We start from the raw sequence: 56,462 nt of genomic DNA, 5'->3' as shown, positions 1-56,462 counted from the left end.
CCTGCCAGTGGAGGCGATCACCATTCAGCTCGACCGCCGCCGAACCGGGCAGGGCGACGGCGCGCACCTCTCCGCGACAGGCCAGGCGTAGCGAGACAAGTGATGGCCCACCCAGGCGCCAGCCCTGGCGGGAAGCCCAGGGTGACGTCGAATCGGCATGGGCCGGCAGCGTTGCCAGCCAGGCCTGGGCCGCCAATGTCCAGAAGGCGTCGGTCAGCTCTCCGGGTGCGGGCAGCAAGGCATCCCGGTGACGCTCGATGAAGCCGGTGTCCAGCTCGGCCGCGGCAAAGGCCGGATGGGCGAGCAGGCGCTGCAGGAAGGCGAGGTTGGTGGCGAAGCCGCCCACTGCGGTGTCGTCGAGCATGGCCAGCAAGCGCTTGCGCGCCTGTTCGCGGTTGTCGCCCCAGGCGATCAGCTTGGCCAGCATGGGGTCGTAGAAGGGCGACACCTCGTCGCCTTCCTCCACGCCGCTGTCCACCCGCCGCCCCGGACCGGCCGCCGGCTCGCGATAGAGCTGCAGGGTGCCCGAGGCCGGCAGGAAGCCCTGGTCGGTGTCCTCGGCATAGAGCCGTACCTCGATGGCATGGCCGTGCAGCGGCACCTGGGCCTGGGTGAGGGGCAGGGGCTCGCCAGCGGCCACGCGCAGCTGCCAGGCCACCAGGTCCAGACCGGTGATGGCCTCGGTGACCGGGTGCTCCACCTGCAACCGGGTATTCATCTCCATGAAGAAGAAGTCGCCGCGGGCGTCGAGCAAGAATTCCACGGTGCCGGCGCCGACGTAGCCGATGGCCTGGGCCGCCTGCACCGCCGCCTCGCCCATGGCCCGGCGCAACGCGGGCGTGAGACCCGGCGCGGGGGCTTCCTCGATCACCTTCTGGTGACGGCGCTGGATGGAACAGTCGCGTTCGTTGAGATAGAGGCAGTGGCCGTGCCCGTCGGCGAAGACCTGGATCTCCACGTGGCGCGGTTGCAGCACGTATTTTTCCACCAGCATCCGCGCATCGCCAAAGGCCGCGCGCGCTTCGCGCTGGGCCGAGGCGAGGCCTTCGGCCAGGTCGGCTTCGCGCTCGACGATCTTCATGCCCTTGCCGCCGCCGCCGGCGGTGGCCTTGAGCAGGACCGGATAGCCAATGCGCGCCGCGGCGTCGCGAAAGCTGGCCAGGGACTGGTCCTCGCCGTGATACCCCGGCACCAGGGGCACTCCGGCGTCGGTCATCAGCGCCTTGGCCGCGGACTTGCTGCCCATGGCGCGGATCGCTGCCGCGGGTGGCCCGACGAAGACCAGCCCGGCCGCGGCCACCGCCTCGGCGAAGGCGGCGTTCTCGGACAGAAAGCCGTAGCCGGGATGGATCGCCTGGGCGCCGGTGGTCAGGGCGGCGGCGATGATGCGCTCGCCCAGCAGATAGCTGTCGGCCGGCTTGGTCCCGCCCAGGTCCACCGCCTGGTCGGCCTGGCGCACGTGACGGGCGCCGGCATCGATGGCGCTGTGTACGGCGACGGTGCCCAGGCCGAGGGCCTTGGCGGTGCGCATCACCCGGCAGGCGATCTCGCCGCGGTTGGCGACCAGCAGACGGTCGAAGGTCATGGCGAGTTCTCCTGCCAGGCGGGGCGACGTTTTTCCAGGAAGGCCTGCAGGCCTTCCTGGGCTTCGGGGGTGACGCGCACGGCGGCGATCAGGCTCTCGGTGAACGAGCGCACCTGGGCGCTGGGTGTGCCTTCGCCAGCGCCGTCCAGCAGCCGCTTGCAGGCGCGCAATGCCTGGGGGCCGTTGTCCAGCAGTCGGGCGATCCAGGCCTCGACCAGGGCCTCCAGGTCGGCGGCCGCGGCGGTCTCGGCCACCAGGCCCAGCTCGGCGGCGCGTTCGCCGGAAAAGCGCTCGGCGCCGAGCATGTAGCGCCGCGCTGCCCGCTCGCCCAGGGCGCGGATCACGAAGGGGCCGATGACCGCCGGCACCAGGCCGATGCGCACCTCCGACAGGCAGAAGGTGGCGTCACTGGCGGCCAGGGCCAGGTCGCAGCAGCTGACCAGGCCCACGGCGCCGCCAAAGGCCGCGCCTTGGACCACCGCCAGGGTGGGCAGCGGCAGGGCCTGCAGGCGATACATCACCTCGGCCAGCCGCTCGCTGTCGGCGCGGTTGGCGGCGGCGTCCAGATTGGCCGAGGCCTGCATCCAGGCCAGGTCGGCGCCGGCGCAGAAGTGCCGCCCGCGGCCGCGCAGGAGCAGGAAGCGCAGTTCCTGATCGCTGGCGATCTCGGCCAGCACGGTGCCCAGCTCGGCTATCAGCTGCGCATCCAGGGCATTGTGGCGATCCGGACGGTTGAGCCAGAGGGTGGCGAAGCCGCGCGGATCGCGGATCAGTTCCAGGGTGTGGAAGTCAGTCATGGCCTACATCCGGAAGATGCCGAAGGTCGTCGGCTCGAGCGGGGCGTTGAGACTGGCCGACAGGGCCAGGGCGAGGACCTCGCGGGTCTGGGCCGGGTCGATCACCCCGTCATCCCACAACCGCGCGCTGGAGTAATGGGCATGGGCCTGGCGCTCGTACTGCTCGACGATGGGGCCCTTGATGCGCGCCGCCTCTTCGTCGTCGAAGGCCTCGCCGATGCGTTCGGCCTGCTCGCGCTTGACCTGCACCAGCACCCCGGCTGCCTGCTCGGCGCCCATCACGCCGATGCGCGCGTTGGGCCACATCCACAGGAAGCGTGGATCGTAGGCGCGACCGCACATGCCGTAGTTGCCGGCGCCAAAGCTGCCGCCGATGATCACGGTGAACTTGGGCACCCGGGCGCAGGCCACTGCGGTAACCAGCTTGGCGCCGTGCTTGGCGATGCCGCCTTCTTCATATTTCTTGCCGACCATGAAGCCGGTGATGTTCTGCAGGAACAGCAGCGGGATGCGTCTCTGGCAGGCCAGTTCGATGAAGTGCGCGCCTTTCTGCGCCGATTCGGCGAAGAGGATGCCGTTGTTGCCGAGGATGGCCACCGGATGGCCGTACAGATGAGCGAAGCCGCAGACCAGGGTGGTACCGAATTGCGCCTTGAATTCATCGAAGACGCTGCCGTCCACCAGCCGCGCGATCACCTCGCGCACCTCCAGCGGCTGCTTGGGATCGACCGGGACCAGGCCGTGCAGCTCCTCGGCCGGATACAGCGGTGCGCTGGGCGTCTTCAGTTGCAGCTCGCCCAGCTTGCGCCAGTTGAGGTTGGCGATGCAGCGCCGCGCCAGGGCCAGGGCATGGGCGTCGTTCTCGGCGTAGTGATCGGCCACGCCGGAGCTACGGCAGTGGACATCGGCGCCGCCCAGTTCCTCGGCGCTGACCACCTCGCCGGTGGCGGCCTTCACCAGTGGCGGGCCGGCGAGAAAGATGGTGGCCTGCTGGCGCACCATGATGGTCTCGTCGCTCATGGCCGGCACATAGGCGCCGCCGGCGGTGCAGGAGCCCATGACCACGGCGATCTGCGGGATGCCCTGGGCGCTCATGGTCGCCTGGTTGAAGAAGATCCGCCCGAAGTGCTCGCGGTCGGGGAAGACGTCTTCCTGGCGGGGCAGGTTGGCGCCGCCGGAATCCACCAGATAAATGCAGGGCAGGCGATTCTGCAGGGCGATGGCCTGGGCGCGCAGGTGCTTCTTCACCGTCAGCGGATAGTAGGAGCCGCCTTTCACGGTGGCATCGTTGGCGATGATCATGCACTCGACGCCCTCGATGCGGCCGATGCCGGCCACCACCCCGGCGGCGGGTACCTCTTCCTCGTAGACGTCGAGGGCGGCCAGGGCGCCGATCTCCAGGAAGGGCGAGCCCGGGTCCAGCAGGAGATCGATGCGCTGGCGGGGTAGCAGCTTGCCGCGCGCGGTATGGCGCGCCTGGGCCTTGGCACCGCCGCCTTCGCGGATGTGCGCCAGCAGCTGGTCGAGCCGGGCCAGTTGCGCGGCCATGGCGGCGGCGTTGCGCTGGTAGTCCGGGGTGCGCCGGTTCAGCGTGGAGGTCAGCACGGTCATTAAGGCGTCCTCACCGGGTTTCGTTGAACAGCTCGCGGCCGATCAGCATGCGGCGAATCTCGCTGGTGCCGGCGCCGATCTCGTAGAGCTTGGCGTCGCGCAGCAGGCGGCCGGTGGGGTATTCGTTGATATAGCCGTTGCCACCCAGGATCTGGATGGCTTCCAGGGCCATCTGGGTAGCCTTCTCGGCGGTATAGAGGATCACCCCGGCAGCGTCCTTGCGGGTGGTCTCGCCGCGGTCACAGGCCTGGGCCACCGCATAGAGATAGGCGCGGCTGGCGGCGAGGCCGGTGTAGAGGTCGGCCACCTTGCCCTGGATCAGCTGGAATTCGCCGATGCTCTGACCGAATTGCTTGCGGTCATGGACATAGGGCAGGACCACGTCCAGGCAGGCCTGCATGATGCCCACCGGGCCGCCGGCGAGGACCACGCGCTCGTAGTCCAGGCCGCTCATCAGCACCTTGACCCCGCCATTGACCTGGCCCAGCACGTTTTCCTCCGGCACCTCCACGTCGTCGAAGAACAGCTCGCAGGTGTTGGAGCCGCGCATGCCCAGCTTGTCGAACTTGCTGCCGCGGCTGAAACCGGTCCAGTCACGCTCGACGATGAAGGCGGTGATGCCATGGGCAGCCTTTTCCGGCTCGGTCTTGGCATAGATGACATAGGTGTGGGCATCAGGCCCGTTGGTGATCCAGGTCTTGCTGCCGTTGAGCACGAAGCGATCGCCGCGGCGGTCGGCGCGCAGCTTCATGGAGACCACGTCCGAGCCGGCATTGGGTTCGCTCATGGCCAGGGCGCCAATGTGCTCGCCGCTGACCAGCCGGGGCAGGTAGCGCGCCTTCTGCTCGGCGCTGCCATTGCGGTGGATCTGGTTGACACAGAGATTGGAGTGGGCGCCATAGGACAGGGCGACCGAGGCGGAGCCGCGGCTGATCTCCTCCATGGCCACCGCATGGGCCAGATAGCCGAGCCCTGCGCCGCCGTATTCCTCGCCCACGGTGATGCCGAGCAAGCCCAGGTCACCAAAGGTGCGCCACAGGTCCATGGGAAAGCTGTTGCTGGCATCGATCTCGCCTGCGCGAGGCGCTACCTCGCGGGCGACCAGGGTGCGCACCTGATCGCGCAGCAGATCGAGGGTCTCGCCCAGGGCGAAGTTGAGACTCGGGTAGCTCATGGGGTCACCTGTTGTTGGGATTGTCGGGTGAGAGCGGTCAGCCGATCGGGCGCGCATGGGGCGGCCACCCGGTACGGCGCGGAGCTGAAAGAAACAGGACGGGGCAGCGCTGATGGCCAGGCGCGGGCGTGGCGCGCAGGTGGACGCTGGAAAACCGTCGGGCAGGGTGGCCGACGGCAGGACAAGGGTGCGCACGAAGCGCGGCTGCGGAACGCGGGCGCCAGGGCGCGCATGGTCCGTCCTCCTGTTCATTATTCTTGTCATGGCGACCGCGAGAGGAAGGCGGCGCGCCTGTGTCTCTGAGTCTAGGAGAGGAAATGCGCTATCGTGAAACGATAAAAATAGAATCCAGGTATTGGAAAATCAGATGGCATTGCTCAAGGACATTTCCATGCGGCAGCTGCGCTACTTCGTCGCCGCCGCCGAGAACAGCCAGTTTTCCCTGGCCGCCAGCGCGGTCAACGTCAGCCAGTCGGCGGTCACCACGGCGGTCAGCCAGCTGGAGGCGCTGCTCGCCGTGCGGCTGTTCGAACGCCTGCCCCACGGCGTCAAGCTCACGGCCGAGGGGCATCAGTTCTATCACCATGCCCGGCACATCCTCGATACCCTGCAGGACGCCGTCAGCCAGCCGCTGTTCCAGAGCCATGCCCTGACCGGCCAGGCGCGCGTCGGCGCCTCCTATGCGGTGCTCGGCTACTACCTGCCGACCCTGCTGGCGCGCTTCAAGCGCAGCTATCCGCAGATCGACATCGACCTGCGCGACATGGACCGGCCCAGCATCGAAGCCGGCATCACCGATGGCACCCTGGAGCTGGGCCTCACCGTCATCTCCAACGTCGACGCCGCCCAGCCCTTCGAACGTCATCTGCTGATGCGCTCGCCGCGCCAGCTCTGGCTGCCCAGCGCCCATCCGCTGCTGGCAGCGGAGCGCGTCACCCTGGCCGACATCGCTCCCTATCCCTACATCCTCGCCACGGTGGACGAAGGGGAGACCTCGACCCTGCGCTACTGGCACGCGGCGGGTCTTGCGCCCAACGTGGTGTTCAAGACTTCGTCCATGGAGTCCCTGCGCGGCCTGGTCGCCCACGGCTTCGGCGTGACCATCCTCTCCGACATGCTCTATCGCGGCTGGTCGCTGGAAGGCCGCAAGCTGGAAGCCCGGCCGGTGGCCGATGCCATCCCGCCCATGGAGCTGGGGCTGATCTGGAGTCCCGAAGACCGCCTGGGGGCCGGTGCCCAGGCGTTTCGCCAGTTCCTGGTGTCGGCGAGTGGCGAGGCCCGTGAACGTTAGGCGCACCCCGCAACAGGGCTTCCGCCGGACCGGATGAACGTGGCGCTGGCGGGGACGAAGGACAACGTCTTGAATGTCGGTTGGTATACCATAATCCATCTATTGGGCGGTTCAGCCGTGGCTTGCCAAGAGCCTCGCTTCGATAAGGAGATGCGTATGCGCACCTGGTTCAAGGATCTGAAGACGACCCTCAAGCTGGCCCTGGGTTTTGGCAGCGTCCTGCTGCTGACCCTGGCCATCGCCGCGACCGGGTGGAGCACCATCGGCCTGCTGGCGCGCAGCGGCGACCGCCTGGCGGCCATCGGTAAACTCACCGAGGCGGCGAAGGATCTGGGCATCGCCCGGCAGGCCTATGCCCAAGCGGTCGGCGAAGCCGTGGCCCAGCCGGTGACGGCGCGTCTGGACGCCTTGCGCGAGCAGCAGGCGGCATTGCAGCGGCTGGGCCTGGACGCCGCCAGCCAGCGCCTGCTCGACGCGCAGAGCGAATTGGCCGCTGCCTATGCGCAGACCTTCGCCGCTCAGGTCAGCGCCTACCAGCGGCGCGGTGAAGCGGCGACCTTGCTCGGCACCCGTGCCGACGAAGCGTTGCAGGGCGTGGGTGAGATCGAGCAGAACCTGGCCACCAGTGAGGCACCCGAACTCTATCCCGGCCAGCGACTCGGCCAATTCCGGGCCATCGGCGTACTGGAGCGCCGTCTGCGCGAGGTGAGGTACAGCCTGCAGCGCTACCTGCTCGGTGGCGATCCCGCCCAGGAGGCCAAGGCGAATGCCGACATGACGGCCACGGTCGCCGAGCTGCAACGCCGCCTGGCCAGTGCCTCCAGCCGCGACGCGCCCATCCTGCGGCGCGCCGAAGAGGCACTGCTGCATTACCAGGATTCCATCGGCACCTTTCAGCAGGCCAACCAGCAGGCCGCCCAGGCCGCCGAGGCACTGCGCGGCCTGGAAGACCGACTGCTCGACACCGGGCGCCAGCTGGTGCGCCAGACCATCGTCCAGCGCGAGGCGGCCAGCGAGCAGGCCTATCGCTGGCTGGCGCTGATCAGCGTGCTGGCGTTGCTGGCCGGTCTGCTGGCCGGCTGGCTCATCACCCGCCAACTGATGCAGCCGCTGCGCGCCTCGCTGCAGCAGGCCCGGCGCATCGCCGGTGGTGATCTGTCGTCCATGCCGCCGGTGACGCGGCGGGACGAACTCGGTCAGTTGCAGGCCAGCATGGGCGAGATGACCGCCGGCTTGCGCGAGCTGGTCGGCCAGGTCCGGGAGAGCACCACGCAGCTGCAAGGCGCGGCTCAGGGGCTCACCGGCAGCGCCGAACGGACGCGTGACGGAGTGGAACGCCAGGGCCAGGAAACGCGCCTGGTGGCTACCGCCATCGTGCAGTTGACCGCCAGTGCCCAGGAGGTGGCCACCCATGCCGAAATGGCGTCGCAGACCTCTCGGCAGGTCGAGCGCGCGGCGGACGATGGCGATGCACGGGTACGCCAGGCGATCACCGCGGTTGACGCGCTGGTGCAGGAGATGGTGCAGGCCGCCACGGCGATGGATGCGCTGTTGCGCGAGAGCGAGCGTATCGGCGCGGTCACCGGGGTCATCAAGGCGGTCGCCGAGCAGACCAACCTGCTGGCGCTCAACGCGGCCATCGAGGCGGCCCGCGCCGGGGAGGCTGGACGTGGCTTCGCGGTGGTGGCCGACGAGGTGCGCAATCTGGCTCGTAGCACCCAGCAGTCGGTCACCGAGATCGAGCGCAGCGTCGCCGATCTGCGTGGCCGCGCCGCCCAGGCCGCGGCGCGCATGGACGCCAGTCGTTCGCAGACCGGCCAGGCGGTGACCCTGATCCAGCACGCTGGCGAGGCGCTGCAACTCATTGGCAGCCAGGTCACGAGCATGCAGGCGATGAACCTGCAGATCGCGGCCGCCGCCGAAGAGCAGAGCCGGGTCGCCGGTGAGGTGGGGCAGAGCGTCGCCGTCGTCGAGGCCCTGGCGGAAGCCAGTGTCAGTTCCAGCCAGGAGATGTCCGCGGCCAGCGCGGAACTCGGACAGCTGGGTGCGGAATTGACCGCCCGGATCAGTCGCTTCCGCCTGTAGGCACGCCAAAGGCCTCGACCCTCCACAGGGGCGGATGAGGCTCGCAGGGCGAAGGCCGCTGCGGCGAGCGCTCTACTCGCGAACGTCAGTGCGGGTCCTGGCCTTAGCCAACCCGCTGCCGGCGATCCGGCGTGCTGCGCGCGCCCGGATCCGGACGCGCGAGGTGGGTCATGGAGGGAGGAACGTCGCGCGCTGGGAGGTGAGGCCGCTGACCTGGCCGGTCGGATCGCGCTCGGCGGGTAACGAAGGCAGGGCGGCGATTCGCGCTGCCCTGCAGGGACTTCAGTGCGCGGCGGCCTTGCTCAGGTCGGCTTCGTTCCACTCGGTATAGACGCAGGCATCGCTGGCCGCCCAGCGCAGCCGTACCACCTGGCCAGGCTGCAGGCCCTGGGCATGGGCCAGCGACTTGACCATCAACTGGGCGCCCCCCGCGGTCTGCAGCATGCAGCTCTGGCTCTCGCCCAGGAACAGCGCCTCGCCGACCCGTGCCGGGATCTCGTTCCAGCCCGCCGGCATGGGCAGGGTCGCGGCCTGTTCGGTGGTCAGCAGCTGCAGCTTTTCCGGCCGCAGCATCAGCAGCAACGCCTGCTCCGGTCTGACGCCGGCGGTCGGGCGCATCGCCAGCTCCTGACCCTCGAAGGTGCAATGGGCCTGGGCCCGGGCGGTGACCTTGAGGAAGTTGGAGTTGCCGAGGAAGGCCGCGACGAAGGCATTCGGCGGATTCTGGTAGAGGTCGTAGCCACTGCCCAGGCCGACGATGCGCCCGTGACTGAAGATGGCGATGCGTTGCGACAGCCGCAGGGCTTCTTCCTGGTCGTGGGTCACGTAGACGATGGTGATTCCCAGTCGCCGGTGCAGCTGGCGCAGTTCGTCCTGCAGGTCTTCGCGGAGCTTCTTGTCCAGGGCGCCAAGGGGTTCGTCCATCAGCAGGATGCGCGGTTCATAGACCAGCGCCCGTGCGATGGCCACCCGCTGCTGCTGGCCGCCGGAGAGCTGCGCCGGCCGCCGATGGGCGAAGGCATCGAGCTGCACCAGGCGCAGCATGGCGTCGACCCGCTGGTTGCGCTCGGCCGCACCGACCTTGCGGATGTCCAGGGGGAAACCGATGTTGTCGCGCACCGAGAGGTGCGGAAACAGCGAATAGCGCTGGAACACCATGCCGATGTCGCGCTGGTGTGGTGGCACCCGCAGCAGCGAGCGACCGGCGACGCTGATGGCGCCGGAGCTGGGGGTCTCGAAGCCGGCCAGCATCGACAGGGTGGTGGACTTGCCGGAACCGCTGGAGCCGAGGAAGGTGAGGAATTCACCCTCCTGGATGTCCAGCGTGAGATCGTCCACGGCGGTGAAGTCGCCGTAGTGCTTGTTGAGGTTCTGCAGGCGGACCAGCGGGGCCGCGGGGGTGTGGTTCTGGAGTACGGCGCTCATGGCAGGCTCCGGGAGCTCAGCGGGAAAGGGGTTGGCGGCGGCGCAGCAGGGCAGCCGCGAGCATCACCAGCAGGGAAAGGCCGATCAGCACGGTGGAGGCCACGGCGATCACCGGCGTCAGGTCCTGGCGCAGGGTCGCCCACATCTTCACCGGCAGGGTCTGCAGGTTGGGGCTGGCCATCATCACGCTCAGCACCACCTCGTCCCAGGACACCAGGAAGGCAAATAGAGCCCCGGCGAACACCCCCGGCCAGATGCCGGGCAGGGTCACCCGGTAGATCGCCTGCAGGCGCGAGGCACCGCAGATCACCGCGGCATCTTCGATGGACTGATCGAACAGCTTGAGCGAATTGATGACGGCGATCAGCGCGAAGGGCAGGGCGACGATCACGTGGCTGACCACGAAGGCCAGCAGGGTACCGGTGTAGCCCAGACGCAGGAACAGCGCATAGATGGCCACGGCGATCACCACCAGCGGCACGATCATCGGCAGGGTGAAGACCGCATAGAGCGTCTTGCGCCCGGGAAATTTGCCGCGTACCAGGGCGAAGGCGCAGGGTACCGCCAGGGCCACCGAGACCAGGGTGGTCAGCAGCGCCACCTTGAGGCTGGCCAGCGCCGCCTGCATCCATTCCGGGTTGGCGAAGAATTGCTGGTACCACTTCAGCGTCCAGCCCGGCGGCGGGAAGACCAGCCACTGGGAGGAGCCGAACGACAGCAGCACGATGAAGAAGATGGGCAGCAGGAGCACCGCGGCGATGGCGCCGGTGACCAGCAGCAGGCCACCGCGCAGCCGCCAGCCGAGGGCACTGGGAGTGAGCAGCATGGGGTTACCTCGCGTTCTGGGGGTCGACCGGGGATTCCGGTTGCAGCCTGAGATAGAGGGCGAACAGCACCAGGGCGATGACGATGAGCAACGCCGCGGCGGCGCTGGCCAGGCCCCAGTTGAGGAAGGACTGCACCTGCTGGATGATGAATTCCGGCAGCATCATGTTCTGCGCCCCACCCAGCAGCGCCGGGGTCACGTAGTAGCCGAGCGACATGACGAACACCATCAGGGCACCCGAGCCCAGGCCGGAACGGCACATCGGCAGGAACACCTTGCGGAAGTTGGTCCAGGGACTGGCGCCGCAGATGGCGCCGGCCTGCAGCACCATGGGGTCCATGGCCTGCAGGGTCGCCTGCAAGGGCAGCACGATGAAGGGGATCATGATGTAGGTCATGCCGATCACCACCCCGGTCAGGTTGTTGACCATGGCCAAGGGCTCGTCGATCAGCCCCATCGCCATGAGCAGCTTGTTGATCACGCCCGAACCCTGCAGCAGCACCAGCCAGGCGTAGGTGCGGGCCAGCAGGCTGGTCCACATCGACAGCAGCACGATGTTGAACAGCCAGCGGCCCCAGCCGCGTGGCATCAGGGTAATGGTCCAGGCCAGCGGAAAGCCGATCAGCACGCTGAAGAGCGTCACCAGCGCGGCGACGCCGAAGGTGTTGAGCAACACCTGGGCATAGGCACCGTTGGCGAACAGCGTCTGGTAGTTGCCGAGGCCCGGCACGGGTTCGAGGAACCCGCGCAGCAGCAGACCGATCAACGGCACCAGGAAGAATAGGCCGAGGAACAGCAGGGCAGGGACGAGGTGACTCGCCCCCTTCCAGCGTACGGCGCGTTCACCCCGGGTCCGCGCCGGGTCGCTCAGCGGACGCGGGGTGTCCTTGGCGGAGCCGAGCACCGCCCGGCTGGAACTTGAGGCGGACATGTCATTTCACCAGCCATTCGTTCCAGCGGCTGGCGATCTCGCCACCGTGCTGGGCCCAATAGGCGAAGTCCAGGGTGACCTGCTCGCTGCCGTAGGCGGTGGGCAGATTCTTGGCCAGGTCCGGGGTCAGTTTGGCGACGCTGTCGAGGTTGACCGGCGCGTAGGCGGTGAGGTTAGCGAACTCGGCCTGGCCGCGGGCGCCGCTGGCCTCGGCGAGAAATTTCATCGCCGCCTCCTTGTTCTTCGCGCCCTTGGGCACCACCAGCATGTCGGCCATGACCAGATTCTGCTTCCAGCTCACGCCCACCGGCGCGCCGTCCTGCTGCAGGGCATAGACCCGGCCGTTCCAGAACTGCCCCAGGGTCGCTTCACCAGAGGCGAGCAGCTGCTGCGACTGGGCGCCGCCGCCCCACCAGACGATGTCCTTCTTGATGGTGTCGAGCTTCTTGAAGGCGCGATCCAGGTCCAGCGGATAGAGCTTGTCCTTGGGCACCCCATCGGCCAGCAGGGCCAGTTCCAGCACGCCGGGGCTCGGCCATTTGTAGAGCGCCCGCTTGCCGGGATAGGTGGTGGTGTCGAACAGCGCCGACCAGTCCTGTGGCTGCTTGCTGCCCAGCTTGCCCTGGTTGTAGCCGAGCACGAAGGAGAAGAAGAAGGAGCCCACGGCATGATCGTTGACGAAGCGCGGATCGATCCTGCTGCGGTCGATGGTCTTGAAGTCCAGCGGCTCCAGCAGGCCCTGCTGGGCGGCGCGCAGGGCGAAGTCCGCCTCCACGTCGACCACGTCCCACTGCACATTGCCACTCTGCACCATGGCCTGCAGCTTGCCGTAGTCGGTGGGGCCGTCCTGCACGACCTGGATACCGGTCTGCTGGGTGAAGGGTCCGGCCCAGGCCTGCCTCTGGGCATCCTGGGTGGTACCGCCCCAGCTGGTGAAGTTGAGACTTTCGGCCTGGGCCGGAAGGGCCAGCGTAGTCAACAGGCCGGCAGCGACCACAGAGACGACTTTAAGCTTCAGCAACATCGTGACGCCCTCTTTTGTTATTGGATCGGCGCGGCAGAGGTGCCGCGGCCTTGTAGGAGTCGTGCGATTCGAGGCGGATAGCGGCACCTCGAAGTAGAGCTGTCGACCCTGTCAAACGGGTCGTATTGTCATTCGATATTATGGTATTCCAAACTTTTTGCAAGTATGCCAGAGGCCTCTGGAAGGCGCTTCAGCCAGGGAACGGCAGGGTCTCGACGATCTCCAGTTCGTACCCGGTCAGGCCGGCATAGCGCAGCGGCAGACCCAGGTGGCGGATACGCCCGACGCCCAGGTCTTGCAGGATCTGCGCCCCGGTGCCTACCTCGGCATAGATGCGCGACTGAGAGCGCTCGAACAGCCGCTTGGGTTGGGTCAGCGAGGGCACCCGGGCCAGCAATGCCTGGGAGGATTCATGGCTGGCGAGCACCACCACGATGCCGTGGCCTTCCTGGGCGACGCGTTCCAGGGCAGCCCACAGGGTCCAGCTCGGCGGGCCGCTGTATTCGGCACCGACCAGGTCGCGCAACGGGTCCAGGGCATGGACGCGGACCAGGGTGGGGGTCTCGCGGTCGATGTCGCCCATCACCATGGCCAGGTGCACGCCGCCCTCGATGCGGTCCTCGTAGGTCAGCAGGCGGAAGGTGCCGTGCACCGTCGGCAATTCGCTCTCGCCGATGCGGGTGACGGTGTGTTCATGGCGCAGTCGGTAATGGATGAGGTCGGCGATGGTGCCCAGCTTGATGCCGTGGCGTTCGCCGAAGCGCTCCAGGTCCGGTCGGCGGGCCATGCTGCCATCGTCGTTCATCACCTCGACGATCACGGCCGAAGGATCGCGACCGGCCAGCCGTGCCAGGTCGCACCCGGCCTCGGTATGGCCGGCGCGAGTCAGCACGCCGCCGTCGCGAGCGCGCAGGGGAAAGATGTGGCCGGGCTGGACCAGATCGCGCGGGGTGGCATCCGGCGCCACCGCCGCTTCGATGGTGCGCGCTCGGTCCGCCGCCGAGATACCGGTGGTGACGCCCGTGGCGGCTTCGATGGACACGGTGAAGGCGGTGCCGTGGACGGTGCCGTTGTCGCTGACCATCTGCATCAGGTTGAGCTGGCGGCAGCGTTCTTCGGTCAGCGTCAGGCAGATCAGACCGCGGGCTTCGCGCGCCATGAAGCTGATCGCCGCCGGGGTACAGGCATCGGCGGCGAGCAGGATGTCGCCCTCGTTCTCGCGGTCTTCGTCATCGACCAGGATGACCATCTTGCCGGCACGGAAATCCTCGATGATCGCTTCGATGGGATGGATGGCCACGACTACCTCTCAGGGTTCTGGATTGCTATGTAATCTGGTATACCATGAGACAAATCGCAGCGAAAGAGGCAAGGTGCCATGAAAGGTTATTGGATTGCAGCGGTCGATGTGACCGATCCCGAGGCTTATCGCGGCTATACGGAGCGCGCACCGGCGGCCTTCGCCCGCTATGGCGGTCGCTTCCTCGCCCGAGGCGGACGCGCCGAGCAGCTGGAAGGCGAAGGCTGGGCGACGCGCCGGGTGGTGATCGAATTCGATTCCTACGAACAGGCCCTGTCCTGCTATCGCTCGGCGGAGTATCAGGACGCCTGCGGGCACCGGCAGACGGCGGCCCGGGCCGAGATCTTCATCGTCGAAGGACTCTGAGAGAGGCGGCCAGGCACGGCACTGCCGCGTCTGGTCGAAGACGGCTAGCGTTCGATGCGCGGCTCGTCCTGCACGCGGGGGATGAACAGCTCACGGGCCTGTTCGCCCTGGTGCTCCTGCTGCCGCTGCAGGTAGTCGAGGGCCACCTTGGCGGCGGCGCGCACGTGATCCACCGATGCCTGGTGGGCGGCCAGGGCATCACCGCTGCGGATCGCCGCGACCATGCGCTCCATCTCGGCATTGCTCGCCTGACGGCGATTGGCCTGGGAGACCGAGGTGGCTCTCAGGTAGCTGACGCGCGCCTGCAACTGGCGCAGCTGGGTGGCGGCGACGCGGTTGCCGCAGCCTTCCATGAGCACGTCGTAGAAATTCTGCACGGTCTCGATCACCTCCGGCAGTTCGGCGCCCTCCAGGGCCTCGCGGTTTTCCGCCAGGGCTTGTTCCAGCGCGGCGATCTCCTTGGGGCCGGCGCGCAAGGTGAAGAGTTGCACGATCAGGCCTTCCAGCACGCAGCGCAGTTCATAGAGGTCGCAGGCATCCTCCAGGGTGATGATGGCGACGCGCGGCCCACGGGCATCGGCGAACTCCACCAGGCCTTCGGATTCGAGATGACGCAGGGCTTCGCGCACCGAGGTGCGGCTGACGCCCAGGCGGTCGCAGAGATCGCGCTCCACCAGGCGATCGCCCGGCAGCAACTGGAAGTTCAGGATCGCCTGGCGCAGGCGATTGCACACCATTTCACGCAGGGTGACCGGGCTGCGGGTGATCTTGAAGCTGTCGTCTAGCTGCGCGCGTCTCATGGGGCTCTCTGGCGGACCGGTTCTACAGGCGACGACGAGGCACGCGACTACATGGGGCCTGCGTGCTCGCCAGGGCGGAAGAGGGCAAGTCTAGCATGCCCCCTGCAGGTGTTCATGGGCCCGTCCGCTCAGGCATAGATCGGCGCGGCGCCCATCCGGCCCCGGTGATAGAGCATCGGGATCACCTCCTGGTCCGGCACGATGAGATTCTTCACCGCCCCGACGATGATGGCGTGGTCGCCGCCGTCGTACTCGCGCCACAGCTCGCACTCGATCACCGCGGTGGCGTCCGCCAGCAGCGGATTGCCCAGGGCGCTGCGCGTCCATTCGATACCCTGGGTCTTGTCCTTGCCCTTGCTGGCGAAGGCGTAGGCGATACGCTGCTGTTCGGCGCTCAGCAGGTGGATGGCGAAGCCCTTGCCGTCACGCAGCAGCGGATAGGTGTCGGAGCTGTAGTTGGGGCAGAAGAGCACCAGCGCCGGGTCCAGCGACAGGGCGCTGAAGGCGCTGGCGGTCAGGCCGGCGAGGTTGCCCTCGGCGTCCAGGGTGGTGACCACGGTGACGCCGGACGGAAAGGCGCCCATCACTTGCTTGTAGATTGCGGGATCGATCATGACTGCCAACCTCGTTTAACGCATTACAAAGGGATCGGGCATCGGCGCCTGGGACAGATTGATCCATACCGTTTTGGTTTCGGTATAGGCCAGAACCGAGTCGATGCCGCTCTCGCGGCCGTAGCCGCTGTTCTTGAAACCGCCGATCGGCGCCATGGCCGAGACCGCGCGATAGGTGTTGACCCAGATGATGCCGGAGCGGATATCCCGCGCCAGGCGATGGGCACGACCCAGGTCGCGGGTCCAGATACCGGCGGCGAGTCCCAGCTCGCTGTCGTTGGCCAGGCGCAGGGCCTCGGCCTCGTCCTTGAAGCGGATCACCGCGGCCACCGGGCCGAAGACTTCCTCCTGCATGATGCGCAGCGAGTGCCGGTCGCATTCCAGCAGGGTGGGTTCGTAGTACCAGCCGGCGCTGCCGGTGTCGGGTCGCTTGCCGCCCAGGCGCAGGGTGGCGCCTTCGGCCAGGGCCGCCTCCACCAGCCGCTCGACGATGGCGAGCTGCTGCTCGGTGGCCATGGGGCCCATCTCGCTGGCGTCATCCTGGGGATTGCCGATGCGGATGCGCTGGGCACGCTCCACCAGTCGGGTGATGAATTCGTCGTAGATATCGTCCTGCACCAGCAGCCGCGAGCCGGCCACGCAACTCTGCCCGGAGGCGGCATAGATACCGGCCACCGCGCCATTGATCGCGCTGTCCAGGTCGGCGTCGGCGAAGATGATGTTGGGCGACTTGCCGCCCAGCTCCAGGCTCAGCTTGGCGAAGTTCTCGGCGCTGGCGCGGACCACATGGCGGGCCGTGGCGGCACCGCCGGTAAAGGCGATCTTGCGCACCAGCGGATGGCGGGTGAGGGCCGCGCCGGCGCCCGGACCATAACCGGTCACCACGTTGAACACGCCCGGCGGAATGCCGGCTTCCAGGGCCAGTCGCGCCAGCTCCAGGATGGTGGCCGAGGCATGCTCGGACGGCTTGATCACCACGGTGTTGCCGGCGGCCAGGGCCGGGGCGACCTTGATGGCGGTCAGGTACAGCGGGCTGTTCCAGGGCACGATGCCGGCGATCACGCCCAGCGGTTCGTGCACGGTGTAGGCGAAGAGGTCGGTCTTGTCGAGGGGCAGGGTGCCGCCTTCGAGCTTGTCGGCCAGGCCCGCGGTGTAGTGGAAGAATTCCGGCAGGTAGCCGACCTGGCCGCGGGTCTCGCGGATCAGCTTGCCGTTGTCGCGGCTTTCCAGCTGGGCCAGGGCTTCCTTGTTGGCGGCGATGAGATCGCCCAGCCGGCGCAGGAGCTTGCCGCGGGCGCTAGCGGTCAGGCCACGCCAGGCCGGCGCCTCGAAGGCCCGCTGGGCGGCCTGGACCGCGCGGTCGACGTCGTCGGCATCGGCGTCGGGCAATTCCGCCCAGGCGGTCGCGGTGGCCGGATCGAGACTGGCGAAGGTACGGCCCGACTGGGCCGCGGTCCATTCGCCGTCGATGCACATCTGAAAACGTTGCAGGGTCATGCCACGTATCCCTTGATGGAGGTGGAAGGGGCCTTGCCCAGGGCGTCTTCGAGAAAGTCCAGCAGCAGGGCGTTGACCAGCTTGGGTGACTCGACCGGCATCATATGGCGCTGGTCGGCCAGCACGGCAGTGCGCGCGCGCGGAATCCGGGCGGCCAGCTGGCGCGCCATCTCCGGGGTCGAGCCGCTGTCCAGTTCCCCAGTGGCCACCAGGGTGGGCACCTGGATGCTGTCCAGGCGCTCGGCGCCATAGCGGTCCTGGGTGGCGAACAGGGCATAGGTGGTCAGATAGCCCTGGGGGTCATTGCTGGCGAAGGCCTGCCGCAGCGCCTGGATCTGCGCCGGGTTGGCGCCCTGGTACTCGCGGCTGAACCAGCGCGCCAGGGCGCTATCCAGGTTGGCGTCAGGGCCTTCGAGTTCGGCCTGGCGGGTTCGCTCCAGGACCCCGCTACGCTGCTCCACCGAGCGATTGAACACGCTGTTGAGGATCACCAGGGCGTCCAGTCGCTGCGGATGGCCGAGGGCGAAGGCCCGGGCCACCAGGCCGCCCATGGAGAAGCCGACCACCACGGCCGTTGCCAGCCCCAGGTGATCGAGCAGTTCGGTGAGCTGCGCGGCATAGTCGTCGAGCGTCGCCTGCGCCGCCGGGCGCTGGCTTTCGCCATGGCCGAGCATGTCATAGGCGATCACCTGGTAGCGCGGCGCGAGGCCCGCGAGTTGACCGCCCCACATTTCCTTGCTGAGCCCCACGCCATGGATCAGGACGAGCGGGCTGCCATCGCCGGCGATGCGGTAGGCAGTGCCGGCGGGGGTCTTGGCGTCTGTAGACCGGATCATTCGCGGATTCTCCTCAGCGCGCCTTTTCAGCCGCGAGTTCCTCGAGGTCGATGTAGCGGTTGCCGATGCGCGGATGCAGGCGGCCACCGTCGGCGGCGCCCAGCACCACCACGATCTCGTCGGCCCGCGGTGCGTCCTCGATGCGCATTTCCAGGGTGATGTAGTGGGATCTCAGGCCCTCGTCATCCTTGTGCATCATGGGGATCTGGATGGAAGTACCCGGGGCACCGCGCTTGTTGGTGAAGCTCAGGTAGCTCTTGGCCTGGACCGCCTCGCGGTAGTGGTTGCCGAATCTGAGGGTGTGGATCACCGCCGAGGCGTGTTCGATCTCGCCGTCGGCGCCGACCACCGCCGCCTTGCCATAGGCCTCGATGCGCTCGGCACCGCCGATGGCGCGGGTCAGGCGCTCGACGATGAAGGCGCCGAGGTCGGAGCAGTGGGCCTTGATCTCAGGCTTGAGGTCTTCGACGAAGCCCTTGCCGACCCAGGGATTGCGAATCACCACGGCGACGCCGGCCATGGTCACCGGCTTGTCGGTGGCCTTGCCGCCTTCGCTGTGGGTCTCTTCGAGATAGGTGACGACCTTGCGGATTTCGAAACTCATGCTGACTCCTGGGATGTCTGTTGGATGATGGTATGCCACGCCCTCGGGCGTGTTGCAGGTCCGCGCCGGGGCGCGGACCCTGGATCAGGCAAAGGCCGGTGCCACCTTGTCGATGAACAACTCCAGCGACTTCTTCTTTTCGGCGAAGGGCAGGCTGTTGTCGCACCAGAAGCTGAATTCGTCGACGCCCAGTTCCTCGTAGTGACGCAGGCGGGTGATGACCTCGTCGGGGGTGCCGATCATGGTGTTCTTGCGGATGTTCTCCAGCTCGAACTCCGGGCGGCCGGCGAACTTTTCTTCCGGACTGGGAGCGAGGAAACCGTTGACCGGGGTTTCCTTGTTACCGAACCAGGCATCGAAGGTGCGGTAGAAACGGCCGATGGCCTGGGCGCCGATCTTCCAGCCCTCGGGTTCTTCCGCCGCGTGCACATGGGTGTGGCGCAGCACCATCAGCTTGGGCCGGGCTACCCCGGGGTTGTTGGCCAGGGCGTTGTCGAACTTGTGCTTGAGGTCCACCACTTCCTCGTCGCCCTTCATCAGCGGCGTGACCATGACGTTGCAGCCGTTGGCCACCGCGAAATTGTGCGAATCCGGATCCCGCGCGGCGATCCAGATCGGCGGGGTGCCGATCGGCTTGGGCACGCTGGTGGAGGTGGGGAATTGCCAGACTTCGCCATCGTGGGCGTAGTCGCCTTCCCAGAGCTTGCGCAGCGCCGGGACCAGTTCGCGCAGATGCTTGCCGCCAGCGGTGGCGGGCAGGCCGCCGGCCATGCGATCGAATTCCACCTGGTAGGCGCCACGGGCCAGGCCCACTTCCATGCGGCCTTCACTGATCACGTCGAGCAGGGCGCATTCGCCAGCCGCCCGCAGGGGGTGCCAGAAGGGCGCGATCAGGGTGCCGGCGCCCAGACGGATGGCCGAGGTACGCGCCGCCAGGTTGGCCAGGATCGGCATGGGGCTGGGGGAGATGGTGTATTCCATCGCATGATGCTCACCGACCCAGACGGTGCAGAAACCGCCGGCTTCAGCCATCAGGGTCAGTTCGGTCAGCTCTTCGAACAGCTGCCGATGGCTGACGCTTTCGTCCCAGCGTTCCATGTGCACGAACAGGGAAAATTTCATAAGAAGCCTACCTCTTGTCTTTCACCTCGGCCCAGGGCTCGGGTGTCTCTTGTTGGCGGTACGCGACGGCTCGACCAGTCGATGTTTTTATTGGTATACCATAATACGCGAACTGGCAAGCAGAGATGTAACAAGATTCGGCGGTAGTCCCCAGACGTCACTTCCACAGGCCAAAAGGCGGTTGTGTAATCTGGTATGCCGTAATACTTTCTGCTCACCAGGACGACCTGTCCAGCAGGCGTCTTCCACAACTACAACAATGGAATTCCTGGATGTCCGCAGCCCCTCGCTCTGCCGTCGCTATCGAAACCCATACCGTGGATCACGTCGCCCCGGCCGAACGCCACGGCCATAGCCGCGATCTCTTCACCCTCTGGTTCAGCACCAATATCGCGCCGCTGCCCATTGTCACCGGCGCCATGGTGGTCCAGTCCTTCCACCTGAATCTGGCCTGGGGCCTGCTGGCCATCGTGCTCGGGCATCTGCTCGGCGGGGTGGTGCTGGCCCTGGCCTCGGCCCAGGGGCCGCGCCTGGGCATCCCGCAGATGGTGCAGAGTCGCGGCCAGTTCGGTCGCTATGGCGCTCTGCTGATCGTCTGCGTCACGGCGCTGATCTATGTGGGCTTCTTCACCTCCAACGTGGTGCTGGCCGGCAAGTCGATCCAGGGTCTGGTGCCGGTCGTACCCATGCCGTTGGCCATCGTGCTTGGTGCCCTGAGCGCCACGGCCATCGGGGTGATCGGTTATCGCTGCATCCACACCCTCAATCGCTGGGGCACCTGGGTGATGGGCGCCGGACTGCTGGCCGGCTTCGCCATGATGCTGAGCCAGCCGCTGCCGGCGGATTTCCTGACCCGGGGCGGCCTCAACGGCAGCGGCTTCATTGCCACCCTGTCGCTCGGGGTGATCTGGCAACTGAGCTTCTCGCCCTACACCAGCGACTATTCGCGCTATCTGCCGGAAGCCGTCGGCATCGCGCGTCCTTTTTGGGCGACCTATCTCGGCGCCACCCTGGGCACCATCCTGGCCTTTTCCTTTGGTGTGGTGGCGGTACTGGCAGTGCCGGCCGGCGGCGACGCCATGGCTGCCGTGGCCCAGGCCACCGGCTGGCTGGGTCCGGTGCTGATGGTGCTGTTCCTGCTCAACATCATCAGTCACAACGCGCTCAACCTCTATGGCGCGGTGCTCGCCATCATCACCTGCGTGCAGACCTTCGCTGCTGGCTGGACGCCGGGTGTCAGGGTCAAGGTGGTGCTGTCGAGTCTGGTGCTGGTGGGCTGCTGCGGGGTGGCGCTGATGGCCTCCGCCGATTTCATCGAAAGATTCATCGGCCTGGTGCTCGCCATGACCATGATCCTGGTGCCCTGGGCCTCCATCAATCTGATCGACTTCTATCTGATCAAGCGCGGCGACTATCACATCCCCTCGCTGTTCGCCGCCGACGGCGGCCGCTATGGCCGCTTCAACGGCCATGCCATCGCCGCCTATGCGGTCGGCATCCTGGTGCAGCTGCCGTTCGCCAACACGGCGCTGTTCAAGGGGCCCTATGCCGACCTGGTGGCGGGCGCCGATCTGTCCTGGCTGTTCGGGCTGCTGGTGACCTGCCAGCTGTATTTCTGGCTGGCCTACCAGGGCTCGCCGGCCCAGGCCGCCCGGCTGCAGGCTGCCTCGGCACAATGATCGGCGGCGCTGTCGAAAACCACCTTCAATCCCCTCCCGAGGAACCCCGCTCATGTTGCAAGACGCTTCCCTGTTTCGCCAGCAAGCCTATGTCGACGGCGCCTGGATCGACGCCGACAGCGGTGCCACCGTCACCGTGGACAACCCGGCCACCGGTGAGACCCTGGGCACCATTCCCAAGCTCGGCCGCGCCGAGACCAAGCGTGCCATCGACGCCGCCAATCGCGCCCTGCCGGGCTGGCGCGCGCTGACCGCCAAGGAGCGTTCGGCCAAGCTGCGGCGCTGGTACGAGCTGATGATCGAGAACCAGGACGACCTGGGCCGGCTGATGACCCTGGAGCAGGGCAAGCCGCTGGCCGAGGCCAAGGGCGAGATCGCCTATGCCGCCTCCTTCATCGAGTGGTTCGCCGAAGAAGCCAAGCGCATCTATGGCGACACCATCCCCGGCCACCAGGCCGACAAGCGCATCCTGGTGATCAAGCAGCCCATCGGCGTCACCGCCGCCATCACGCCGTGGAATTTCCCCACCGCGATGATCACCCGCAAGGCCGGTCCGGCCCTGGCCGCCGGCTGCACCATGGTCATCAAGCCCGCCAGCCAGACCCCGTACTCGGCACTGGCCCTGGTCGAACTGGCCGAGCGCGCCGGCATTCCCAAGGGCGTGCTGAGCGTGGTCACCGGTTCCGCCGCCGAGATCGGCGCCGAGCTGACCGAAAGCCCCATCGTGCGCAAGATCTCCTTTACCGGCTCCACCGAGATCGGTGCCAAGCTGATGGAGCAGAGCGCGCCCACCATCAAGAAGCTGTCGCTGGAGCTGGGCGGCAACGCGCCCTTCATCGTCTTCGACGACGCCGACCTGGACAAGGCCGTGGAAGGCGCCATCGCCTCCAAGTACCGCAACGCCAGCCAGACCTGCGTCTGCGTCAACCGCCTCTATATCCAGGACGGTGTCTACGACGCCTTCGCCGAGAAATTCAAGGCCGCGGTGGCCAAGCTCAAGGTCGGCAACGGCCTGGAAGAGGGCGTGACCATCGGCCCGCTGATCGACGCCAAGGCGGCGGCCAAGGTCAAGGAACACATCGACGACGCCGTGAGCCAGGGCGCCAGGGTCATCGCCGGGGGCAAGGCCCACGCCAACGGCGGCAGCTACTTCGAGCCGACCATCCTCGCCGACGTGCCCAGGAGCGCCAGGGTGTCCAAGGAAGAGACCTTCGGCCCGCTGGCGCCGCTGTTCCGCTTCAAGGACGAGGCCGAGGTCATCGAGCTGGCCAACGACACCGAATTCGGCCTGGCCTCCTACTTCTATGCCCGCGACCTGTCCCGCGTGTTCCGCGTGGCCGAGGCGCTGGAGTACGGCATGGTCGGCATCAACACCGGCCTGATCTCCAACGAGGTCGCCCCCTTTGGCGGCGTCAAGGCTTCGGGCCTGGGCCGCGAAGGCTCCAAGTACGGCATCGAGGACTACCTGGAGATCAAGTACCTCTGCCTGGGGATCTGATCGCTCTCGTTGGGCTTCGCGGCGCTCAACCCAACCTACCAGCCGCCGTAGGTTGGGTTGAGACGGCTGCACCGTCGAAGCCCAACAGCTCCCGGCGCCATCAACCCAAGGGATGCAACTGCCCGGCCTCGGCCGTACCGAAATAGAGGCCATGCTGACCCTGCGCCTGCTCGTGCAGACGGCGCTCCAGGATCTGCTGGATCGAGGGGTAGGCCAGTACGGCCCAGGGCAGCTCGTCCGGGGCGAAGAAACGGCGCTCCAGGGTCTCGACACCGGCGTCGGCGGCGATCTCGATCAATTCGGCGCGAAAGATCAGATAGACCTGGTTGACCGTCGTGGCGTTGAAGATGGAATAGGGTGCCAATATTCGCGCCCGCACCCCGCTTTCTTCCCAGGTCTCACGCAAGGCCGCCTGCTCGGCGCTCTCGCCGTTCTCCATGAAGCCCGCGGGCAGGGTCCAGTAGCCAAGCCGCGGCTCGATGGCCCGGCGACAGAGCAGATAGCGGCCCTGATGCTCCACCAGGCACCCGGCAATCACCCGCGGATTGTCATAGAGCACATGGCCGCAGGCGGTGCACAGCAGCCGCTCGTGGCTATCCCCAGCGGGCCGGCCACGCCGGAGTTCGGCGCTGCCGCACTGGCAGCAGAAACGCGGAGATGAATTCATGCTGACCTCGCTTGACCGCCATTCTGATTGTTATGGTCTTACGGTATACCACCGCTACGGATGGTAGGCGAGGGGGATGCGGTCAAAGCAGGACCCTGCCGTGATCAGCAGCAATGGCCTGACACTTCAACCCTTGGACTGGGCCGGGTCCGCACTGCGGGGATAGGTACGCTCTTCTTCGATACGACCGTCGCTGGTGTGGATTTTGACGCTGCCAGTCTTGCCATCCAGGTATTGCGCTGCCTGGTGAACGAGGGCGTCCTTGGTCGACGCCTTGAGCAGGGCACGATCGCCATGTTCCTCTTTGAATTCCCAGCCGGTGTCGGTGGGTAGGATGTGGTAGTTCTGCATCTGGTCTCCCTGGGGCCGCTGGCCCGCGCCTGGTCTTGGGTTGCGCCTGTTTCGACCCGCGTTCGCCCGAGAACATTCGAGCGAAGCGGTTGGACCAGGTAGCCAGCCTCAGCCCTGCAGATAGACCACCTGGGTGTGGGTGTACTCATAGAGTCCGTGCTTGCCGTCGGCGCCGCCGATGCCGGACTTGCGCACCCCGGCGTGGTAGCCCTGCATGGCCTCGAAGTTTTCCCGGTTGATGTAGGTCTCGCCGAAGTCGATCTCGCGCATGGCGTGCATGGCCTTGCCCAGGCTGCGGGTATAGACGGAGGAGGTGAGGCCGTATTCGCAGTCGTTGGCCAGGGCGATGGCCTCGTCGAGATCGTCCACCACCTGGATCGGCAGCACCGGGCCGAAGATTTCTTCGCGCATGATCGGCATGTCCGCGCGACAGTCCGCCAGCACCGTGGGCTGGAAGTGGAAGCCGCGACCCAGGTCGGCGCGACGGCCACCGGTGACCAGGCGGGCGCCCTGGCCGAGGGCGACGTCGACCTTGGCCGCCACCTTGTCCAGGCCGGCGGCGTTGATCAGCGGTCCCATCTCCACGCTGGTGTCGGCCTGGGGGTCGCCATAGCGGGTGGCGGCCATGGCGCGGCCGATGCGCTCGATGAAGTCCTCGGCCACCGCGCGTTCCACATAGACCCGCTCGGCGCAATTGCACACCTGGCCGGTGTTGATGATGCGCGAGTCACGGATCGCCCGGACCGCCAGGTCCAGGTCGGCATCGGCCAGGACGATGGCCGGCGCCTTGCCGCCCAGCTCCAGGTTAAGCTTGGTCAGATTCGGCGAGGCAGCGGCCATGATCCGCGAGCCGGTGCCGACGCTGCCGGTAAAGCTGACCATGTCGATGCCGGCATGGGCACTGAGCTGGCCCCCCACGGCGCCGGCACCGCTGACCAGGTTGAAGACCCCGGGCGGCAGGTCGGTCTCGGCCACCAGGCGGGCGAATTCATGGGCATTGATCGGGGTTTCTTCGCTGGGCTTGATGACGATGGTGTTGCCGGTGATCAGCGCCGGCGCCAGCTTGCGGGCGATCAGGAAGAAGGGGAAGTTCCAGGGCAGGATGCCGGCCACCACGCCCAGCGGCTTGCGCAGCAGAAAGATTTGCTCGTCGGGTCGGTCGCTGGTGATGATTTCGCCTTCGATGCGCCGCGCCCACTCGGCCATGTAGTCGAGATAGTCGGCGGTGAAATTGACCTCCACCTCGGCCAGGCCATGGACCTTGCCCTGTTCGGCGACAATGGTCCGGGCCAGCCGCGGTGCGTGCTCACGCAGCTTTGCCGCGATGCGCCGCAGGTAGCCGGCGCGCTCGATGGCTGGTTTGCGCGCCCAGGCCTTCTGGGCACGGCGGGCGGCGGCGATGGCCTGGTCGACGTCCTCGCGACTGGACGCCGGTACCCGGGCCAGGGCCTCGCCGGTGGCGGGGTTATGGACGAGAAAGTCCTCGGCGGCCGGCAGCAAGCGGCCATCGATGTAGTTCTGGTAAAGAGGCAGATCGGCCATGGCGGACTCCGGGTCAATAGGTGCGAGAGGGCGCCTGGGGCGCTTCGAGGGGGCGATAGCGGGCCAGGTTGGCCAGCGCCGCCTGGCGGAACAGGCTGATGTCGATGCCGACGGCAACGAACTGGCAACCCCAGTCGCGATAGCGCCGGGCATCGTCTTCCTGGGGCGCCAGGATCCCGGCCACCTTGCCGGCCGCGCGGGTGGCATCGATGGCGGCGCGGATACGCGCCTGCACCTCGGGATGGCCCGGATTGCCGGCATGGCCGAGGCCGCTGGAGAGGTCGGCCGGGCCGACGAAGACGGCGTCCACGCCCTCCACCGCGGCGATCTCGGCGACGTTGTCGCTGCCCAGCCGCGATTCCACCTGGACGATCAGGCACAACTCGGTGTGAGCGTTGTGCAGGTAGTCGGGTACCGCGTCCCAGCGGGTGGCGCGGGCCAGGCCGCCGCCGACGCCGCGGATGCCGTGGGGCGGATAGCGCATGGCGCGCACCAGGGCGCGGGCCTGCTCGGCGGTCTCCACCATGGGCACCATCAGCGTCTGCACGCCGATGTCCAGCAACTGCTTGATCAGCACCGCATCGCCGGTCACGCAACGCACCACCGGCGCCGTGGGGTAGGGCGCCACCGCCTGCAACTGGGCGAGGATGCTTGGCACCGTGTTGGGGGCGTGCTCGCCGTCGATCAGCAGCCAGTCGTAGCCGGTGCCGGCGGCGATCTCGGCGGCATAGCCGGTGGCGAAGCCGGCCCAGAGGCCGTAGAGGGTGTCGCTGCCCGTGAGGCGGGCCTTGAAGGGATTGCGCGGCAGATCCATGACGGTCGTCTCCAGGGGAATCAGGAAGGGGTGTCCGGCAGGCGCACCAGCAGCCCATAGCTCAGGGCACCGGCCACCGCGACGGCGGCGGCGATGCCGAGCGCGAGGCCGAAGGAGCCAGTCTGCTGGACGATCATGCCGGTGATGACCGGGGCGAAGGCGCCGCCGAAGTAGCCACCGAAGTTCTGGATGCTGGCCAGCGAGGCCACCTGGTGCGAGGGCACCGCGACGCTCACCAGCGACCAGGTGCCGGCCACCGCCACGTTGAGGCTGAACAGCGCCAGGCTGAAGCAGAGGATGACGCTGCCGATGCCGGTCACCCCGGCGCTGCACAGGGCGAATAGCCCGGCCGCGGCCAGACCGCCGCAGATCGGCAGCTTGCGACTGAAGGCCAGGCTGCGCCCGCTGCGGGTCAGGCGATCCACCAGCAGGCCACCACCGATTACGCCACAGGCGCCGGCCAGGAACGGCAGGCTGGCGACCCAGCCGGCCTGGGACAGGGACAGGTGGTGAACCCGCTCCAGGTAGGCTGGCAGCCAGGTCAGGAACAGCGACAGCATGTAGATGATGCCGACGTAGCCGATCACCACGCCCCAGGTCAGGCGGCGGCGGAACAACCCCAGCCAGTCGGCGAAGGTCAGCCGCTGGCCGGCGTCTTGGGGTGGCAGGCCGGCATCCAGGTGCGCCCGCTCCGCGGCGTCCAGCACCACCTGCACCCGGTCGCGATAGCTCAGGTACCAGAGCGCCGCGACGGCAACGCCGAGCACCCCCATGGCGATGAACATCTGCCGCCAGCCCAGCCACAGCAGTAGCGCAGTGAGGATCGGCTGGGAGATCGCCGGCCCCAGCGAGGACGACAGGTTGAAGATGCCGGAGGGCAGGCCGCGCTCGCGCACGTTGAACCACTCGCTGACCACCTTGGCGCCGGCCGGAAATTGCGGCGCCTCGCCGATGCCCAGGCCGACGCGGGCGAGGATCATCAGGTGCAGGCTGCTGAGCAGCCCGAGCACGCCCTGGGCGAGCGACCAGAGGCAGATGCCCAGGCCCAGTGTCAGGCGCGCGCCGAAGCGATCCAGCAGACCGCCGATGGGCAACTGGGCGAAGGCATAGGCCCAGGCGAAGGCCGACAGCAGCAGGCCCATCTCGGTCGGCGTGAAGCCCAGTTCGCCGCTGATGGTCTGGTTGGCGATGGCCAGGGTGCTGCGGTCGAGGTAGTTGACGAAGCCCGCCAGTACCAGCAGCGCCAGGGCGATCACCTGGATCCGCTTGAGGCGAGCGCTCTTGGGTGGCAGCGGCGTCGCCGCGGGGCGCGCATCCGGTACCGGTGCCGCCAGGGTGTCTTGGGTCGCTTTCATCCAGCCCTCCTGGGCAACGCCTCAGTGGCGATAGGGACGTTCCAGGGCGCACTCCGGATTGAGGCGCACCCCGAAGCCGGGCCGATCCAGCGCCGAGGCGCGCATGCGGCCCCGCACCGGGACGGGTTCGTCGAGCAGCTGCGGATGGAACATGGGCACCACCTCGTCGGCCTTGGGCGCCATCATCAGAAACTCGGCGAAGGGACTGTTGGTGCGGGTGATGACGAAGTGGTAGCTGTAGACCGAGGAGCCATGGGGCACCACCAGGGCGTTGTGGGCATCGGCCAGCGCCGAGATGCGGATGAGCTCGGTGAGGCCGCCGCACCAGCCGACATCTGGTTGCAGGATGTCGCAGCAACCCATCTCCAGCAGCAGGCGGAAGCCCCAGCGGGTGGCCTCGTGCTCGCCGGTAGTGACCAGCATGCCCTTCGGCACGTTGCGCCTGAGTTCGGCATAGCCCCAGTAGTCATCCGGCGGCAGCGCCTCCTCGATCCACTTGAGGCCGTACTGCTGGGCCCCCTGGGCCAGGCGGGTGGCGTAGTTGAGGTCCAGGCTCATCCAGCAGTCGAGCATCAGCCAGAAGTCGTCGCCGACCCGCTCGCGCATGGTCGCCAGGGCTTCCAGATTCTTGCGCAGGCCTTCCTCGCCCTCGGCCGGGCCATGTTGCAGCGGTAGCTTGCCGCCGATGAAGCCCATCTCCTTGGCCAGGTCCGGCCGGGCGCCGGTGGCGTAGAACTGCAATTCGTCGCGCACGGCGCCGCCGAGCAACTGGTGCACCGGTTCCTGGCGCAGCTTGCCGAGCAGGTCCCAGAGCGCGAGATCCACTCCGGAGATGGTGTTGAGCACGATGCCCTTGCGCCCGTAATAGAGGGTGGAGAGGTACATCTGGTCCCAGATTTTTTCCAGGTCGGTGACCTTGGCGCCCTCCAGGAAGCGTGCCAGGTGCCGCTCGACGATGAAGGCACCCAGCTCGCCACCGGTGGTGACGGCGAAGCCCACGGTGCCGTCGCTGGCCTCGACTTCCACCACCAGGGTGCCCAGCACATTGATGCCGAAGCTGCGGCGGCTCTGCCGGTATTCCGGGTACTTGGCCATGGGCGTGGCGATGTGGTCGTCGATCCAGTGGCCGTCGCCCTGGTCGTGATAGTCGGCGCCACCGCCGCGAAGGGTGTAGGCGCGCACCTGCTTGATGGTGGGTAGGGTCATGGCGAAGCTCCCTTAATGACTGGGCGTGAGCTGGGGTTGGGGATCGGCCTGGTCGCGGCGGCGCAGGCCCAGGATCAGGGCGGCGGCCACCAGGGTGGTGCCGGCGAGCAGATAGAGGCCGGCGCCGGGATGGGCGAAGGTCACTTCGGCCCAGCGCTTGGCCAGGGGCGCGATGAAGCCGCCGATGGCGCCACAGGTATTGATCAGGGCGATGCCGCCCGCGGCGGCGCTGCCGCGCAACTGGTCGGACGGAAAGGTCCAGAACAGCGGCTGCACCGCGATGAAGCCGGCGGCGGCGAAGCACAGGGCGAGCAGCGCATAGAGCGGCGAGAAGGTCACCGAGGCGGCGATGCCCAGACCGGAAATGGCCAGGGTGGCGGCCGCGGTACGGCGGCGTTCGCCGGTGCGATCCGACCAGCTGGGGATCAGCCAGGCGGCGAGCAGGGCGCAGACCCAGGGAATCGCCGAGACCAGGCCGACCAGCAGCCCGACTTTCTGCCCGAGCAGCCCGGCCACCTGGGTCGGCAGGTAGAAGACCACGCCATAGACGCTGGCCTGGATCAGCAGGTAGATGCTGCACAGCAGGAGGATGCGCGGCTGACCGAGCAGGCGCAGCAGTCCGCCCTGATGCGGCTTGGCGGCGTCCTCGGCGTCCAGCGCCTGTTGCAGCGCCTGCTTTTCCGCGTCGCTCAGCCAGCGGGCGTCGCGCGGTCGGTTGTCCAGGTAGAACCAGGCCCAGACACCTACCAGGCTGGCCAGCACCCCTTCGACCAGGAACATCCACTGCCAGCCGTGCAGACCGCCGAAGCCGTCGAATTCCAGCAGCAGGCCCGACAGCGGACTGCCGAAGATGAAGGCCAGGGGCGCGCCGAAGTAGAAGAAGCCCAGTGCCCGGGCGCGATAGCGCGAGGGGAACCAGTAGGTGAGGTAGAGGATGACGCCGGGGAAGAAGCCGGCTTCGGCCACCCCGAGCAGGAAGCGCAGCACATAGAAGGCCGTCGCCGTGTGGGCGAACATCATGGCGGCGGAGATCAGGCCCCAGCTCACCATGATCCGGCACATCCACAGCCGGGCGCCGACGCGGTGCATGATCAGATTGCTGGGAATCTCGAGAAAGGCGTAGCCGACGAAGAAGACCCCGGCGCCAAAGGCGAAGGCCGCGTCGGAGATGCCGGTATCGGCCTGGAAGGCAACCTTGGCGAAACCCACGTTGGCCCGGTCGAGAAAGGCCATGACGTACATCAGCAGCAGGAAGGGCAGCAGGCGCCGGGTGACCTTGGCGACCAGCCCCGGTGACAGGGTGGTGTGCATGGCGATCTCTCTTGTTGTTGTGATTCGGCCACGGCTCAAGGTAGTCGCAGTTGCAATGCCTGGATAATCGCTTTTTGTTTAGGACCGATACCCTTAAGGTATCGGTATGCCTCACCCGCCTGGCCAGAGCCGTCGAGCCCGGCTGGACGCCTCCGCTCGCGCCTCCAGGATGCTGCCGATGAACGCTTCCCCCCATGCCCGTGCGCTGTTCGGCCGGCTGCGCTACAAGCACCTGCTGATGCTGGTGACCCTGGCCGGGACCCGCAATCTGCACCGTGCTGCCGAAGCCCTGCACATGTCGCAGCCGGCCACCACGCGCATGCTGCAGGACGTGGAGGAGGCCTTTGGCTGCGTGCTGTTCGAGCGTCAGGCGCGGGGCCTGACGCCCACGGCGCTGGGCGTGGAGATCATCGAATTCGCCCGCCGTGCGCTCAATGGCCTGGATCGCTGCGCCGAAGACCTCGATGCACGTCGCTCCGGCGGTTATGGGCATCTGGCGGTGGGGGCCATCATGGGTGCCTTGCCCGATCTGGTGGTGCGCGCCATCGCCGCGAGCAAGGCGCGCCAACCCGGCCTGCAGTTGCGTATCCTCGGCGACACCAGCGACCAGCTCACCGAACTGCTCGAACAGGAGCGGATCGATGTGGCCATCGCCCGTTTCACCCAGCCGGCCGACCTCGGTCGCTTCACCTTCGAGCCGCTGGGCAACGAGCACCTGGCGGTGGTGGTGCGCACCGGACATCCCCTGACCGATCGCGCGCCACCCGATCTGGCCGAGCTGGTGGCGGACTGGCCCTGGATCCTGCAACCCGAAGCCAGTCCGGCCCGGGTGGCGCTGGAGGCGGCCTTCGCCCGGCGCCAGTTGCCACCCCCGGCCGATGTCATCGAATGCGGCTCGGTGTTCGCCATGCTGCAGCTGGTACAGATCACCGACGCCATCCTGGTGCTGACCGAGGCGGTGGTGCGCGATCACCTGCGTACCGGACTGCTGGTCTCGCTCGACCTGGAAATCACCGAACCCCTGACACCCTTCGGGATCCTGCTGCGCACCGGCCAGGTACCCAGCGCGGCGCTGGAGGGCTTTCTCGGCTTGCTCAGACGCCAGGCCGCGGGCACCCCTGTCTGAGCGCCGCCCTGACGTGCGCCGCCGCCCTTGCATGGCGAGAAATATTTTCGCTGGCCCTGTTGTTTCTTCCCTGATAAATCAGTATCTTAGCGGCCGCTGGTGCAGAGAACCCCGCTGAACAGGTTCTCGCTAGGTACCAGCGGGATGCCGCAAGGCTTCCATGCGCAGCGGTAGTTCAGTCGGTTAGAATACCGGCCTGTCACGCCGGGGGTCGCGGGTTCGAGTCCCGTCCGCTGCGCCACATACCTCTCGCGAGCTCTGCCTCGCGGGTAACGAAAGAAGCGGCCCTCGAGGCCGCTTTTTTTCGTCCTGCATTTTTGTCGCCACGTCTTGCCGCCGGGAAACCCCAACGCTTCGGTAGCCTCCAATGGTTATCATCGATGCGCGGGAGTGGCCATGAAGATCGCCTGTCTGGGTTGGGGTTCATTGATCTGGAAGGCGGCGGAGTTGCCGGTCGCCTCGGATTGGTTCGCCGACGGACCCTGGTTGCCCATCGAATTCGCCCGGGAGGGCGACAGCGGCGAGTTGGCCACGGTCATCTGCGAGGGCGTGGCCGAGGTCCAGGTGCTCTGGTCCTATCTGGCGGTCGACACTCTGGATAAGGCACGCGACGCCTTGCGCGAGCGCGAAGGGGTACCGCGGGAGCAACCCGAGTGTATCGGCAGCTGGCCAAGCGGCCCGCACTCGCCGTTCCAGCAGCGCGTCGCCGCCTGGGCGGCGGGGCAGGGTGTCGACGCCGTGGTCTGGACCGCTTTGCCGCCGCGCAGCGGCGGCCTCAATCAGCGCATGCCCACGGCGGAGCAGGCGCTGGACTACCTGCGCAAACTCGACCACGAGCGGCAGGCGCATGCGCGCGACTATATCCGCCGGACGCCGGTAGCCATAGACACCGAATACCGGCGAGTAATAGCCCGGACGTTCAACTGGCCGCCCATGATCGAGGCGCAACCCGATCTGGATGCATCTGCCTGAGGGGCATGCCAGACCGCTTCGCGAAGTCAAAACCTGCAAGTTTCACCAACTTCTGCATGATTATGCAGTTGAGCTGAGGGTTTGTTTTCAGTTGGCAACGCTTCGATGGATTCGGTTACTGCCAGATTACTTGCGAAGATGCCTATCAAGACCTTGTTGGCGCCAATTCTCCGGCTTGGCTTAAGGTTTTCTTAATATTCAAACTTGCCGTCGCAAGAAGTGGCCGCTATTTTTTTAAAAGGATTACGTGTCGCTGGCATCCGAGGCGTCAATCCTTTATCTTCGCCTGCAACTTTCGCTCGCGGGCGAAGTTTCCATTAGCCTTTTTCAGATTGTTGCCAGGAGTGCCCATGTCCCGTCTCGCCGAATTCCGTGCTGCCGAAGAGCAACTTCGTGCCCAACTGCAACTGCTCGAAGATCTCAAGCAAGACAGTTCCCTGCAGAAAGAAATCGAATTCGAAAGTAAGCTCCAGGCGCTGATGGATGAATATCACATGAATCTGGGTGATATCATCGGCATTCTGGATCCCAACGCTGCCCCCAAGCACAAGGCGCAGACGCCGCATCCGGAAAAGCCGGCTGGCAAGCGTCGTCCGCGCAGCACCAAGCGTTATCAGCATCCCAAGACTGGCGAAATCATCGAAACCAAGGGCGGCAACCACAAGTTGCTCAAAGCCTGGAAAGCCGAACACGGCGCCGATACCGTGGAAGGCTGGCTGCAGTAACGTCTTGCCTGGATTTCGGTCGGTAGCTGCGCAAGGCAGACCTATCGACCGGAATCCTTTTCCCGCCGCTGCAATCTCGGCGCGTCCCGCAATTCCGCCACGTTCAAGCCCATACCAGGGACAATGGTCTTCCTGGTGTAGCTCTAACTGCAGCTACCATTGCATTCATCATATCTTTTAATTCCCTGCGCATTTTCAAGCGAGGCCAAAGCAAGCCGCTTTATGCGGACGGTGAAGGACCGGGTAATGATGGGGGAGGTGGCTTATTTCCGCACTGGGCGAGCGGCATTCAGCCCAGGACGGCTAACCTTCGACCCGCAGGCGATAACCCACGCCGGGCTCCGTGACGATATAGCGCGGTGCCAGCGGATCATCCGCCAACTTCTGCCGGAGATGGCCAATTACGATGCGCAGATAATGACTGTCTTGCGCATGGGTCGGGCCCCAGATATCGATCAGCAATTGCCGTTGGGTCACTACCCGTCCCGGATGGTGGGCGAGGGCGGCCAGCACGGCGTACTCCTTGCGCGTCAGGGCCACTTCGCTGCCACCCAGAGCGACCCGCCGATAGGCGAAATCCACTTTCAGATCACCCACCTCCAGCGCCGCGACCTGCTGGGTCGCCGTGGTCGGGGTCTGCCGCAGCAGGGCGCGACTGCGGGCCAGGAATTCCTGGATACCGAAGGGCTTGGTCACGTAGTCGTTGGCGCCGGCATCCAGGGCGCGGACCTTCTCGCGCTCGTCCGCCCGCACCGACAGCACCAGCACCGGCACCGCGGACCATTCGCGCAGATCGACCAGCACCTCCTGGCCATCGCGGTCGGGGAGGCCCAGGTCGAGGATGACCAGGTCCGGCTGACTCAGCGCCGCCTGGGCCAGGCCCTCGGTGCCGGTGGCGGCTTCGCTGACCTGGTAGCCCTGGGCCGCGAGGCTGATGCGCAGGAATTTGCGGATCTGGGGTTCGTCGTCGATGACGAGGACGTGAGCGGGCATCTGAGCGGGTTCCACACGAGAAGGCGTCATCATAGCCGCTGCGATTGCCGGGTGGCCTGGCCTTATTCGGCCGGAGGAGCGGGTAGTGGCAGGTGCATGCGCAGCGTGGTGCCGCGACCATCGAGGCCGTCTTCCACGCTGACTCGTCCGCCATGGGCGCCGACCATACCCTGGCAGATCGCCAGCCCCAGACCGGTTCCCTGCCCACCCCGGTCGCCGCGGGCGGCGGTATAGAACATGTCGAAGATCCGCGTGCGATCCTCGGGCGGAATGCCCGGGCCTTCGTCGGCCACGGCCAGCTGCAGTTCATTGCCCTGGCGTAGCACGCTGATTTCCAGCCGGCCGCCGGGTGCGGAGAAGCGGATGGCGTTCTCCAGCACATTGACCAGCGCCTGTTCGATCAGCGCCGGATGAACCCAGAGCAGCGGCAGGCCCGGCTCGATCCGGGTGGCTACCTGCAATCCGCTCAGCAGCGGCTGCAGGCGCTGCAGGGCGCTGGCGAGGATGTCGCCGGGGTCGACCCAGTCCCGCGCCAGCTGCAGGCTGCCATGGCCCAGGCGGGTCATGTCGAGCAGATTCTGGATATAGCGATCGAGGCGTTCGGCCTCATGGCGGGTGGCGTCCAGCAACTCCTGGCGATCGCTGGCCGGAATCGCGTCGCCCAGGGTCGCCAGGGCATCGATGGAGCCGCGCATCACCGTCAGCGGCGTGCGCAGGTCATGGGACACCGAGGCGAGCAGGGCGCTGCGCAGCTGTTCGGTCTCGCCATGCAGGCGCGCGGCTTCGAGATCCTCGCTGAGGCGCACCCGCGCCAGGGCCTGGGCCAGCGGCTGCGCCAGGCTGGCCAGCTGGCGCCGCTCGGCGTGGTCCAGGGGCTGGGCATCGTCGCGCCGTATGCCCAGTACAGCCAGGCTGCCACCCTCGCCTAGCAGCGGCCACCACCACCAGCCACCGGAGGGCAGGGTGTCGGTGCCGCAGCCTGCCGGCTTTTCCTGCTTCCAGGCCCATTCGGCGGCGATGCGTTCGTGGTCTGCCAGGAGCAGGTCGCCCGGTTGGGTCACCAGCTGCCCCGCCTTTTCCGGCAGCAGCAGGCAGATGTGGCGCGTCGCATCCCCTAATTGCTTGAGGGTGACGCTGACCACCGCCTGGCGATCGCTGGCGGCGCTCAGCTGGCGGGTGAAGTCCAGCAGCGCCAGGGTCTCGCGCTGGGTGCGGCGCAGTGCCTGTAGCTGGCGCCGCTGGCGGGCGGCCAGGTCACCGGTGAGCAGGGCCATCAGCAGGAAGAAGGCCAGGGTGAGGACGTCCTGCTCGCGGTTGATGGTCAGCGAGAAGGCCGGCGGGATGAACAGGAAATCGTAGGCGAGAAAGCCCAGCAGGGCGCAGAACAGCGCCGGACCGCGGCTGCTGCGCACCGCCACCAGCAGGACGGCGGCAAGAAAGATCAGCGAGATATTGGGCAGTTCCAGCAGCCCGGACAGGCCCTCGGCGATGACCGTGGCCACGCCGGTCGCCAGGACGGCGGCGCCATAGGGACCGGGCCTGAGCGCCCGGCGTGGTCGGGCGGCGGGCGGCGCGTCGCGATCCAGGTCAAGGATGGCGATCTCCAGCCCCTGGGCCAGACGCAGCAGGCGACTGGCCATACGGCGCCGCAGGCTGAAGCCACGCGGCCGGCCGCGACCGATCAGCAGCACGCTGGCGCGCTGGTCGCGGGCATGGCGGACCAGGGCGCGGGCCGGATCGCTGTCTCTCAGGGTCAGCACCTCGCCCCCCAGGCGTTCGGCCAGGCGCTGGCTGGCCTGGAGGTTGGCGCGGGCGGTGTCGTCCAGCGGCTGGCCGGTATCGACATGGACCAGGGTCCAGGGCAGGTGGCGCTGGTCGGCGAGACGGCTGGCATGGCGCACCAGGCGCTCCGCCGAAGGCGCGGTGCCGGCGCCGACGATCAGGCGCCCCAGCAGCGGTGGCGCGGCCTGGCCCTGCTGGCGGTATCTCAGGGCGAGCGCCGAATCCACCTGGGCAGCGGCGGTGCGCATGGCCAGTTCGCGCAGGGCGGTCAGATTGGTCTGGCTGAAAAAGGCATCGATGGCCGCGCGCGCCTGCTCGGGCACATAGACCTTGCCCTCGCGCAGGCGCTCCAGCAACTCCCGGGGTGGCAGGTCGATGAGCACCAGGTCATCGGCGTCGAGTAGCACCTGGTCCGGCACCGTCTCGCGCACCTGGACGCCGGTGATGTCGCGCACCTCGTCGTTGAGACTTTCCAGGTGCTGGACGTTGACGGTGGTATAGACGTGGATGCCGGCGGCAAGCAGGTCCGCGACGTCCTGCCAGCGCTTGGCATGGCGACTGCCGGGGGCGTTGCTGTGGGCGAGTTCGTCGACCAGCACCAGTTCCGGCGGGTCGGCCAGCAGGCCTTCCAGATCCAGCTCGGTAAGCTTGAGGCCGCGATGCTCGACTCGCCGCAACGGCTGCTGCGGCAAGCCGGCGAGGAGGGCGGCGGTCTCCCGCCGCCCATGGGTTTCGACGATCCCGGCGCGCACCCGGCGGCCCTGGCGCAGGGCGGTCTGAGCCGCCTGCAGCATGGCGTAGGTCTTGCCTACGCCAGGCGCCGCCCCCAGGAAGACCTTGAGGCGTCCACGGCCTTCGCGGTGTTCGGCGAGCAGCGCCTCGGCGCGCCCGGTGCTGTCGGTCATGGAGCCAGTTCCGCCAGGGCCAGATTGAGAAGCAGGACATTAACCGTTGCCGGGCCGAAGCGCGAGGTGTGCGTCTGCTCGCTGACCAGGGCGTCCAGACGCTTGGGTGAGAGACCTCGCGCGGCGGCGATACGGGCGATCTGATAGCGGGCGCCGGCCGGGGTGAGGTCCGGATCGAGGCCGCTGGCGGAGGTGGTCACCAGTTCCTGAGGCACCGGGCCCTGGCCGGCCACCTGCACGTCGGGAAGCGCCTTCTCGATCCGTTCGCGCAGCCCCGGCGCCGATTGGGCCAGGTTGCTGGCGCTGCTGGAGACGGTGGCGTAGTCGCCCGCCGAGGGGCGCGGCTGGAACCACTCGGGGCCGGTGAATTTCTGGGCGATCAGGCGTGAGCCGACCACGCTGCCGTTGGCGCGGTGGAGCAGGCTGCCGCCCGCCTGGTCGGCGAACAGCGCCTGGCCGAGCACCGTCACCAGCAGCGGGTAGGCGCCTCCGGTCAGGGCGCTGAGCAGCAGGAGCATCAACACGGCGGAACGCAATTGCATGAGCATGGCGGTCTCCTCAGACCAGACCCAGGGCGCCGAGCGCCAGGTCGATAGCTTTGATGCCGACGAAGGGCACGACGATGCCGCCCAGGCCATAGATCAGCAGGTTGCGGCGCAGCAGGGCGGCGGCACTGGCGGCCTTGACCCGCACCCCGCGCAGCGCCAGGGGAATCAGCGCGACGATGATCAGAGCGTTGAACACGATGGCCGAGAGGATGGCGCTCTGCGGACTGGCCAGGTGCATCACGTTGAGCACGTTCAGCTGCGGATAGATGCCGGCGAACAGCGCGGGCAGGATGGCGAAGTACTTGGCCACGTCGTTGGCCACCGAGAAGGTGGTCAGGGCACCGCGGGTCACCAGCAGTTCCTTGCCCACCTGCACCACGTCGAGCAGCTTGGTGGGGTCCGAATCCAGATCCACCAGGTTGGCGGCCTCGCGGGCGGCCTGGGTGCCGTCGTTCATCGCCATGCCGACATCGGCCTGGGCCAGGGCCGGGGCGTCGTTGGCGCCGTCACCGCACATGGCCACTAGCTTGCCCTCGGCCTGTTCGCTGCGGATGCGCTCCAGCTTCTTCTCCGGGGTGGCTTCGGCGATGACGTCGTCCACTCCGGCCTCGGCGGCGATGGCGGTGGCGGTCAGGGGATTGTCGCCGGTCACCATCACGGTGCGGATGCCCAGGGTGCGCAACTCGGCGAAGCGCTCGCGGATGCCCGGCTTGACCACGTCCTTGAGGTGGATGGCGCCCAGTAGCCGGCCTTCGCCGCAGACCAGCAGCGGGGTGCCGCCGCTCTTGGCGATGGTCTCGATCTCCCGGGCCAGTACCTCCGGCAGGTCGGCACGGGTCTGGCCGAGAAACATCAGCACGGCGTCCACCGCACCCTTGCGATACGCGCGGCCCTGCCAGTCGATGCCCGACAGGCGCGTCTCGGCGCTGAAGGGAATGGGCGTGACCTGGGCGCGCGGCGGCTCCTCCAGCGGGTGCAGGTTGCGCAGGTATTCCACCACCGAGCGGCCTTCCGGGGTTTCGTCGGCGAGCGAGGCATAGAGGGCGCCCTCGGCCAGGGCCTTGGGGGTGATGCCCTGGGCCGCGTACAGGGCGCTGCAGCGGCGGTTGCCGAAGGTGATGGTGCCGGTCTTGTCCAGCAGCAGGGTATGGACGTCACCGGCGGCTTCCACGGCGCGCCCCGAGGTGGCGATCACGTTCAGCCGCACCAGGCGATCCATGCCGGCGATGCCGATGGCCGAGAGCAGGCCGCCGATGGTGGTGGGGATCAGCGTTACCAGCAGCGCCACCAGGAACAGCAGCGGCAGCTCGCCACCGGCCAGGGCGGCGAAGGGCTGCAGGGTCACCACCACCAGCAGGAAGATCAGCGTCAGGCCGATCAGCAGGATGTCCAGGGCGACCTCGTTGGGGGTCTTCTGGCGCTTGGCGCCTTCCACCAGGGCGATCATGCGGTCCAGGGTCGATTCGCCGGGGTTGGCGGTGATGCGCACCCGGATCCAGTCCGACACCACCCGGGTGTTGCCGGTGACCGCCGAGCGATCGCCGCCGGATTCGCGGATCACCGGGGCCGATTCCCCGGTGATGGCCGCTTCGTTGACCGCGGCCACGCCTTCGATGATCTCGCCGTCACCGGGGATCAGCTCGCCGGCTTCCACCCGCACGATCTGGCCCTTGCGCAGCGAGCTGGCCGGCACCATGCGCTGCTCGCCGTTTTCCTCCAGGCGCGCGGCGAGGTTCTGGCCGATGCCCTTGAGGCTGTCGGCGCGCGCCTTGCCACGCCCCTCGGCGAGGGCTTCGGCGAAGTTGGCGAACAGCAGGGTGAACCACAGCCAGAGGGTGATCTGCACCGCCACCCCGGTGCTCACGCCATTGTTGGGCGCCAGGCACAGCAGGGTGGAGAACAGCGCGGTGATCTCCACCACGAACATCACCGGCGAGCGGATCTGCTGGCGCGGGTCGAGCTTGACGAAGGCCTGCCGCAGCGCCTGGCGCCACAGGGTGCCAGGGGTAGGAGTGGGCAGGGTGTGGGTCTGGGCATCCATTTCAACGGACTCCGAACAGTTGCAGATGGTCGGCGATCGGCCCCAGGGCGAGCGTCGGCAGGAAGGTCAGGCCACCCACCAGCAGCAGGGTGATCACCAGCAGGGTGACGAACAGCGGCCCGTGGGTGGGAAAGCTGTTGGGGCCGAGCGGCACGGGGCGCTTGGCCGCCAGGCTACCGGCGATGGCCAGGACCGGCAGGATGTAGCCGAAGCGACCGATCAGCAGGGCCAGGCTCAGCATCAGGTTGTGGAAGGGCGTATTGGCACCGAAGCCGCCAAAGGCCGAGCCGTTGTTGGCCGTGGCCGAGGTATAGGCATAGAGCAGCTGGCTGAAGCCATGGGGATCCGTGGCGGTGATTCCGGCGACGCCGGCCGGGACGCTGGCGGCGATGGCGCCCAGCACCAGGACGCCCAGCGGCATCACCAGCAGAGTCGCCACCAGCAGCCGCACCTCGGGGGCTTCCAGCTTCTTGCCCAGGTATTCCGGGGTGCGGCCCACCATCAGGCCGGCGATGAAGACGGCGATCAGCACATTGAGCAGCATGCCGTAGAGACCGGCGCCGACGCCGCCGAAGATCACCTCGCCAAGCATCATGTTGAACAGCGCGATCAGGCCGGTCAGCGGCGCCAGGCTGTCATGCATGGAGTTCACCGAACCGTTCGAGGCGGCCGTGGTGACCGTCGCCCAGAGCGCTGACGCAGTACCGCCGAAGCGCGTCTCCAGGCCTTCCAGGGACGCCCCCTGGGTGATCGCCAGGCCGGCCAAGGCGGGGTTGGCGTGGTTCTGGGCAACGATGGCGACAGTACCTCCAACCACCAGCAGGCCGAACATGGCGGCGAAGATCGCCCAGCTCTGCCGCCGATCCTTGACGTAGTGACCGAAGCTGAACACCAGGGCCGCCGGAATCATGAGGATGGCCGACAGCTCCAGCAGATCGCTCAGCGCCGTGGGGTTCTCGAAGGGATGCGCGGAGTTGACACCAAAGAAGCCGCCCCCGTTGGTGCCCAGCTGCTTGATGGCGATCTGGCTGGCGGCCGGGCCCAGCGGCAGGGTCTGCGTCGCGCCCTGCACGGTGGTGGTATCGACATAGCTCGCGAAGGTCTGGGGCACGCCCTGCCAGATCAGTAACAGCGCCAGGGGTACGCACAGCAGCAGCAGCACATAGAAGGTGGCGCGGAACAGGTCGACCCAGAAGTTGCCGATCTCCTGGGCGCTGCGGCGGGTGATGCCGCGGGCCAGGGCGGCGAGCACGGCTACGCCCACTGCGGCGCTGACGAAGTTCTGCACGCCCAGGCCGACCATCTGGCTGAAATAGCTCAGCGAAGCTTCGCCGCTATAGGCCTGCCAGTTGGTGTTGGTGACGAAACTGATGGCAGTGTTCAGCGCAAGGGTCCATTCCAGCCCGGGCAGCTGCTGCGGGTTCAACGGCAGACTGCCCTGCAGCACGAGGATGGCGAACAGCAGCCCGATGCCCAGCCCATTGAACAGCACCAGGGCGATGGCATAGGTGCGCCAGTCCTGGCCGCGGCCATCGGTGCCCACCAGCTTGAGGGTCAGGCGCTCCAGGGGTCCGCCGACAAAGGTCAGCCAGGTCCGCTCGCCTTCCAGCGCGCGGTAGAAGTAGCGTCCCAGGAAGGGCGCGGGAAGAAAGGTCAGGGCCAGAAAGGCCAGGATCAGGAACGCGGCTTGGCTGTCCATGCCGCCTCCCTAGGACCGGCCGGCGCGTAGCAGCGCCGCCAGCAGATAGACGAACAGACCCAGTGCCAGGAGCAGGGCCAGAAGATTCCAGGGGGTCATCACGAGTTCTCCAGAGACGGCCGTTGCCGCGTGGAGAAATTGTCGGGAGGAGGGGCGTAAAGAAGCGAGGCGGGGAACGGGAGCGGGGCGTAAAGAAAGCGTTAAATCGGCCCCACCCGCCAGTGCGGGCGGGGCCTTGCGACTATTGCTTGGGCGTGGCCTGCTGTTCTTCCTTGGCCTTCTTGTTGGCCTCGTGGTGACCGATGGCGCAGCCCGCCGCGGCACCGGCAACGCCGTGACCACCGGCAACGTGGCCCGCGGCGCCGCCGACCACGGCGCCCTTGACGCAACCGGCGGCGAAGGTGGCTTGGCTGGCGCCGAGCAGCAGAACAGACAGGGCAAGGGTAGGCAGGAGCTTCATGGTGGCGACCTCTCGTGGGTGCGAAGTAATGTCCTGTAACAATTGACCAGGCCGATCCGTATCAGTTCTCCGGCTCTCCCTCTCGGCCACCAGCGCGCCGTGGACGCCACCAATCACCTGCATCGTCAGAGGGCCATCGATATCGCGGCCATGGGCCGCTCCTACCGCCTCAGGTATGACTGTAGGAGCGGCCCAAGACCGCGATCCAGGTACCAGCCGCAACAAGGCTCGGCCTGGGCGAGAGTTGAGAGGCTGCGTCAGAGCCGTTGGCAAGGCGTGCTCACTGATGCGGTCGTAGGTGCAGCACCGCCCAATAGGCCGGCTTTGGCCGCTGCTGGCGATCGAACAGCAGCGGCTGATCGTCCCCGGGCGCCCCGGGCTGGTGGTTCAGCCAGCTGTGATCATCGGCCACGCCCCACCAGGTCACCGCGGTGACCTCGGGATGGGCCAGCACCAGGGCCATGAGGTCGCGATAGCGCTCGGCCTGCAGGTTCAGGCGCTGCGCCAGTGGCTGCGGCGGCTGGTAGTCGTGATGCTGGTAGAGACTCATGTCCAGCTCGGTGATCTGGTTTTCCAGTCCGAGGCGGGCGAAGGTGGTGAGCGACTGGTCGATGGCCGCCAGGGATGGCCAGTAGAGACTGATATGGGTCTGGTGGCCGATGCCCTGCACCGGCACGCCCTCGGCCAGCAGGCCCTTCACCACCCGCGCCAGGCAGTCGCGCTTGGCCGGTTCCTGGGTGTTGAAGTCGTTGATGAACAGGCGTGCCTTGGGATCGGCGGCATGGGCGGCGCGAAAGGCCACGGCGAGATAGTCAGGACCGACCACCTGCATCCAGCGATCGTCGCGCAGGCAACTGGACTGATTGGGGTCTATGGCCTCGTTGACCACATCCCAGGCATAGACCCGCCCGCGGTAATGGCCGACTACCGTGGCGATATGCTGCTTCAGGCGCTGCAGCACCTGCTCGCGCGTGGCCGGCTGGCTATCGGCAGCCTGCCAGAACCAGTCCGGGGTGTGGCTGCCCCAGAGCAGGGTATGACCGCGCACCGCCAGGCCGTGCTGTTCGGCGAAGGCGACGAGGGCATCGGCCGGTCCGAAGACATAGCGGTCTTCCTGGGGATGAATGCGCAGGGGCTTCATGGCATTTTCCGCCACCAGACTGCTGAATTGCCGGGCCAGCAGCACCCCGTCGGCGTCCGCGAGTTGTTCGGGCTCAACCGCCGCGCCGATTTTCAGCCGGGCGCCATAGGCCGTGGCCAGGGAGCGCGTGGCGGTCGGCTCCGCGGCCAGGGCAGCGGCATTTCAGAGACCCAGCGACAACAGCAGCGCAAGCAGTGGACGCGGCATCCGGATGATCCTCCAGCAGTCGGTCGTGATGGCGGACGGCCAATCAGCCGTGAGCGTGCTGCGCGTCTTCCTTGGCCTTCGCCGCCAGGTGGTGGCCGATGGCACAACCGGCTACGGCGCCGGCGATGGCATGGTGACCGGCGACATGCCCGGCCATTCCGCCGACCACGGCACCCTTGATGCAACCCGCCGCCAGGCTCGCCTGGCTGAGGCCGAGCAGGGAGACCGACAGGATGACGACCGCAAGACGTTTCATGGGCAGACCTCGGCATAAGGGAACCCGGAGCCTAGAACGTCCGGGTTAAGTGCCGCTTAAGGCTTTCGTAGCGTGGAAAACGGCGCAGCCTTTTCCACCGACAGCCACCAAGGCCGCTCCCGGCTTGCTCCGTGGACAGGCTTCGCCTCGTCCACCCCACGGCGAAACCCCCATAAAAAAACCGCCCCGAGGGGCGGTTTTTCAGTACCGAACGCTAGCGTCAGACTTCGACGGCGGCGATACGGGCTTTCTCGGCGCTTTCACGGAATTCGGCGATCTGGTCGAAGCTCAGGTAGCGGTAGACGTCCGCGGCCATGCTGTCGATGCTCTTCGCGTATTCCATGTATTCCTCGACGCTGGGCAGCTTGCCCAGGATCGAGGCCACCGCGGCCAGTTCCGCCGACGCCAGGTAGACGTTGGCACCGTCGCCCAGGCGGTTGGGGAAGTTACGGGTGGAGGTGGACACCACGGTGGCGTTGGCGGCCACGCGGGCCTGGTTGCCCATGCACAGCGAGCAACCCGGCATTTCCATGCGCGCGCCGGCCTTGCCGTAGATGCCGTAGTAGCCTTCCTCGGTCAGCTGGTGCTGGTCCATCTTGGTCGGCGGCGACAGCCACAGACGGGTCGGGATCGAACCCTTGACCTTGTCCAGCAGCTTGCCGGCGGCGCGGAAGTGACCGATGTTGGTCATGCAGGAACCGATGAACACCTCGTCAATCTTGTCGCCGGCCACCTGGGACAGCAGGCGGGCGTCGTCCGGATCGTTCGGGGCGCACAGCACCGGCTCGTTGACCTCGGCCAGGTCGATCTCGATGACTTCGCTGTATTCGGCGTCGGCATCGGCGGCGAGCAGTTCCGGGTTGGCGATCCAGGCTTCCATGGCGCGCGCACGGCGCTCCAGGGTGCGGGGATCACCGTAGCCTTCCTCGATCATCCAGCGCAGCAGGGTGATGTTGGACTGCAGGTACTCGGTGATGGACTCGGGCGACAGCTTGATGGTGCAGCCGGCGGCGGAACGCTCGGCGGAGGCATCGGACAGCTCGAACGCCTGCTCCACGGTCAGGTCTTCCAGGCCTTCGATCTCGAGGATGCGGCCGGAGAAGATGTTCTTCTTGCCCTTCTTCTCGACGGTCAGCAGACCTTTCTGGATGGCGTAGTAGGGGATGGCATGCACCAGGTCGCGCAGGGTGATCCCGGGCTGCATCTTGCCCTTGAAGCGCACCAGTACCGATTCCGGCATGTCCAGCGGCATGACGCCGGTGGCCGCGGCGAAGGCCACCAGACCGGAACCGGCCGGGAAGGAGATGCCGATCGGGAAGCGGGTGTGGGAATCGCCACCGGTACCGACGGTGTCGGGCAGCAGCATGCGGTTCAGCCAGCTGTGGATGATGCCGTCGCCCGGACGCAGGGAGACACCGCCACGGGTGCGGATGAAGTCCGGCAGGGTGTGGTGGGTCTTGACGTCGATGGGCTTGGGATAGGCCGCGGTGTGGCAGAAGGACTGCATCACCAGGTCGGCGGAGAAGCCCAGGCAGGCCAGGTCCTTCAGCTCGTCGCGGGTCATCGGGCCGGTGGTGTCCTGGGAGCCGACGGTGGTCATCTTCGGCTCGCAGTAGGTGCCGGGGCGTACGCCCTCGACGCCGCAGGCCTTGCCGACCATCTTCTGCGCCAGGGTGTAGCCCTTGCTGCTCTCGGCCGGCTGGTCCGGCTTGTTGAACAGGTCGGTCGGACCCATGCCCAGTTCGGCGCGTGCCTTCTCGGTCAGGCCGCGGCCGACGATCAGCGGGATACGGCCGCCGGCGCGGACTTCGTCCAGCAGCACGGGGGTCTTGAGTTCGAAGGTGGCGAGCACCTCGTCGCTGCCGTGGCGGGTGACCTTGCCAGCATTGGGATAGACGTCGATGACGTCGCCCATTTCCAGCTCCGACACGTCGAATTCGATCGGCAGGGCGCCGGCGTCTTCCATGGTGTTGTAGAAGATCGGGGCGATCTTGGAGCCGAAGCAGAAACCGCCGGCGCGCTTGTTTGGCACGTAGGGGATGTCGTCGCCGAAGAACCACAGCACCGAGTTGGTGGCGGACTTGCGGGAAGAACCGGTACCGACCACATCACCGACGTAGGCGACCGGGAAGCCCTTGGCGCGCACTTCCTCGATCTGCTTCAGCGGACCGATGCTGCCTTGCTGCTCGGGCACGATGCCGTCGCGAGCCATCTTCAGCATGGCCAGGGCGTGCAGCGGGATGTCCGGACGCGACCAGGCGTCAGGGGCGGGAGAGAGGTCGTCGGTATTGGTTTCGCCCGGCACCTTGAACACGGTCAGGGTGTACTTCTCGGCGATTTCCGGACGCTTCTTGTACCACTCGCCTTCGGCCCAGGACTGCATGACGGCCTTGGCGTGGGCGTTGCCACCCTTGGCTTTCTCGGCCACGTCGTGGAAGGCATCGAACATCAGCAGGGTGTGCTTGAGCTGTTCGGCGGCCACGGCGCCCAGTTCGGCGTCGTCCAGCAGCTCGACCAGGGTGGCGATGTTGTAGCCGCCCTGCATGGTGCCCAGCAATTCGGTGGCGCGCTGGCGGGAGATCAGCGGGGACTGGGTTTCGCCCTTGGCGACCGCGGAGAGGAAACCGGCCTTCACGTAGGCGGCTTCGTCGACGCCCGGCGGTACGCGGTTGGTAATGAGGTCGACGAGAAATTCTTCTTCGCCGGCCGGGGGATTCTTCAGCAGTTCGACCAGACCGGCCGTTTGCTCGGCGTTCAGCGGCTGGGGCACGATGCCCTGGGCGGCACGCTCTTCTACGTGGTTACGATAGGCTTCAAGCACAGGTTGACCCTCATCAGTGGTCCAATATTGCGTCCGGGGGCTGGCGCCCCGGAATGTATCCGGCAGGGTATGACGGGGGAGGCTGCGGGCAGGACCGCCGTCGCGCCGGACGCATTCCGCCGGAAGCTGTTTTCAAAGTTTTACGCCGGCTGCTGAAGAGCTGATCGGCGGCAGGGCGGTTGATGAGGCCGCCGCTGCCGGATCACCGGATACTTTGCTCGTGACGCTTTGAAAACAGCTTCGTATCGGACATTGCGCCTATAAGGCTGTCTAATTCTACGCCAAGCCTCGGGCGAAGTTAAGCGCTGCGTTGTCGCATCTGCTCCCGGTCGTTGGACCCCGGCGGCAGGCTAGCGGCCCAGATGGGCGAAGCGTCCGCTGAAGGGCTTGGCGATGGGGTAGGCCAGGTCGCCATGCTTGCTGGTGCCCAGCCCCAGGTCCACCAGGGACTCGGCCAGCTTGACCGCGGCGCTGACGCCTTCGATCACCGGGATGCCGATGACTTCGCTCAGGGCCTCGCGCAGATCGGCCATGCCGCCGCAGCCGAGCACGATGGCGCCGGCACCTTCCTCGTCGCGGGCACGGCGACCCTCGGCGGCGATCAGTTCGATCAGGCTGTCGTCGGCGGCTTCCAGGGCCAGTACCGGCAGGTCGATACAGCGTACCGAGGTGCACAGTTCGGCGAAGCCGTACCGCTGCAGCAGGTGCTCGGCGATGATGCGGGTGCGGGTGAGGGTGGTCACCACGGCGAAACGGGTGGCCAGCAGACTGGCCAGATGGAAGCCGGCCTCGGCGATGCCCAGCACCGGCCCCCTGGCCATTTCCCGCGCCGCGAGCAGGCCCGGATCGCCAAAGCAGGCGATGACATGGGCCGCGCAGCCGGCCTCGACGCCCTTGCGCATCTCTTCGATCACGCCGACCGCGGCCACGGCCTCGTCGTAGTGACTCTCGATGGACACGGGGCCGGCTTCGGGATTGCTGGCGAGGATGGTGGTGCCCGGACGGGCGATGGCCTGGGCCGCGCGACCGATCTTGGCGGTCATGCTGGCACTGGTATTGGGATTGATGACCTGGATCTGCATGAGGGGCCTCAACTGCGTTTGAAGATGCTGCGGAAATCGGGCTCGGCGGCCGTGGGCCGGTCGATCCGGAGGGATTCGCGGATCAGGCGCAGGTGGCGCGCCATCCAGTCGCTGGCGGCCGCACCCTCGCCCCGGGCGAGCAGGTCCAGCAGGTCTTCGTGCTGGCCGCAATCGCAGCCCAGGCTGTGCCGCGAGCCGTAGATGGCGATCAGTAGCGAAGAGCGGCTGGCCAATTGGGCGACCTGTTCGGTCAGCACCTGATTGTCGGCCAGCGCGGCGAGTTCGACGTGAAAGCGCGCGGACAGCTGGATCGCCAGGCTGTGGCGCCCGCCGTGCTGGGCCTCGTGCTCCTCGAGGCAGAGCTGGCGCAGGGACGCCAGCTGCGCGCTGTCGACCCGGGCGGCCACCAGGGGCATCAGCGCCGGCTCGATCAGCTGGCGCGCGGCGAGGATGTCCTGGGCTTCCTTGGCGCTGGGCTGGGCGACCTGGGCGCCGCGATTGGCGCGCAGGGTCACCAGGCGTTCCAGCGCCAGTCGCTGCAGCACCTTGCGGATGCCCGTGCGGCTGATGCCGAAGGTCTCCGCCAGGGTGTCTTCCGGCAGCCGGGTACCTGGCGCCAGGCGATGCTCGACGATGGCCTCGAGGATGTCCTGGTAGATCCGCTCGTCCCGGGGAGAGGCGGCAACGGCGAGTGACGCGGGTACTGCACTCATGGGCTGACTCCGGCGATTTGCCTGAATTGTATACAAAGTCTGGGGCGCTGACGATGTGCGAATGCGTCGGGATCTGTGCGCCAAGGTAGCGCCTCATTGCCACCTAACGCCCCAGGGGAGTGCATCCCCGGTAACGCTCCGGCGTCTGACTTAGAGCCTCCTCTCCTGGAAATTTCCTATGGAGCCAGCGAGTTAAGACCATTCTCGAGCACCTGGCACGGACTCTGCCTGGAGGGATTGTATACAAAACAAGGCAGGCGCTGTATGCAGGTGCCCGCCACCACGGAGGAGGCGATCCATGAACCAGCAGATTCCCCCGGGCTACAGCCCACGTCTGTACAACGAAGACCTCGGCCCGGTCGAGCAGAAATGGAATTGGTACAACATCTTCGCCTTCTGGATGAGCGACGTGCACAGCGTCGGCGGCTATGTCTTCGCCGCCAGCCTGTTCGCCCTAGGCCTGGCCAGCTGGCAGGTGCTGATCGCCCTGCTGGTAGGGATCTGCGTCGTTCAGGTGATCGCCAATCTGGTCGCCCGGCCCAGCCAGCAGGCTGGCGTGCCCTATCCGGTGATCTGTCGCCTGGCTTTCGGCGTCTTCGGCGCAAACATCCCGGCGGTGATCCGCGGCCTGATCGCGGTGGCCTGGTATGGCATCCAGACCTATCTGGCCTCCAGTGCCCTGGTCATCGTGGTGCTGCGCTTCTTTCCCGCGCTGGCGGTCTATGGCGACAGCAGCTTCCTGGGCCTGTCCTATCTCGGCTGGGGCGGCTTCCTCACCCTCTGGTTCCTCCAGGCCTGCGTCTTCTGGGCGGGTATGGAATCCATCCGCCGCTTCATCGACTGGGCCGGTCCCGCCGTCTATGCGGTGATGTTCCTGCTCGCGGCCTGGATTGTCTGGCGCGCCGGCTGGAGCAACATCAGCTTCACCCTGGCGGAAAAGCAGCTGACCGGCTGGGCCGCCTTCGGTCAGGTGATCGTCGCCATCGCCCTGGTGGTGTCCTATTTCTCCGGGCCCACGCTCAACTTCGGTGACTTCAGCCGCTACTGCCGCTCCATGCAGGATGTGCGTCGCGGCAATTTCTGGGGCCTGCCGATCAATTTCCTGGCGTTTTCCCTGGTCACCGTGGTGATCGTGTCCGGCACCCTCCCGGTGTTCGGCGAGATGATCCACGATCCCATCGCCACCGTGGCCCGCATCGACAACACCACCGCGGTGCTGCTCGGCGCCTTCACCTTCGTCACCGCCACCATCGGCATCAACATCGTCGCCAACTTCGTTTCGCCGGCCTTCGACTTCGCCAACGTGGCGCCCAGCAAGATCAGCTGGCGCGCGGGCGGCATGATCGCCGCGGTGGCCTCGATCTTCCTCACCCCCTGGAACCTGTTCAACAACCCCGAGGTGATCCACTACACCCTGGACGTCCTGGCTGCCTGCATCGGCCCGCTGTTCGGCATCCTGCTGGTGGACTACTACCTGCTGCGCAAAGGCCGGATCGAGGTCGATGCGCTGTTCGACGACACCCCGAATGGCGCCTACTGGTACAGCAGCGGCGTCAACTGGGTGGCGGTGCAGGCGTTGGTTGCCGCGGCGCTGATCGGGTTGTGCTTCACCTTCGTGCCCTGGTTCAAGCCGATCGCCAACTTCGCCTGGTTCACCGGCTGCTTCCTCGGTGGACTGTTCTTCTACGGGTTGAGCCGCCGCAGCGCCAGTCCGCTGGCGAGCCGGGGTGTCGCCGCGGTGTGATCCGCATCCTGTGATCAGGATGGGATTCTGCACGACCGGCGCGGGCCACCCGCGCCGGTCGTTGACGTTTCCGGCTAGACTAGGCGTTTTGCTCCAAGGCTTGCCGCCCATGCCCGCTCCTGTCATCAAGACGCCCTGTGTCGGCCTGTGCTCGACGATGTTCGGCGACCACGTCTGTCGTGGCTGCAAGAGATTCCACCACGAGGTGGTGAACTGGAATCTCTACAGCGAAGAGGAGCGGCGCGCCGTGTGGGCACGTCTGGAGCTGCTGCTGGTGCAGGTGGTGTCGGCCAAGGTCGATGTCTTCGATCCGGCACTGTTGCGCCAGCAGTTGCAGCAACGCAGCATCCGCTTCCGGCCCGATCAGTCGGAGTATTGCTGGGCCTATCAGTTGCTGGCCCGGGGCGCGCGCCACATCCAGCAACTGGATGCCTATGGGCTGCGCCTGCTGCCGGAGTTTCGCGATCGCCCCCTGGCCGAGTTGCGCGACGCCATCGACCGGGAATTCTTCCTGCTCTCCGAAGCCCACTACGACCGCTACATCGCCCCGCGCTTCCTGCTCGAAGGCATCGACAGCCGCGTCTGAACGCCAGCAGGCAGGCGGCGCTGCCCAGGCGCCTGCCTTTCTCTATAATGCGCGGCTTTTGCACGGGAGCACGCTGATGTCCTTGCCCGAGATGAATGAATTCCTCGGTTGCCGCACGCCGGATGCCTGGGTCGAGGCCGCGCTGCAGGACCTGCCGACGCTGCTGCAGGACCACGCCAACAACGAGAAGAAGGCCGCCGGCGCCGCCTTCCACTATCTGTTCACCTATTCCAATCGCGCCGAGCTGTCCTGGAAGATGTCGCGCATCGCCCGTGAAGAGCTGCGCCATTTCGAGCAGGTGCTGCAGATCATGAAGCGCCGTGGCATCGAGCACCGCAACGTCAGTTCGGCCCGCTATGCCGGCGCCCTGCGCAAGCTCTGCCGCAACCATGAGCCGCTGAAGCTGACCGACAGCCTGGTGATCGGTGCCTTCATCGAATGTCGCTCCTGCGAGCGCTTCGGTGCGGTGGCGCCCCACCTGGACGCGGAGCTGGGCAAGTTCTACAGCGGCCTGCTGGCCTCCGAGGCCCGGCATTTCCAGGACTATCTCAAGCTCGCCTATCTCTATGGCGAGCGCGACGACGTCGACGCCAAGATCGCCGAGGTCCGCGCCCTGGAGGTGGAATTGATCACCTCCAGCGATCGCGAGTTGAGATTCCACAGCGGGATTCCAACCGCTGCTTGACGCGCATTATTTGCAGGCCTTGGTCTCGCCGACATAGGGATTGCCGCGCCCCATGATGCAGGCCAGGCGCTGGTTGCGCTGACGCTCCCAGGCCTCCGGCGGATACTGCTTGGTCCAGGCGGTGTAGAGCTGGCGATCCTGCTTGGACAGGCGCAGGTCGTAGCGATCGCTCATGTAGAAGTAGGTACGGGCGACCATGCCGCGGATTTCCGGGCGGGGCATGGCGGTCTTGGCCTTGAAGTCCACCACCATCTGGCAGGCGCCATACTGGTTGGGCTTCTGCGGCAGCCAGCCGAAGGCGAAGTTGCTGCGGTCGCCATTGACCTCGCCGACCACCGGTACCAGGTTGAAGAGGTCGGCCTCGGCCTTCTGGTACACCGGATCGTTGGCCGTGCAGTTCTGGCGACCGCCTTTCTGCCAGCACTGGCGCTGGTGGCCGATCACCCAGGCGGGGACGATGTGTTCCCACTCGATGCGGCTGGCGCGCTGGGCGCTCTTGCGCGGGACGTAGCCGCAGCTCTTGAGGTCCACGGTCTTGCCGCTGTAGTGGCAGCCGCAATAGAAGTCCACGCCTTGCTTGGCATAGACCTTGGCCGCCACTACCTTGGCTTCGCCGAAGGTACGCGGCGGCTGCGGTGGCTGGGGCGTCGCCAGGGCGCTCAGGGAAGCCAGGCTCAGGCAGAACAGCAGGGCAGGGCGCAACGACATTTAGAATCCGTCCGAAAAAGCGCGGATACTACCGACCCGCTCTTGGTCGCGGTGTGACTGGGTTCACTGGAAACCGTCCCGCGTCCGCCCGCCAATCAGGCGGAACACGATTCGATATCAATGACTTAGAGGTATGGCATGGCAGCCTGGGACATCTTCTGCACGGTGGTGGACAACTATGGCGACGCGGGTATCACCTGGCGTCTGGCCCATCAGCTGGCCGCCGAGCATGGGCAGCAGGTCCGCCTCTGGATCGACGATCTCTATCCCCTGGCGCGGATCCAGCCGGGGGTCGATGGCACCGCCGAGCAGCAATGGCATCGCGGGGTCGAGGTGCGACTCTGGCACGCCGACTGGACGGCGGCCGAGCCCGGTGACGTGGTGGTGGAAGCCTTCGCCTGTCAGTTGCCGGAAGGTTTCGTCACCGCCATGGCGCGTCGCGCCGAGCGCCCGCTCTGGCTCAACCTGGAATACCTGAGCGCCGAGGAGTGGATCGAAGGCTGTCACGCGCTGCCTTCGCTGCAGCCCACCGGGCTGAACAAGTACTTCTTCTTTCCCGGCTTTACCGCCAAGGTGGGCGGGCTGCTGCGTGAGCACGATCTGCTCGATCAGCGTGACGGCTTCCTCCAGGCTGCCGCGGTCCGGGACGACTTTCTCGCTGGGCTGGGCGTGCGGCGCCAGCCCGGGGAGCGGCTGTTCTCGCTGTTCGCCTACGAGAACCCGGCGCTGATCGACTGGCTCGACGCCCTCAGCGCCGGCGCCCAGCCTACCTGCCTGCTGGTGCCGGAAGGACGGGTGCTGGCGAACGTCGCCGCCTGGCTCGGCGTGGACTGGCTCAAGGCCGGCGACGGCCACCGTCGCGGCGCCCTGCGGGTGCAGGTGCTGCCCTTCGTCTCCCAGCAGGAGTACGACCGGCTGCTGTGGTGCTGCGACTTCAATGCCATCCGCGGGGAGGACTCCTTCGTCCGCGCGCAGTGGGCGGCGCATCCCTTCGTCTGGCACATCTACCCGCAGGAAGAGGACGCCCACTTCGTCAAGCTCGAGGCCTTCCTGGCGCGCTATGTGGCGTCTGGCACTCCTGAACTGGGCTCCGCGGTCAGTGCCCTGTGGCTGGCCTGGAACGGTCGCGGCGACCTGGCAGCCGCCTGGTCGGCGCTGGACACACAGGTCGGGGAATGGCGTCTGTTGGCGCGTGACTGGAGCGATCGGATGGCTTCTCACAGCGATCTTGCCGCCAGCCTGGTGCATTTCCATACAGATTGGCTATCATATGGCGCCTCGAAATCCCGTTCTTCCATCCATACGGATAACCGCATGAAAACCGCACAAGAGTTCCGTGCCGGCCAAGTGGCCATGATCGACAACGCTCCCTGGGTCATCCAGAAAGCTGAATACAACAAGTCCGGCCGTAACGCTGCAGTGGTCAAGATGAAGCTGAAGAGCCTGCTCTCCGGCAGCGCGACCGAGACCGTCTTCCGCGCCGACGACAAGCTCGAGCCGGTGATTCTGGATCGCAAGGAAGTGACCTATTCCTACTTTGCCGATCCCCTGTACGTGTTCGTCGACAACGACTACAACCAGTACGAAGTCGAGAAAGACGACCTGGGCGATGCCATCGCCTTCATCGAAGACGGCATGACCGACGTCTGCGAAGCGGTGTTCTACAACGACCGCGTCATCTCCATCGAACTGCCCACCACCATCGTGCGCCAGATCTCCTACACCGAGCCGGCCGTTCGCGGCGACACCTCGGGCAAGGTCATGAAGACCGCTCGCCTGAACAACGGCTACGAGCTGAAGGTCTCCGAGTTCTGCGACATCGGTGACCACATCGAGATCGACACCCGTACCAACGAGTACAAGTCGCGCGCCAAGGTCTAAACCTGGCGTCTCGCTAGAAAGCCCGGCTTGCCGGGCTTTTTGCTGTCTGGCGCTCCGCTCGCGGTGCGCCGGACAGCGCCTTCCGAATCTGTTCGCTTCTGGGTAGGGCGCCGTGGAATTGCTGTTTCAGCTCTTGATCGATATCGCCCTCGGGGCGGTGCTGGGTGTGGTGGGTGGGTTGTTCGGCATCGGCGGCGGCTTGATCGCCATTCCGGTGCTCGCCCTGCTGTTCGGCCTCGACCAGCAACTGGCCCAGGGCACCGCCCTGGTGATGGTGGTGCCCAACGTGCTGCTGTCGGTCTACAAGTACAACCAGCGCAATCGCATCGACTGGCAGCGCGCCGGTCTGCTGGCCGCCGCCGGCATGCTCTCGGCCCTGGCGGGTACGGCGCTGGCGGTGTCCCTGGACGCCCGTTCCATGCGCCACGGCTTCGTCGGCTTCCTGCTCGTGCTGGTGCTCTACAACCTCTGGCAACTTTATCGCCGTGGCCAGCCGCCGCTGACGACGCCGAGTCGCCTGGGGCTCGGGGTGCTGGGGCTGGTGGCGGGGCTGGTCGGCGGGCTGTTCGGCGTCGGTGGCGCGGTGATCGCCACCCCCATTCTCGCCGGGGTGATGGGCATGACCCAGGTGGCGGCCCAGGGCATGTCCCTGGCCATGGCGCTGCCCACCACTGGGGTCACCCTGGCCAGCTATGCCTGGCATGGGGAAGTCGACTGGAGCGTGGGTATTCCGCTCGCCCTGGGTGGACTGCTCAGCGTGAGCTGGGGCGTGAAGTTGGCGCACCAGTTGCCGGAGCGGCTGCTGCGTCTGCTGTTCTGCGGTTTCCTGCTGCTGTGTGCGGTGCTGCTGGCGCTGCGCTGACTATTGCCGAAAGCCCTCGGCGATGTGCTCGGCGAGGGTGTCGATGATCGGCGAGGCGCTGCGCGGATTGCGCAGCAGTTCGATGGAGCAGGCCGGCAGGTCCGGCATGCCGTCGGCCTCTCCCAGGCGGCGCAGCTCGCTCGGCAGCAGGCTTTCCAGTTGCGCAGTGACCGCCAGGCCGGCCTTGACGATGCCGAGCAGGGCGGCAAGGCTCGGGCTGCTGTAGGCCAGGCGATAGCCGCGTCCGCGATTGTCCAGCGCCCGGCGCGCCCATTCGCTGAGAAAGCACGAGGTGTTGAACATCGCCAGCGGCAGCGGATCGCGCTGGTGGATATCGAAACCCGGCGCCTCGGCCCAGATGAAGCGTTCGCGACGCAGGGGCAGGCCGATCTCGTTGCCCGGTTCACGGGTGACGATGGTCAGGTCCAGGTCCTGGCGTTGCAGCAGGCCGGCGGTGGTCTCGCAATGGACGTCCACCTGCACCAGCGGATAGGCCTTGGCGAAGCCCGCCAGGATGCCGGGAATGAACCTCATGACGTAATCGTCCGGGGTGCCGATACGCACCGTACCCACCATGTGCGGTTCGCGCAGGGTGGTCATCACCTCGCCATGCAGCTTGAGGATGCGCCGGGCGAAGCCCAGCAGGATCTGACCCTCCGCCGTCAGGCGCACCTGGCGGCCCTCCCGTTCGAACAGCCGCCGCTGCAGCACGTCCTCTTCGAGCTTGCGCATCTGCATGCTCACCGCCGACTGGGTGCGATTGACCACCTCGGCCGCGCGGGTAAAGCCGCCTTGATCGGCGATGGCGACGAAGGTGCGCAACAGATCGGTCTCTATGCTCGGATAACTCATTGCATCAACCAGGCGAATGGATCGCATCAGAAAGATTCGTTGGATTGATGTTATGCCAGCTTTCAGACTTGAGCCATACCCCCTGGAGCAGGAGATTCACCATGGCTCAGCTCGTCGCTCACCAAGATTCGTCTGCGCGTACCCCGGGTGTTCCGGGCGTCATCTTCCGTCTGCGGCAGGTCTGGGCCTGGTTGCGCCGGGCGGTCGAGCTATCTCGCCAACGCCGGGCCCTCTATCGCCTGGATGAGGGCGCGCTGCACGACCTCGGCCTGAGTCGCGCCGATGCCTGGCAGGAAGCCGACAAGCCGTTCTGGCGGCAACCCGCAGAGGAGGGCTGCCGCCGATCCTGCTAGGGTGGAAGATCACCTTTCTCTGTCAGGAGCTCGGATGGATAGCCTATCCCTGCGCGAAGCCCGGCGCCTGGCCTTGCGTGCCCAGGGTTTCGGGAGTCAACCCAAGGGCGGTGCGGGCCTGGCCGCTTTGTATCGGCAGGCCGCACGCCTGAATGTGCTGCAGATCGATTCGGTCAATGCCTTGGTGCGCTCGCACTATCTACCGCTGTTCAGTCGTCTCGGCCGCTATGCCTTCGCCGACTTCGATGCCCTGGCGTGGGGTCAGGGGCGCAAGCGGCAGCTCTATGAATGCTGGGCCCATGAAGCCTCGCTGGTGCCGGCCGAGGTTTGGGCCGAACTGCGCTGGCGACGCGATCAGGCGCGCCAGGGCATTGGCATCTATCGGCAATTGGCGCGGTTCGCCGTCGAGCAGCCGCAGGTCGTCGCCCAGACCCTGGAGGCGGTGGTGCAACGGGGCGCCCTGGGCGCTGGCAGCCTGGCGAAGCGGGTCGAGCAGGCCGGTCCCTGGTGGGACTGGAGTCCGGGCAAGCTGGCGCTGGAGTGGCTGTTCGCCGCGGGTGAGGTGACGGTGGCCGGACGGCGCGGCTTCGAGCGCCTCTATGACCTGCCCGAGCGGGTGCTCCCGGCGGAGATCCTCGCGGCGCCTGCTCCTACGCCGGAAGCCGCGCGCCGGGCCTTGCTGCTGCGCAGTGCCCGTGCCCTGGGCGTGGCGAGCGAAGTCCAGCTGCGCGACTACTTTCGCCTGAGTCCCGCCGAAGCGCGGCAGGGCATCGCCGAATTGCAGGAGGAGGGCAGTCTGCAGCACGTTCAGGTGCAGGGCTGGTCGAAGCCGGCCTATGTGGCCGAGGCGCCGAATCCCGGGCGTCCGGTGCAGGCGGCGGCGCTGCTGTCGCCCTTCGACTCCCTGGTCTGGGAGCGCGAGCGCACCGAGCAGCTGTTCGGATTCCGCTATCGACTGGAGATCTATACCCCGGCGCCCAAACGGGTCTATGGCTACTACGTATTGCCC

General features: G+C 66.9%; 51 protein-coding genes, 1 tRNA gene and 1 pseudogene (2 of these 53 only partly in view). 17 read left to right on the top strand and 36 right to left on the bottom strand.

Annotation, left to right across the window (positions count from 1 at the left end):
* The 4 genes in view from AABM56_RS12365 to AABM56_RS12350 are tightly spaced (at most 10 nt apart) and all read right to left on the bottom strand, a layout consistent with a single transcriptional unit that may run on beyond the window.
* Positions 1-1,585, bottom strand: partial view of an acetyl/propionyl/methylcrotonyl-CoA carboxylase subunit alpha gene (locus AABM56_RS12365; protein ID WP_133860707.1) — the 5' portion only. The gene continues 350 nt to the left of window position 1, outside the view; the window shows 1,585 of its 1,935 coding nt (coding positions 1-1,585); the start codon lies at positions 1,583-1,585; the stop codon falls past the left edge of the window.
* Positions 1,582-2,382, bottom strand: a complete 801-nt coding sequence (locus AABM56_RS12360) for an enoyl-CoA hydratase-related protein (RefSeq protein ID WP_133860706.1) — start codon at positions 2,380-2,382, stop codon at positions 1,582-1,584. Before AABM56_RS12360 ends, AABM56_RS12365 begins: the two co-directional genes overlap by 4 nt.
* A gap of 3 nt (positions 2,383-2,385) precedes the next feature.
* Entirely contained in the window at positions 2,386-3,993 is a 1,608-nt protein-coding gene (locus AABM56_RS12355) for a carboxyl transferase domain-containing protein (protein WP_133860705.1), read from the bottom strand.
* 10 nt (positions 3,994-4,003) lie between these two features.
* Entirely contained in the window at positions 4,004-5,167 is a 1,164-nt protein-coding gene (locus AABM56_RS12350) for an isovaleryl-CoA dehydrogenase (protein WP_133860704.1), read from the bottom strand.
* A gap of 367 nt (positions 5,168-5,534) precedes the next feature.
* Here AABM56_RS12350 and AABM56_RS12345 point away from each other — a divergent pair, with 367 nt between their 5' ends.
* Both AABM56_RS12345 and AABM56_RS12340 read left to right on the top strand, forming a co-directional pair.
* Complete coding sequence (locus AABM56_RS12345; RefSeq protein ID WP_133860703.1) at positions 5,535-6,458, top strand: LysR family transcriptional regulator; 924 nt, start codon at positions 5,535-5,537, stop codon at positions 6,456-6,458.
* A 156-nt stretch (positions 6,459-6,614) separates the two neighbouring features.
* Complete coding sequence (locus tag AABM56_RS12340) at positions 6,615-8,543, top strand: methyl-accepting chemotaxis protein (protein ID WP_347883283.1); 1,929 nt, start codon at positions 6,615-6,617, stop codon at positions 8,541-8,543.
* A 282-nt stretch (positions 8,544-8,825) separates the two neighbouring features.
* Here the strand turns inward: AABM56_RS12340 and AABM56_RS12335 are convergent, their stop codons facing one another.
* The 5 genes from AABM56_RS12335 to ribBA all read right to left on the bottom strand — a co-directional run bounded on the left by AABM56_RS12335 (position 8,826) and on the right by ribBA (position 14,049).
* Positions 8,826-9,968, bottom strand: coding sequence for an ABC transporter ATP-binding protein (locus AABM56_RS12335; protein ID WP_133860699.1), 1,143 nt, complete (start codon positions 9,966-9,968; stop codon positions 8,826-8,828).
* A 16-nt stretch (positions 9,969-9,984) separates the two neighbouring features.
* Positions 9,985-10,794, bottom strand: coding sequence for an ABC transporter permease (locus tag AABM56_RS12330; protein ID WP_347883282.1), 810 nt, complete (start codon positions 10,792-10,794; stop codon positions 9,985-9,987).
* Between the two features lie 4 nt (positions 10,795-10,798).
* Positions 10,799-11,725 carry an ABC transporter permease gene (locus AABM56_RS12325; RefSeq protein WP_133860697.1) on the bottom strand — a complete coding sequence of 309 codons (927 nt, stop codon included), beginning with the start codon at positions 11,723-11,725 and terminating at the stop codon, positions 10,799-10,801.
* A 1-nt stretch (position 11,726) separates the two neighbouring features.
* Entirely contained in the window at positions 11,727-12,749 is a 1,023-nt protein-coding gene (locus AABM56_RS12320) for an ABC transporter substrate-binding protein (protein WP_133860696.1), read from the bottom strand.
* 190 nt (positions 12,750-12,939) lie between these two features.
* Positions 12,940-14,049, bottom strand: coding sequence for a bifunctional 3,4-dihydroxy-2-butanone-4-phosphate synthase/GTP cyclohydrolase II (ribBA, locus tag AABM56_RS12315; RefSeq protein ID WP_347883281.1), 1,110 nt, complete (start codon positions 14,047-14,049; stop codon positions 12,940-12,942).
* A 78-nt stretch (positions 14,050-14,127) separates the two neighbouring features.
* Between ribBA and AABM56_RS12310 the strand changes: the two genes are divergently transcribed.
* A complete protein-coding gene (locus tag AABM56_RS12310; protein WP_133860694.1) occupies positions 14,128-14,415 on the top strand; it encodes a DUF1330 domain-containing protein in 288 nt (95 codons plus the stop codon).
* A gap of 44 nt (positions 14,416-14,459) precedes the next feature.
* On the opposite strand, the gene AABM56_RS12305 is transcribed toward AABM56_RS12310, so the two are convergent.
* From AABM56_RS12305 to AABM56_RS12280, 6 genes are all read right to left on the bottom strand, one after another.
* On the bottom strand, positions 14,460-15,215 hold the full coding sequence (locus tag AABM56_RS12305) for a GntR family transcriptional regulator (RefSeq protein ID WP_133860693.1): 756 nt from the start codon (positions 15,213-15,215) through the stop codon (positions 14,460-14,462).
* A 128-nt stretch (positions 15,216-15,343) separates the two neighbouring features.
* Positions 15,344-15,829: a flavin reductase family protein gene (locus AABM56_RS12300; RefSeq protein WP_059315038.1), complete on the bottom strand. Its 486-nt coding sequence runs from the start codon at positions 15,827-15,829 to the stop codon at positions 15,344-15,346.
* A 15-nt stretch (positions 15,830-15,844) separates the two neighbouring features.
* Positions 15,845-17,326, bottom strand: a complete 1,482-nt coding sequence (locus tag AABM56_RS12295; RefSeq protein ID WP_133860692.1) for an aldehyde dehydrogenase — start codon at positions 17,324-17,326, stop codon at positions 15,845-15,847.
* On the bottom strand, positions 17,323-18,162 hold the full coding sequence (locus tag AABM56_RS12290; RefSeq protein ID WP_347883280.1) for an alpha/beta fold hydrolase: 840 nt from the start codon (positions 18,160-18,162) through the stop codon (positions 17,323-17,325). The genes AABM56_RS12295 and AABM56_RS12290 overlap by 4 nt, the downstream gene beginning before the upstream one ends.
* 13 nt (positions 18,163-18,175) lie before the next feature.
* Positions 18,176-18,766: an amino acid synthesis family protein gene (locus AABM56_RS12285; RefSeq protein ID WP_133860690.1), complete on the bottom strand. Its 591-nt coding sequence runs from the start codon at positions 18,764-18,766 to the stop codon at positions 18,176-18,178.
* Between the two features lie 84 nt (positions 18,767-18,850).
* Entirely contained in the window at positions 18,851-19,888 is a 1,038-nt protein-coding gene (locus AABM56_RS12280) for an LLM class flavin-dependent oxidoreductase (RefSeq protein ID WP_133860689.1), read from the bottom strand.
* Between the two features lie 272 nt (positions 19,889-20,160).
* On the opposite strand from AABM56_RS12280, the gene AABM56_RS12275 reads away from it, so the two are divergent.
* Positions 20,161-21,567: a cytosine permease gene (locus AABM56_RS12275; RefSeq protein WP_347883279.1), complete on the top strand. Its 1,407-nt coding sequence runs from the start codon at positions 20,161-20,163 to the stop codon at positions 21,565-21,567.
* 52 nt (positions 21,568-21,619) lie between these two features.
* Positions 21,620-23,065 carry an NADP-dependent succinate-semialdehyde dehydrogenase gene (gene gabD / locus AABM56_RS12270; RefSeq protein WP_347883278.1) on the top strand — a complete coding sequence of 482 codons (1,446 nt, stop codon included), beginning with the start codon at positions 21,620-21,622 and terminating at the stop codon, positions 23,063-23,065.
* Between the two features lie 100 nt (positions 23,066-23,165).
* Here gabD and AABM56_RS12265 read toward each other — a convergent pair whose 3' ends face one another.
* The 7 genes from AABM56_RS12265 to AABM56_RS12235 form a co-directional block, all read right to left on the bottom strand.
* Positions 23,166-23,732 carry an NUDIX hydrolase gene (locus AABM56_RS12265; RefSeq protein ID WP_133860686.1) on the bottom strand — a complete coding sequence of 189 codons (567 nt, stop codon included), beginning with the start codon at positions 23,730-23,732 and terminating at the stop codon, positions 23,166-23,168.
* Positions 23,733-23,858: 126 nt separating this feature from the next.
* Positions 23,859-24,083: a DUF2188 domain-containing protein gene (locus AABM56_RS12260; protein ID WP_133860685.1), complete on the bottom strand. Its 225-nt coding sequence runs from the start codon at positions 24,081-24,083 to the stop codon at positions 23,859-23,861.
* Between the two features lie 108 nt (positions 24,084-24,191).
* Positions 24,192-25,625, bottom strand: a complete 1,434-nt coding sequence (gene aldA, locus AABM56_RS12255) for an aldehyde dehydrogenase (RefSeq protein WP_347883277.1) — start codon at positions 25,623-25,625, stop codon at positions 24,192-24,194.
* 13 nt (positions 25,626-25,638) lie between these two features.
* On the bottom strand, positions 25,639-26,439 hold the full coding sequence (locus tag AABM56_RS12250) for an aldolase/citrate lyase family protein (protein ID WP_133860683.1): 801 nt from the start codon (positions 26,437-26,439) through the stop codon (positions 25,639-25,641).
* A 20-nt stretch (positions 26,440-26,459) separates the two neighbouring features.
* Positions 26,460-27,794 carry an MFS transporter gene (locus AABM56_RS12245; RefSeq protein WP_133860682.1) on the bottom strand — a complete coding sequence of 445 codons (1,335 nt, stop codon included), beginning with the start codon at positions 27,792-27,794 and terminating at the stop codon, positions 26,460-26,462.
* 21 nt (positions 27,795-27,815) lie between these two features.
* The gene (gene rhmD, locus AABM56_RS12240; RefSeq protein WP_133860681.1) at positions 27,816-29,000 is read right to left on the bottom strand and encodes an L-rhamnonate dehydratase; all 1,185 of its coding nucleotides are present in this window, start codon (positions 28,998-29,000) and stop codon (positions 27,816-27,818) included.
* A 12-nt stretch (positions 29,001-29,012) separates the two neighbouring features.
* The gene (locus tag AABM56_RS12235; RefSeq protein ID WP_133860680.1) at positions 29,013-30,311 is read right to left on the bottom strand and encodes an MFS transporter; all 1,299 of its coding nucleotides are present in this window, start codon (positions 30,309-30,311) and stop codon (positions 29,013-29,015) included.
* Between the two features lie 178 nt (positions 30,312-30,489).
* On the opposite strand from AABM56_RS12235, the gene AABM56_RS12230 reads away from it, so the two are divergent.
* The 4 genes from AABM56_RS12230 (at position 30,490) to AABM56_RS12215 (ending at position 33,134) form a co-directional block, all read left to right on the top strand.
* Complete coding sequence (locus tag AABM56_RS12230; protein ID WP_133860679.1) at positions 30,490-31,437, top strand: LysR family transcriptional regulator; 948 nt, start codon at positions 30,490-30,492, stop codon at positions 31,435-31,437.
* A 164-nt stretch (positions 31,438-31,601) separates the two neighbouring features.
* Positions 31,602-31,678 (top strand) — tRNA-Asp (locus tag AABM56_RS12225).
* Positions 31,679-31,833: 155 nt separating this feature from the next.
* Entirely contained in the window at positions 31,834-32,409 is a 576-nt protein-coding gene (locus AABM56_RS12220) for a hypothetical protein (protein ID WP_133860678.1), read from the top strand.
* Positions 32,410-32,759: 350 nt separating this feature from the next.
* Entirely contained in the window at positions 32,760-33,134 is a 375-nt protein-coding gene (locus AABM56_RS12215) for a histone-like nucleoid-structuring protein, MvaT/MvaU family (protein WP_007158514.1), read from the top strand.
* Positions 33,135-33,437: 303 nt separating this feature from the next.
* On the opposite strand, the gene AABM56_RS12210 is transcribed toward AABM56_RS12215, so the two are convergent.
* The 12 genes from AABM56_RS12210 to AABM56_RS12155 all read right to left on the bottom strand — a co-directional run bounded on the left by AABM56_RS12210 (position 33,438) and on the right by AABM56_RS12155 (position 47,782).
* Positions 33,438-34,127, bottom strand: coding sequence for a response regulator (locus AABM56_RS12210; protein WP_133860677.1), 690 nt, complete (start codon positions 34,125-34,127; stop codon positions 33,438-33,440).
* Positions 34,128-34,189: 62 nt separating this feature from the next.
* Positions 34,190-36,814 carry a sensor histidine kinase KdpD gene (locus tag AABM56_RS12205; RefSeq protein WP_133860676.1) on the bottom strand — a complete coding sequence of 875 codons (2,625 nt, stop codon included), beginning with the start codon at positions 36,812-36,814 and terminating at the stop codon, positions 34,190-34,192.
* Complete coding sequence (gene kdpC, locus AABM56_RS12200; protein ID WP_133860675.1) at positions 36,811-37,362, bottom strand: potassium-transporting ATPase subunit KdpC; 552 nt, start codon at positions 37,360-37,362, stop codon at positions 36,811-36,813. Before kdpC ends, AABM56_RS12205 begins: the two co-directional genes overlap by 4 nt.
* Positions 37,363-37,372: 10 nt before the next feature.
* Positions 37,373-39,403, bottom strand: a complete 2,031-nt coding sequence (gene kdpB / locus AABM56_RS12195) for a potassium-transporting ATPase subunit KdpB (protein ID WP_133860674.1) — start codon at positions 39,401-39,403, stop codon at positions 37,373-37,375.
* A 1-nt stretch (position 39,404) separates the two neighbouring features.
* Entirely contained in the window at positions 39,405-41,102 is a 1,698-nt protein-coding gene (gene kdpA, locus AABM56_RS12190; protein ID WP_263259372.1) for a potassium-transporting ATPase subunit KdpA, read from the bottom strand.
* A 9-nt stretch (positions 41,103-41,111) separates the two neighbouring features.
* Positions 41,112-41,204, bottom strand: a complete 93-nt coding sequence (locus AABM56_RS12185; protein WP_178123841.1) for a potassium-transporting ATPase subunit F — start codon at positions 41,202-41,204, stop codon at positions 41,112-41,114.
* A gap of 139 nt (positions 41,205-41,343) precedes the next feature.
* Positions 41,344-41,562 carry a hypothetical protein gene (locus AABM56_RS12180; protein WP_133860672.1) on the bottom strand — a complete coding sequence of 73 codons (219 nt, stop codon included), beginning with the start codon at positions 41,560-41,562 and terminating at the stop codon, positions 41,344-41,346.
* A gap of 280 nt (positions 41,563-41,842) precedes the next feature.
* Positions 41,843-42,823 (bottom strand): endo-1,4-beta-xylanase, encoded by a 981-nt coding sequence (locus AABM56_RS12175; RefSeq protein ID WP_263259412.1) that lies wholly within the window; start codon positions 42,821-42,823, stop codon positions 41,843-41,845.
* 130 nt (positions 42,824-42,953) lie between these two features.
* A complete protein-coding gene (locus tag AABM56_RS12170; RefSeq protein WP_082900463.1) occupies positions 42,954-43,166 on the bottom strand; it encodes a hypothetical protein in 213 nt (70 codons plus the stop codon).
* A 220-nt stretch (positions 43,167-43,386) separates the two neighbouring features.
* Entirely contained in the window at positions 43,387-45,987 is a 2,601-nt protein-coding gene (acnB, locus tag AABM56_RS12165) for a bifunctional aconitate hydratase 2/2-methylisocitrate dehydratase (RefSeq protein WP_263259370.1), read from the bottom strand.
* A gap of 350 nt (positions 45,988-46,337) precedes the next feature.
* On the bottom strand, positions 46,338-47,069 hold the full coding sequence (locus tag AABM56_RS12160) for an aspartate/glutamate racemase family protein (RefSeq protein WP_133860669.1): 732 nt from the start codon (positions 47,067-47,069) through the stop codon (positions 46,338-46,340).
* Positions 47,070-47,077: 8 nt separating this feature from the next.
* Positions 47,078-47,782, bottom strand: a complete 705-nt coding sequence (locus tag AABM56_RS12155; RefSeq protein ID WP_133860668.1) for a GntR family transcriptional regulator — start codon at positions 47,780-47,782, stop codon at positions 47,078-47,080.
* A gap of 298 nt (positions 47,783-48,080) precedes the next feature.
* On the opposite strand from AABM56_RS12155, the gene AABM56_RS12150 reads away from it, so the two are divergent.
* From AABM56_RS12150 to AABM56_RS12140, 3 genes are all read left to right on the top strand, one after another.
* The gene (locus AABM56_RS12150) at positions 48,081-49,526 is read left to right on the top strand and encodes an NCS1 family nucleobase:cation symporter-1 (protein ID WP_133860667.1); all 1,446 of its coding nucleotides are present in this window, start codon (positions 48,081-48,083) and stop codon (positions 49,524-49,526) included.
* A gap of 109 nt (positions 49,527-49,635) precedes the next feature.
* The gene (locus tag AABM56_RS12145) at positions 49,636-50,112 is read left to right on the top strand and encodes a DUF1289 domain-containing protein (protein WP_133860666.1); all 477 of its coding nucleotides are present in this window, start codon (positions 49,636-49,638) and stop codon (positions 50,110-50,112) included.
* 73 nt (positions 50,113-50,185) lie between these two features.
* A complete protein-coding gene (locus tag AABM56_RS12140) occupies positions 50,186-50,797 on the top strand; it encodes a tRNA-(ms[2]io[6]A)-hydroxylase (RefSeq protein WP_166655902.1) in 612 nt (203 codons plus the stop codon).
* 6 nt (positions 50,798-50,803) lie between these two features.
* Here the strand turns inward: AABM56_RS12140 and AABM56_RS12135 are convergent, their stop codons facing one another.
* Complete coding sequence (locus AABM56_RS12135) at positions 50,804-51,505, bottom strand: endonuclease (protein ID WP_133860664.1); 702 nt, start codon at positions 51,503-51,505, stop codon at positions 50,804-50,806.
* A gap of 138 nt (positions 51,506-51,643) precedes the next feature.
* Here AABM56_RS12135 and earP point away from each other — a divergent pair.
* From earP to AABM56_RS12120, 3 genes and pseudogenes are all read left to right on the top strand, one after another.
* Positions 51,644-52,771: pseudogene (gene earP / locus AABM56_RS12130) on the top strand (elongation factor P maturation arginine rhamnosyltransferase EarP); the annotation flags it as partial.
* A gap of 48 nt (positions 52,772-52,819) precedes the next feature.
* A complete protein-coding gene (efp, locus tag AABM56_RS12125; RefSeq protein WP_166655901.1) occupies positions 52,820-53,386 on the top strand; it encodes an elongation factor P in 567 nt (188 codons plus the stop codon).
* A gap of 121 nt (positions 53,387-53,507) precedes the next feature.
* Positions 53,508-54,248, top strand: a complete 741-nt coding sequence (locus tag AABM56_RS12120) for a sulfite exporter TauE/SafE family protein (protein ID WP_133861234.1) — start codon at positions 53,508-53,510, stop codon at positions 54,246-54,248.
* Here the strand turns inward: AABM56_RS12120 and AABM56_RS12115 are convergent, their stop codons facing one another.
* Positions 54,249-55,100, bottom strand: a complete 852-nt coding sequence (locus AABM56_RS12115) for a LysR substrate-binding domain-containing protein (protein WP_133860662.1) — start codon at positions 55,098-55,100, stop codon at positions 54,249-54,251.
* Positions 55,101-55,201: 101 nt separating this feature from the next.
* On the opposite strand from AABM56_RS12115, the gene AABM56_RS12110 reads away from it, so the two are divergent.
* Both AABM56_RS12110 and AABM56_RS12105 read left to right on the top strand, forming a co-directional pair.
* Complete coding sequence (locus AABM56_RS12110; RefSeq protein WP_263259662.1) at positions 55,202-55,453, top strand: DUF1127 domain-containing protein; 252 nt, start codon at positions 55,202-55,204, stop codon at positions 55,451-55,453.
* 34 nt (positions 55,454-55,487) lie between these two features.
* Positions 55,488-56,462 carry the 5' portion of a crosslink repair DNA glycosylase YcaQ family protein gene (locus AABM56_RS12105; RefSeq protein WP_347883276.1) on the top strand. Its footprint extends 225 nt past the window's final position, so 975 of the gene's 1,200 nt are visible here — the first part of the coding sequence; its start codon is at positions 55,488-55,490; its stop codon lies off the right edge, out of view.

Source organism: Pseudomonas aestiva (assembly GCF_039908605.1).
Lineage (GTDB): Bacteria > Pseudomonadota > Gammaproteobacteria > Pseudomonadales > Pseudomonadaceae > Chryseomonas > Chryseomonas aestiva.
This window is presented reverse-complemented; position numbering and strand designations above follow the sequence as displayed.

Coding starts and splice junctions, on each gene's coding strand:
- kdpB (WP_133860674.1), bottom strand. CDS start 39,403: ATGGATGCCCAGACCCACACCCTGCCCACTCCTACCCCTGGCACCCTG.
- AABM56_RS12330 (WP_347883282.1), bottom strand. CDS start 10,794: ATGCTGCTCACTCCCAGTGCCCTCGGCTGGCGGCTGCGCGGTGGCCTG.
- AABM56_RS12115 (WP_133860662.1), bottom strand. CDS start 55,100: ATGAGTTATCCGAGCATAGAGACCGATCTGTTGCGCACCTTCGTCGCC.
- AABM56_RS12205 (WP_133860676.1), bottom strand. CDS start 36,814: ATGACCGACAGCACCGGGCGCGCCGAGGCGCTGCTCGCCGAACACCGC.
- AABM56_RS12340 (WP_347883283.1), top strand. CDS start 6,615: ATGCGCACCTGGTTCAAGGATCTGAAGACGACCCTCAAGCTGGCCCTG.
- AABM56_RS12135 (WP_133860664.1), bottom strand. CDS start 51,505: ATGTCGTTGCGCCCTGCCCTGCTGTTCTGCCTGAGCCTGGCTTCCCTG.
- kdpC (WP_133860675.1), bottom strand. CDS start 37,362: ATGCTCATGCAATTGCGTTCCGCCGTGTTGATGCTCCTGCTGCTCAGC.
- AABM56_RS12160 (WP_133860669.1), bottom strand. CDS start 47,069: ATGCAGATCCAGGTCATCAATCCCAATACCAGTGCCAGCATGACCGCC.
- AABM56_RS12245 (WP_133860682.1), bottom strand. CDS start 27,794: ATGAAAGCGACCCAAGACACCCTGGCGGCACCGGTACCGGATGCGCGC.
- AABM56_RS12280 (WP_133860689.1), bottom strand. CDS start 19,888: ATGAAATTTTCCCTGTTCGTGCACATGGAACGCTGGGACGAAAGCGTC.
- AABM56_RS12335 (WP_133860699.1), bottom strand. CDS start 9,968: ATGAGCGCCGTACTCCAGAACCACACCCCCGCGGCCCCGCTGGTCCGC.
- AABM56_RS12290 (WP_347883280.1), bottom strand. CDS start 18,162: ATGATCCGGTCTACAGACGCCAAGACCCCCGCCGGCACTGCCTACCGC.
- AABM56_RS12215 (WP_007158514.1), top strand. CDS start 32,760: ATGTCCCGTCTCGCCGAATTCCGTGCTGCCGAAGAGCAACTTCGTGCC.
- AABM56_RS12220 (WP_133860678.1), top strand. CDS start 31,834: ATGAAGATCGCCTGTCTGGGTTGGGGTTCATTGATCTGGAAGGCGGCG.
- AABM56_RS12210 (WP_133860677.1), bottom strand. CDS start 34,127: ATGCCCGCTCACGTCCTCGTCATCGACGACGAACCCCAGATCCGCAAA.
- AABM56_RS12310 (WP_133860694.1), top strand. CDS start 14,128: ATGAAAGGTTATTGGATTGCAGCGGTCGATGTGACCGATCCCGAGGCT.
- AABM56_RS12265 (WP_133860686.1), bottom strand. CDS start 23,732: ATGAATTCATCTCCGCGTTTCTGCTGCCAGTGCGGCAGCGCCGAACTC.
- gabD (WP_347883278.1), top strand. CDS start 21,620: ATGTTGCAAGACGCTTCCCTGTTTCGCCAGCAAGCCTATGTCGACGGC.
- AABM56_RS12155 (WP_133860668.1), bottom strand. CDS start 47,782: ATGAGTGCAGTACCCGCGTCACTCGCCGTTGCCGCCTCTCCCCGGGAC.
- AABM56_RS12295 (WP_133860692.1), bottom strand. CDS start 17,326: ATGACCCTGCAACGTTTTCAGATGTGCATCGACGGCGAATGGACCGCG.
- AABM56_RS12180 (WP_133860672.1), bottom strand. CDS start 41,562: ATGAAGCTCCTGCCTACCCTTGCCCTGTCTGTTCTGCTGCTCGGCGCC.
- rhmD (WP_133860681.1), bottom strand. CDS start 29,000: ATGACCCTACCCACCATCAAGCAGGTGCGCGCCTACACCCTTCGCGGC.
- AABM56_RS12260 (WP_133860685.1), bottom strand. CDS start 24,083: ATGCAGAACTACCACATCCTACCCACCGACACCGGCTGGGAATTCAAA.
- AABM56_RS12360 (WP_133860706.1), bottom strand. CDS start 2,382: ATGACTGACTTCCACACCCTGGAACTGATCCGCGATCCGCGCGGCTTC.
- AABM56_RS12275 (WP_347883279.1), top strand. CDS start 20,161: ATGTCCGCAGCCCCTCGCTCTGCCGTCGCTATCGAAACCCATACCGTG.
- aldA (WP_347883277.1), bottom strand. CDS start 25,625: ATGGCCGATCTGCCTCTTTACCAGAACTACATCGATGGCCGCTTGCTG.
- AABM56_RS12235 (WP_133860680.1), bottom strand. CDS start 30,311: ATGCACACCACCCTGTCACCGGGGCTGGTCGCCAAGGTCACCCGGCGC.
- AABM56_RS12350 (WP_133860704.1), bottom strand. CDS start 5,167: ATGAGCTACCCGAGTCTCAACTTCGCCCTGGGCGAGACCCTCGATCTG.
- kdpA (WP_263259372.1), bottom strand. CDS start 41,102: ATGGACAGCCAAGCCGCGTTCCTGATCCTGGCCTTTCTGGCCCTGACC.
- AABM56_RS12250 (WP_133860683.1), bottom strand. CDS start 26,439: ATGGATCTGCCGCGCAATCCCTTCAAGGCCCGCCTCACGGGCAGCGAC.
- AABM56_RS12285 (WP_133860690.1), bottom strand. CDS start 18,766: ATGAGTTTCGAAATCCGCAAGGTCGTCACCTATCTCGAAGAGACCCAC.
- efp (WP_166655901.1), top strand. CDS start 52,820: ATGAAAACCGCACAAGAGTTCCGTGCCGGCCAAGTGGCCATGATCGAC.
- AABM56_RS12110 (WP_263259662.1), top strand. CDS start 55,202: ATGGCTCAGCTCGTCGCTCACCAAGATTCGTCTGCGCGTACCCCGGGT.
- AABM56_RS12355 (WP_133860705.1), bottom strand. CDS start 3,993: ATGACCGTGCTGACCTCCACGCTGAACCGGCGCACCCCGGACTACCAG.
- AABM56_RS12145 (WP_133860666.1), top strand. CDS start 49,636: ATGCCCGCTCCTGTCATCAAGACGCCCTGTGTCGGCCTGTGCTCGACG.
- AABM56_RS12230 (WP_133860679.1), top strand. CDS start 30,490: ATGAACGCTTCCCCCCATGCCCGTGCGCTGTTCGGCCGGCTGCGCTAC.
- AABM56_RS12325 (WP_133860697.1), bottom strand. CDS start 11,725: ATGTCCGCCTCAAGTTCCAGCCGGGCGGTGCTCGGCTCCGCCAAGGAC.
- AABM56_RS12345 (WP_133860703.1), top strand. CDS start 5,535: ATGGCATTGCTCAAGGACATTTCCATGCGGCAGCTGCGCTACTTCGTC.
- AABM56_RS12320 (WP_133860696.1), bottom strand. CDS start 12,749: ATGTTGCTGAAGCTTAAAGTCGTCTCTGTGGTCGCTGCCGGCCTGTTG.
- AABM56_RS12170 (WP_082900463.1), bottom strand. CDS start 43,166: ATGAAACGTCTTGCGGTCGTCATCCTGTCGGTCTCCCTGCTCGGCCTC.
- AABM56_RS12305 (WP_133860693.1), bottom strand. CDS start 15,215: ATGAGACGCGCGCAGCTAGACGACAGCTTCAAGATCACCCGCAGCCCG.
- AABM56_RS12150 (WP_133860667.1), top strand. CDS start 48,081: ATGAACCAGCAGATTCCCCCGGGCTACAGCCCACGTCTGTACAACGAA.
- AABM56_RS12300 (WP_059315038.1), bottom strand. CDS start 15,829: ATGATCGATCCCGCAATCTACAAGCAAGTGATGGGCGCCTTTCCGTCC.